The 51,632-nt window shown below is 56.0% G+C and carries 60 protein-coding genes and 4 tRNA genes (1 of these 64 running past the window's edge); 53 read left to right on the top strand and 11 right to left on the bottom strand.

The genetic code is table 11. The features are described 5' to 3' along the window. Positions 1 to 171: 171 nt before the first annotated feature. From birA to bfr, 50 genes are all read left to right on the top strand, one after another. On the top strand, positions 172 to 1,131 hold the full coding sequence (gene birA / locus FBY01_RS25875) for a bifunctional biotin--[acetyl-CoA-carboxylase] ligase/biotin operon repressor BirA (protein ID WP_145310046.1): 960 nt from the start codon (positions 172 to 174) through the stop codon (positions 1,129 to 1,131). Continuing rightward, positions 1,121 to 1,870: a pantothenate kinase gene (locus FBY01_RS25870; RefSeq protein WP_010467247.1), complete on the top strand. Its 750-nt coding sequence runs from the start codon at positions 1,121 to 1,123 to the stop codon at positions 1,868 to 1,870. The genes birA and FBY01_RS25870 overlap by 11 nt, the downstream gene beginning before the upstream one ends. Before the next feature lie 7 nt (positions 1,871 to 1,877). Further along, positions 1,878 to 2,318, top strand: coding sequence for a hypothetical protein (locus FBY01_RS25865; RefSeq protein WP_145310044.1), 441 nt, complete (start codon positions 1,878 to 1,880; stop codon positions 2,316 to 2,318). A gap of 142 nt (positions 2,319 to 2,460) precedes the next feature. After that, a tRNA-Tyr gene (locus FBY01_RS25860) sits at positions 2,461 to 2,545 on the top strand. A 24-nt stretch (positions 2,546 to 2,569) separates the two neighbouring features. Beyond that, positions 2,570 to 2,643 (top strand) — tRNA-Gly (locus FBY01_RS25855). A gap of 27 nt (positions 2,644 to 2,670) precedes the next feature. Further along, positions 2,671 to 2,746: transfer RNA gene (locus tag FBY01_RS25850), tRNA-Thr, on the top strand. A gap of 83 nt (positions 2,747 to 2,829) precedes the next feature. After that, entirely contained in the window at positions 2,830 to 4,023 is a 1,194-nt protein-coding gene (gene tuf / locus FBY01_RS25845) for an elongation factor Tu (RefSeq protein ID WP_010467251.1), read from the top strand. A gap of 53 nt (positions 4,024 to 4,076) precedes the next feature. Beyond that, positions 4,077 to 4,152 (top strand) — tRNA-Trp (locus tag FBY01_RS25840). A 45-nt stretch (positions 4,153 to 4,197) separates the two neighbouring features. After that, positions 4,198 to 4,566, top strand: a complete 369-nt coding sequence (gene secE, locus FBY01_RS25835) for a preprotein translocase subunit SecE (RefSeq protein ID WP_008145488.1) — start codon at positions 4,198 to 4,200, stop codon at positions 4,564 to 4,566. A 9-nt stretch (positions 4,567 to 4,575) separates the two neighbouring features. Further along, entirely contained in the window at positions 4,576 to 5,109 is a 534-nt protein-coding gene (nusG, locus tag FBY01_RS25830) for a transcription termination/antitermination protein NusG (RefSeq protein WP_007896622.1), read from the top strand. A gap of 117 nt (positions 5,110 to 5,226) precedes the next feature. After that, positions 5,227 to 5,658 carry a 50S ribosomal protein L11 gene (rplK, locus tag FBY01_RS25825; RefSeq protein WP_003210097.1) on the top strand — a complete coding sequence of 144 codons (432 nt, stop codon included), beginning with the start codon at positions 5,227 to 5,229 and terminating at the stop codon, positions 5,656 to 5,658. Then, positions 5,658 to 6,353, top strand: a complete 696-nt coding sequence (rplA, locus tag FBY01_RS25820; RefSeq protein ID WP_007896626.1) for a 50S ribosomal protein L1 — start codon at positions 5,658 to 5,660, stop codon at positions 6,351 to 6,353. Before rplK ends, rplA begins: the two co-directional genes overlap by 1 nt. Before the next feature lie 198 nt (positions 6,354 to 6,551). Further along, positions 6,552 to 7,052 carry a 50S ribosomal protein L10 gene (rplJ, locus tag FBY01_RS25815; protein WP_145310041.1) on the top strand — a complete coding sequence of 167 codons (501 nt, stop codon included), beginning with the start codon at positions 6,552 to 6,554 and terminating at the stop codon, positions 7,050 to 7,052. 80 nt (positions 7,053 to 7,132) lie between these two features. Then, entirely contained in the window at positions 7,133 to 7,498 is a 366-nt protein-coding gene (rplL, locus tag FBY01_RS25810; protein ID WP_010467258.1) for a 50S ribosomal protein L7/L12, read from the top strand. A 220-nt stretch (positions 7,499 to 7,718) separates the two neighbouring features. Continuing rightward, positions 7,719 to 11,792: a DNA-directed RNA polymerase subunit beta gene (gene rpoB, locus FBY01_RS25805; RefSeq protein ID WP_017341074.1), complete on the top strand. Its 4,074-nt coding sequence runs from the start codon at positions 7,719 to 7,721 to the stop codon at positions 11,790 to 11,792. A 64-nt stretch (positions 11,793 to 11,856) separates the two neighbouring features. Further along, complete coding sequence (gene rpoC / locus FBY01_RS25800; RefSeq protein ID WP_007896632.1) at positions 11,857 to 16,056, top strand: DNA-directed RNA polymerase subunit beta'; 4,200 nt, start codon at positions 11,857 to 11,859, stop codon at positions 16,054 to 16,056. A gap of 216 nt (positions 16,057 to 16,272) precedes the next feature. Continuing rightward, entirely contained in the window at positions 16,273 to 16,644 is a 372-nt protein-coding gene (rpsL, locus tag FBY01_RS25795; RefSeq protein WP_002555494.1) for a 30S ribosomal protein S12, read from the top strand. A 118-nt stretch (positions 16,645 to 16,762) separates the two neighbouring features. Next, positions 16,763 to 17,233: a 30S ribosomal protein S7 gene (gene rpsG / locus FBY01_RS25790; protein ID WP_002555493.1), complete on the top strand. Its 471-nt coding sequence runs from the start codon at positions 16,763 to 16,765 to the stop codon at positions 17,231 to 17,233. Between the two features lie 30 nt (positions 17,234 to 17,263). Continuing rightward, on the top strand, positions 17,264 to 19,369 hold the full coding sequence (gene fusA, locus FBY01_RS25785) for an elongation factor G (RefSeq protein WP_010467261.1): 2,106 nt from the start codon (positions 17,264 to 17,266) through the stop codon (positions 19,367 to 19,369). A 31-nt stretch (positions 19,370 to 19,400) separates the two neighbouring features. Continuing rightward, positions 19,401 to 20,594: an elongation factor Tu gene (gene tuf / locus FBY01_RS25780; RefSeq protein ID WP_007896660.1), complete on the top strand. Its 1,194-nt coding sequence runs from the start codon at positions 19,401 to 19,403 to the stop codon at positions 20,592 to 20,594. Positions 20,595 to 20,750: 156 nt separating this feature from the next. Further along, a complete protein-coding gene (gene rpsJ, locus FBY01_RS25775; protein ID WP_003186070.1) occupies positions 20,751 to 21,062 on the top strand; it encodes a 30S ribosomal protein S10 in 312 nt (103 codons plus the stop codon). 80 nt (positions 21,063 to 21,142) lie between these two features. Further along, positions 21,143 to 21,778: a 50S ribosomal protein L3 gene (rplC, locus tag FBY01_RS25770; protein ID WP_003186059.1), complete on the top strand. Its 636-nt coding sequence runs from the start codon at positions 21,143 to 21,145 to the stop codon at positions 21,776 to 21,778. Between the two features lie 12 nt (positions 21,779 to 21,790). After that, positions 21,791 to 22,393 (top strand): 50S ribosomal protein L4, encoded by a 603-nt coding sequence (gene rplD / locus FBY01_RS25765; protein ID WP_007896707.1) that lies wholly within the window; start codon positions 21,791 to 21,793, stop codon positions 22,391 to 22,393. After that, the gene (gene rplW, locus FBY01_RS25760) at positions 22,390 to 22,689 is read left to right on the top strand and encodes a 50S ribosomal protein L23 (RefSeq protein WP_002555488.1); all 300 of its coding nucleotides are present in this window, start codon (positions 22,390 to 22,392) and stop codon (positions 22,687 to 22,689) included. Before rplD ends, rplW begins: the two co-directional genes overlap by 4 nt. Positions 22,690 to 22,703: 14 nt before the next feature. Continuing rightward, entirely contained in the window at positions 22,704 to 23,528 is an 825-nt protein-coding gene (rplB, locus tag FBY01_RS25755) for a 50S ribosomal protein L2 (RefSeq protein WP_003176423.1), read from the top strand. Between the two features lie 16 nt (positions 23,529 to 23,544). Further along, positions 23,545 to 23,820: a 30S ribosomal protein S19 gene (gene rpsS / locus FBY01_RS25750; protein WP_002555486.1), complete on the top strand. Its 276-nt coding sequence runs from the start codon at positions 23,545 to 23,547 to the stop codon at positions 23,818 to 23,820. 13 nt (positions 23,821 to 23,833) lie between these two features. Then, complete coding sequence (gene rplV / locus FBY01_RS25745) at positions 23,834 to 24,166, top strand: 50S ribosomal protein L22 (RefSeq protein WP_003103908.1); 333 nt, start codon at positions 23,834 to 23,836, stop codon at positions 24,164 to 24,166. Between the two features lie 13 nt (positions 24,167 to 24,179). Then, positions 24,180 to 24,866, top strand: coding sequence for a 30S ribosomal protein S3 (gene rpsC, locus FBY01_RS25740; protein WP_003176422.1), 687 nt, complete (start codon positions 24,180 to 24,182; stop codon positions 24,864 to 24,866). 12 nt (positions 24,867 to 24,878) lie between these two features. Next, the gene (gene rplP, locus FBY01_RS25735; protein WP_007896757.1) at positions 24,879 to 25,292 is read left to right on the top strand and encodes a 50S ribosomal protein L16; all 414 of its coding nucleotides are present in this window, start codon (positions 24,879 to 24,881) and stop codon (positions 25,290 to 25,292) included. Beyond that, positions 25,292 to 25,483 (top strand): 50S ribosomal protein L29, encoded by a 192-nt coding sequence (gene rpmC, locus FBY01_RS25730; RefSeq protein ID WP_008030901.1) that lies wholly within the window; start codon positions 25,292 to 25,294, stop codon positions 25,481 to 25,483. The genes rplP and rpmC overlap by 1 nt, the downstream gene beginning before the upstream one ends. A gap of 2 nt (positions 25,484 to 25,485) precedes the next feature. Continuing rightward, on the top strand, positions 25,486 to 25,752 hold the full coding sequence (rpsQ, locus tag FBY01_RS25725) for a 30S ribosomal protein S17 (protein WP_003176419.1): 267 nt from the start codon (positions 25,486 to 25,488) through the stop codon (positions 25,750 to 25,752). Between the two features lie 23 nt (positions 25,753 to 25,775). After that, positions 25,776 to 26,144, top strand: a complete 369-nt coding sequence (rplN, locus tag FBY01_RS25720) for a 50S ribosomal protein L14 (protein ID WP_002555479.1) — start codon at positions 25,776 to 25,778, stop codon at positions 26,142 to 26,144. An 11-nt stretch (positions 26,145 to 26,155) separates the two neighbouring features. Beyond that, positions 26,156 to 26,470, top strand: a complete 315-nt coding sequence (gene rplX / locus FBY01_RS25715; RefSeq protein ID WP_003176416.1) for a 50S ribosomal protein L24 — start codon at positions 26,156 to 26,158, stop codon at positions 26,468 to 26,470. 20 nt (positions 26,471 to 26,490) lie between these two features. Next, positions 26,491 to 27,030, top strand: a complete 540-nt coding sequence (rplE, locus tag FBY01_RS25710; RefSeq protein ID WP_003176415.1) for a 50S ribosomal protein L5 — start codon at positions 26,491 to 26,493, stop codon at positions 27,028 to 27,030. A 13-nt stretch (positions 27,031 to 27,043) separates the two neighbouring features. Next, complete coding sequence (rpsN, locus tag FBY01_RS25705; protein WP_003176414.1) at positions 27,044 to 27,349, top strand: 30S ribosomal protein S14; 306 nt, start codon at positions 27,044 to 27,046, stop codon at positions 27,347 to 27,349. Positions 27,350 to 27,558: 209 nt separating this feature from the next. Beyond that, on the top strand, positions 27,559 to 27,951 hold the full coding sequence (rpsH, locus tag FBY01_RS25700) for a 30S ribosomal protein S8 (protein ID WP_003186040.1): 393 nt from the start codon (positions 27,559 to 27,561) through the stop codon (positions 27,949 to 27,951). A gap of 12 nt (positions 27,952 to 27,963) precedes the next feature. Continuing rightward, on the top strand, positions 27,964 to 28,497 hold the full coding sequence (gene rplF, locus FBY01_RS25695; protein ID WP_003176412.1) for a 50S ribosomal protein L6: 534 nt from the start codon (positions 27,964 to 27,966) through the stop codon (positions 28,495 to 28,497). Between the two features lie 10 nt (positions 28,498 to 28,507). Continuing rightward, positions 28,508 to 28,858 carry a 50S ribosomal protein L18 gene (gene rplR, locus FBY01_RS25690; protein WP_003186037.1) on the top strand — a complete coding sequence of 117 codons (351 nt, stop codon included), beginning with the start codon at positions 28,508 to 28,510 and terminating at the stop codon, positions 28,856 to 28,858. 3 nt (positions 28,859 to 28,861) lie between these two features. Beyond that, positions 28,862 to 29,362, top strand: a complete 501-nt coding sequence (rpsE, locus tag FBY01_RS25685) for a 30S ribosomal protein S5 (RefSeq protein WP_007943782.1) — start codon at positions 28,862 to 28,864, stop codon at positions 29,360 to 29,362. A gap of 2 nt (positions 29,363 to 29,364) precedes the next feature. Continuing rightward, a complete protein-coding gene (gene rpmD, locus FBY01_RS25680; protein WP_147213289.1) occupies positions 29,365 to 29,535 on the top strand; it encodes a 50S ribosomal protein L30 in 171 nt (56 codons plus the stop codon). Positions 29,536 to 29,538: 3 nt separating this feature from the next. After that, positions 29,539 to 29,976 carry a 50S ribosomal protein L15 gene (rplO, locus tag FBY01_RS25675; RefSeq protein WP_010467269.1) on the top strand — a complete coding sequence of 146 codons (438 nt, stop codon included), beginning with the start codon at positions 29,539 to 29,541 and terminating at the stop codon, positions 29,974 to 29,976. After that, positions 29,977 to 31,305, top strand: coding sequence for a preprotein translocase subunit SecY (gene secY / locus FBY01_RS25670; protein WP_007896784.1), 1,329 nt, complete (start codon positions 29,977 to 29,979; stop codon positions 31,303 to 31,305). 27 nt (positions 31,306 to 31,332) lie between these two features. Continuing rightward, positions 31,333 to 31,449 carry a 50S ribosomal protein L36 gene (rpmJ, locus tag FBY01_RS25665; RefSeq protein WP_002555468.1) on the top strand — a complete coding sequence of 39 codons (117 nt, stop codon included), beginning with the start codon at positions 31,333 to 31,335 and terminating at the stop codon, positions 31,447 to 31,449. A gap of 130 nt (positions 31,450 to 31,579) precedes the next feature. Further along, positions 31,580 to 31,936 carry a 30S ribosomal protein S13 gene (gene rpsM, locus FBY01_RS25660; RefSeq protein ID WP_003186020.1) on the top strand — a complete coding sequence of 119 codons (357 nt, stop codon included), beginning with the start codon at positions 31,580 to 31,582 and terminating at the stop codon, positions 31,934 to 31,936. A gap of 30 nt (positions 31,937 to 31,966) precedes the next feature. Beyond that, positions 31,967 to 32,356: a 30S ribosomal protein S11 gene (gene rpsK / locus FBY01_RS25655; protein ID WP_002555466.1), complete on the top strand. Its 390-nt coding sequence runs from the start codon at positions 31,967 to 31,969 to the stop codon at positions 32,354 to 32,356. 18 nt (positions 32,357 to 32,374) lie between these two features. Next, positions 32,375 to 32,995: a 30S ribosomal protein S4 gene (rpsD, locus tag FBY01_RS25650; RefSeq protein ID WP_003210056.1), complete on the top strand. Its 621-nt coding sequence runs from the start codon at positions 32,375 to 32,377 to the stop codon at positions 32,993 to 32,995. A gap of 22 nt (positions 32,996 to 33,017) precedes the next feature. Further along, positions 33,018 to 34,019 (top strand): DNA-directed RNA polymerase subunit alpha, encoded by a 1,002-nt coding sequence (gene rpoA, locus FBY01_RS25645; RefSeq protein ID WP_003176403.1) that lies wholly within the window; start codon positions 33,018 to 33,020, stop codon positions 34,017 to 34,019. Between the two features lie 42 nt (positions 34,020 to 34,061). Further along, positions 34,062 to 34,448 carry a 50S ribosomal protein L17 gene (gene rplQ / locus FBY01_RS25640; RefSeq protein WP_008145500.1) on the top strand — a complete coding sequence of 129 codons (387 nt, stop codon included), beginning with the start codon at positions 34,062 to 34,064 and terminating at the stop codon, positions 34,446 to 34,448. Between the two features lie 208 nt (positions 34,449 to 34,656). Then, a complete protein-coding gene (locus FBY01_RS25635; RefSeq protein ID WP_145310039.1) occupies positions 34,657 to 36,111 on the top strand; it encodes a catalase in 1,455 nt (484 codons plus the stop codon). Positions 36,112 to 36,260: 149 nt separating this feature from the next. Beyond that, a complete protein-coding gene (gene bfr / locus FBY01_RS25630) occupies positions 36,261 to 36,725 on the top strand; it encodes a bacterioferritin (protein WP_010467276.1) in 465 nt (154 codons plus the stop codon). Positions 36,726 to 36,790: 65 nt separating this feature from the next. On the opposite strand, the gene uvrA is transcribed toward bfr, so the two are convergent. Continuing rightward, on the bottom strand, positions 36,791 to 39,625 hold the full coding sequence (gene uvrA, locus FBY01_RS25625; RefSeq protein ID WP_010467278.1) for an excinuclease ABC subunit UvrA: 2,835 nt from the start codon (positions 39,623 to 39,625) through the stop codon (positions 36,791 to 36,793). 191 nt (positions 39,626 to 39,816) lie between these two features. On the opposite strand from uvrA, the gene FBY01_RS25620 reads away from it, so the two are divergent. Together FBY01_RS25620 and FBY01_RS25615 are read left to right on the top strand one after the other, a co-directional pair. Next, positions 39,817 to 41,214, top strand: a complete 1,398-nt coding sequence (locus FBY01_RS25620; RefSeq protein WP_145310036.1) for an MFS transporter — start codon at positions 39,817 to 39,819, stop codon at positions 41,212 to 41,214. Between the two features lie 9 nt (positions 41,215 to 41,223). Beyond that, positions 41,224 to 41,751: a single-stranded DNA-binding protein gene (locus FBY01_RS25615; protein ID WP_010467282.1), complete on the top strand. Its 528-nt coding sequence runs from the start codon at positions 41,224 to 41,226 to the stop codon at positions 41,749 to 41,751. A 68-nt stretch (positions 41,752 to 41,819) separates the two neighbouring features. On the opposite strand, the gene FBY01_RS25610 is transcribed toward FBY01_RS25615, so the two are convergent. The 10 genes from FBY01_RS25610 to FBY01_RS25565 all read right to left on the bottom strand — a co-directional run bounded on the left by FBY01_RS25610 (position 41,820) and on the right by FBY01_RS25565 (position 51,130). Beyond that, entirely contained in the window at positions 41,820 to 44,024 is a 2,205-nt protein-coding gene (locus FBY01_RS25610) for an OsmC domain/YcaO domain-containing protein (protein WP_145310034.1), read from the bottom strand. 120 nt (positions 44,025 to 44,144) lie between these two features. After that, positions 44,145 to 45,302, bottom strand: coding sequence for a glutathionylspermidine synthase family protein (locus tag FBY01_RS25605; RefSeq protein ID WP_145310032.1), 1,158 nt, complete (start codon positions 45,300 to 45,302; stop codon positions 44,145 to 44,147). A gap of 12 nt (positions 45,303 to 45,314) precedes the next feature. Continuing rightward, complete coding sequence (locus FBY01_RS25600) at positions 45,315 to 46,034, bottom strand: DUF1190 domain-containing protein (RefSeq protein ID WP_010467288.1); 720 nt, start codon at positions 46,032 to 46,034, stop codon at positions 45,315 to 45,317. Positions 46,035 to 46,052: 18 nt separating this feature from the next. Then, positions 46,053 to 46,481, bottom strand: coding sequence for a DUF350 domain-containing protein (locus tag FBY01_RS25595; RefSeq protein ID WP_145310030.1), 429 nt, complete (start codon positions 46,479 to 46,481; stop codon positions 46,053 to 46,055). A 15-nt stretch (positions 46,482 to 46,496) separates the two neighbouring features. Then, positions 46,497 to 47,171 carry a DUF2491 family protein gene (locus FBY01_RS25590; protein WP_083375650.1) on the bottom strand — a complete coding sequence of 225 codons (675 nt, stop codon included), beginning with the start codon at positions 47,169 to 47,171 and terminating at the stop codon, positions 46,497 to 46,499. Then, positions 47,158 to 48,192: an ion channel gene (locus FBY01_RS25585; protein WP_145310028.1), complete on the bottom strand. Its 1,035-nt coding sequence runs from the start codon at positions 48,190 to 48,192 to the stop codon at positions 47,158 to 47,160. Before FBY01_RS25585 ends, FBY01_RS25590 begins: the two co-directional genes overlap by 14 nt. Before the next feature lie 71 nt (positions 48,193 to 48,263). Then, entirely contained in the window at positions 48,264 to 48,827 is a 564-nt protein-coding gene (locus FBY01_RS25580; protein WP_145310026.1) for a rhomboid family intramembrane serine protease, read from the bottom strand. 160 nt (positions 48,828 to 48,987) lie between these two features. Beyond that, on the bottom strand, positions 48,988 to 49,686 hold the full coding sequence (locus FBY01_RS25575; protein ID WP_010467296.1) for a PspA/IM30 family protein: 699 nt from the start codon (positions 49,684 to 49,686) through the stop codon (positions 48,988 to 48,990). 24 nt (positions 49,687 to 49,710) lie between these two features. After that, positions 49,711 to 50,292: a YjfI family protein gene (locus FBY01_RS25570; RefSeq protein ID WP_010467297.1), complete on the bottom strand. Its 582-nt coding sequence runs from the start codon at positions 50,290 to 50,292 to the stop codon at positions 49,711 to 49,713. A 283-nt stretch (positions 50,293 to 50,575) separates the two neighbouring features. Then, positions 50,576 to 51,130, bottom strand: a complete 555-nt coding sequence (locus FBY01_RS25565) for a cysteine hydrolase family protein (RefSeq protein ID WP_145310024.1) — start codon at positions 51,128 to 51,130, stop codon at positions 50,576 to 50,578. 104 nt (positions 51,131 to 51,234) lie between these two features. Between FBY01_RS25565 and FBY01_RS25560 the strand changes: the two genes are divergently transcribed. Further along, on the top strand, positions 51,235 to 51,632 hold the beginning of the coding sequence (locus FBY01_RS25560; RefSeq protein WP_145310022.1) for a GlxA family transcriptional regulator. Its footprint extends 598 nt past the window's final position; only the first 398 of its 996 coding nucleotides appear in the window; it begins with the start codon at positions 51,235 to 51,237; the stop codon falls past the right edge of the window.

The following is a 51,632-nucleotide window of genomic DNA, read 5'->3' as shown; positions in this document are numbered from 1 at the left end:
GGGTTTCCCCATGTGAGAGTAGGTCATCGTCAAGATTAAATTCCGAAACCCCTATCTGCGTATGCAGGTAGGGGTTTTGTTTTGTCCGCAGGAAAATCTGGCTCTCGGGGTTTCTATGCAACGGCTCGGGGCATGGCTATCATGCGGGCCTCATTGTGAGGCGAGACTTGCATGCTGACGTTGTTAAAGCTTCTTAAGGATGGCAAGTTCCATTCGGGTCAGGCCCTGGGCGTCGCCTTGGGCGTCAGTCGTAGTGCGGTATGGAAGCAGCTACAGCATTTAGAAGCTGAGCTTGGCTTGTCTATCCACAAGGTGCGCGGACGTGGCTATCAATTGGCTACGCCACTGACGCTGCTTGATCCTGCCCGCATAAAAGAACAGGCGCCCTCGTGCGACTGGCCTATTCTGCTCTTCGACTCAATTGACTCCACTAATGCTGAAGCGTTGCGCGCAATACACCGAGGCCAGGCTGCACCATTTTTGGTGCTCTCCGAACGGCAGACTGCGGGTCGCGGCCGACGTGGGCGAAATTGGGCCAGTCCTTTCGCAGAAAACATCTATTACAGCCTCGTATTGCGCATCGAAGGTGGAATGCGTCAGCTTGAAGGGTTGAGTCTTGTGGTCGGGCTTGCTGTCATGCAAACGTTGAGAGATCTCGGTATCCCGGGCGCGGGCTTGAAGTGGCCCAACGATGTTCTGGTTGGTCAGAAAAAGATCGCCGGGATATTGCTCGAGTTGGTGGGTGATCCTGCTGACGTGTGTCACGTGGTGCTGGGTGTTGGAATTAATGTGAACATGCAGGCAACCGATGAGATTGATCAGCAATGGACATCCGTGCGGCTGGAGTCGGGCGGGGTGCTTGATCGCAATCACCTTGTCGCGCAATTAGGGTTGATGCTTCAGAAATATCTGACCCTTCATCAGATTGATGGGTTTTCCGCCATTCAGCGGGAATGGGAGCAGAACCATCTTTGGCAAGGGCGGGCAGTCTCGTTGATTGCTGGTGTCAACCAGATTGATGGTGAGGTGTTGGGTATCGACAGCCAGGGTGCCTTACGCTTGAAGGTAAATGGTGTGGAAAAAGTCTTTAGTGGTGGTGAGCTCAGCCTGAGGTTGCGTGATGATTCTTGAGCTCGACTGCGGAAACAGTTTTATAAAGTGGCGCGTTCTCTATGCGGATGCCAAGCAGGTGTTTGGAGAGGGGGTGGTGGATTCGGATCTCGCGTTGCTGGAAAGCCTGAATCGACTTGAGGGGCTGTCCCTCAAACATTGTCGGTTGGTCAGCGTGAGAACGACCGAAGAGACTGCTGCATTGACTTCTCTACTGGCACAAACGTTCTCAGTGTCCGCGATATGTGCCGCGCCGGCGCGCGAGATGGCTGGCGTTCGAAATGGATACGAAGAGTTCGAGCGGTTGGGGCTTGATCGATGGCTTGCGATGCTTGGTGGATTTCATCTTTCCCCAGGAGCGTGTCTGGTGCTCGATTTCGGTACGGCAGTGACTGCTGATTTTATTGCGGGGGACGGAGAGCATCTTGGCGGGTTTATTTGCCCTGGAATGCCTCTGATGCGCAACCAGTTGCGAACTCATACCCGTAAGATTCGCTATGGCGATATCGCGGCCGAGCGTGCGCTGGAAAGCCTCGTGCCTGGTCGCACAACTGTTGAGGCGGTTGAGCGTGGATGTTCGCTGATGTTGAGGGGGTTTGTCCTGACTCAGCTGGAAATGGCGCGTAGTTATTGGGGGGAGGATTTTGCGGTATTCCTCACGGGAGGCGATGCGACGCTCGTCTCTGAAATCGTACCGGATGCCAGGCTGGTTCCAGACCTGGTGTTTGTAGGTCTGGCGATGGCATGCCCTTTGTCTTGAGGTTCTTATGCGTTGGTTGTTCCTGCTGTTGCTGGTTCTCAATGTCTTCTATTACATCTGGCATCAACAAGAGGCCCCGCTGCGTGCGAAAGATGTAACGCCTTTGAGTTTGTATCGAGGATCGCACCAGGATATCCGTTTGCTAAGCGAGGCAGCTGATGCGGGGCGTGAGAAGGTAAGGTTGGCGTCGACCGATAGTGGCTGCCTTTATTTGGGTGGTTTCACCCGTCAGGAGGTCGCTCTGGCAGCTGAGCGCCGACTGGGTAGGATGGATATCAAAGTTCAAGCCTTGCCAAAAGACTCCTCTGATCCGTCTGGCTACTGGCTCCGTGTAGCACCTGAAAGCCGGCGTTTAGTGGATGATCTTCAGTTGCTAAACCTTTCCAAAGAATTCAATGAGTTAAAACATAAAATAATGCCGTGCGAGGGGGTTGCGCCTTCGGAATAGTTTGCATAGAATGGCGCCCGCTTCGCAGTGAAGACCTTTAACGGTCAGCGGTACGAAGCGGTGTCAACGCAGCTAACCTCAGGTTTTTAATGAGAAAATGCTTGACAGAAGGTCGGCATGATATAGAATGCCGGCTCGCTTAGGAGGGGTTCCCGAGCGGCCAAAGGGATCAGACTGTAAATCTGACGTCTACGACTTCGAAGGTTCGAATCCTTCCCCCTCCACCATTTTTAGCGAGAGCTGCAAGCTCCGCGGGTATAGTTTAGTGGTAGAACCTCAGCCTTCCAAGCTGATGATGCGGGTTCGATTCCCGCTACCCGCTCCAAGTTTGCAGGTCCTGCAAAGGCGTTACGCTCTTGTAGCTCAGTTGGTAGAGCACACCCTTGGTAAGGGTGAGGTCAGCGGTTCAAATCCGCTCAAGAGCTCCATATAACAAGGCAGATATGAAAATATCTGCCTTTGTTTTAATGGCTGGTATTACTGTTTAAATCTTCTGCTGGGGGTTGCTTCGATGGCTAAGGAAAAGTTCGAGCGTAATAAGCCGCACGTCAACGTAGGCACCATTGGTCACGTAGACCACGGCAAAACTACCCTGACCGCTGCGCTGACCCGTGTCTGCTCCGAGGTTTTCGGTTCGGCAAAGGTTGACTTCGACAAGATCGATAGCGCCCCAGAAGAAAAAGCACGTGGTATCACCATTAACACAGCTCACGTTGAGTACGATTCGGCTGTGCGTCACTACGCACACGTTGACTGTCCAGGTCATGCCGACTACGTAAAGAACATGATTACCGGTGCTGCTCAGATGGATGGCGCTATTCTGGTTTGCTCGGCCGCTGATGGTCCGATGCCGCAAACCCGTGAGCACATCCTGTTGTCCCGTCAGGTTGGCGTTCCGTACATCGTTGTCTTCCTGAACAAGGCTGACATGGTTGACGATGCTGAGCTGTTGGAGCTGGTTGAGATGGAAGTGCGCGATCTGTTGAGCACTTACGATTTCCCAGGCGACGACACGCCTATCATCATTGGTTCGGCGCTGATGGCGTTGAACGGTCAAGACGACAACGAGATGGGTACCACTGCCGTCAAGAAGTTGGTCGAGACGCTGGATACATATATTCCGCAGCCTGAGCGTGCTATTGATAAGCCGTTCTTGATGCCGATCGAGGATGTGTTCTCGATCTCCGGTCGCGGCACTGTTGTGACTGGTCGTGTTGAGCGTGGCATTGTCCGCATTCAGGAAGAAGTTGAGATTGTTGGTCTTCGTGACACTGTCAAAACTACTTGTACTGGTGTTGAGATGTTCCGCAAGCTGCTCGACGAAGGTCGTGCTGGCGAGAACTGCGGCGTTCTGCTGCGCGGTACCAAGCGTGATGATGTCGAGCGTGGCCAGGTTCTGGTCAAGCCGGGCACAGTCAAGCCGCATACCAAGTTCACTGCTGAGGTTTACGTTCTGAGCAAGGAAGAAGGAGGGCGTCATACTCCGTTCTTCAAGGGTTATCGTCCGCAGTTCTACTTCCGTACAACTGATGTGACTGGTAACTGCGAATTGCCAGAAGGCGTTGAAATGGTGATGCCAGGTGACAACATTCAAATGACTGTCACTCTGATCAAAACCATCGCGATGGAAGATGGCTTGCGTTTCGCTATCCGTGAAGGCGGTCGTACCGTCGGCGCTGGTGTCGTAGCCAAAGTTATCGAGTAAATTGTTGTAATGTCTTTTTCGGGCCGGCATAATGGTCGGCCTGATTTTGTTTTAGGTCAGTAGCTCAATTGGCAGAGCGACGGTCTCCAAAACCGTAGGTTGGGGGTTCGATTCCCTCCTGACCTGCCAGATTCACTTGGTGTGTCTGGCTTTCTTTTCACAGGATCTTCATAGATGACTCCTAAAGCTGAAGCTCAAGGCTCTCGCTTCGATCTGCTCAAGTGGCTTGTAGTAGTCGCCTTGGTGGTTGTTGGCGTTGTTGGCAATCAGTATTACTCTGCTTCGCCGATCCTGTACCGCGTACTTGCATTGCTCGCCATTGCTGCCGTAGCTGCCTTTGTAGGCCTGCAGACAGTCAAGGGCAAGTCTTTCTTTGTACTGGTTAAGGAAGCTCGCACCGAAATTCGTAAAGTCGTGTGGCCAACTCGCCAAGAAACCACGCAGACCACGCTGATTGTTGTGGCTGTTGTTCTGGTTATGGCGTTGCTGTTGTGGGGGCTTGATTCCCTGCTCGGCTGGCTTGTTTCCTTGATTGTCGGCTAAGGGTGTCCCGTGGCTAAGCGTTGGTACGTTGTGCATGCTTACTCCGGTTACGAGAAGCATGTCATGCGCTCGTTGGTAGAGCGCGTAAAGCTGGCTGGCATGGAAGATGGCTTTGGCGAGATTCTGGTTCCCACTGAAGAAGTGGTTGAAATGCGTAATGGCCAGAAACGCAAAAGCGAGCGCAAATTCTTCCCAGGTTATGTGCTGGTTCAGATGGACATGAATGAGGGTACTTGGCACTTGGTCAAGGATACTCCTCGGGTGATGGGTTTCATCGGTGGTACAGCTGATAAACCTGCGCCGATCACTGATAAAGAGGCAGAAGCGATTCTGCGTCGTGTTGCTGATGGTAGCGACAAGCCGAAGCCGAAGACGTTGTTCGAGCCGGGCGAATCGGTGCGTGTCAATGACGGGCCGTTTGCTGATTTCACTGGCACGGTCGAAGAAGTTAACTACGAAAAGAGCCGGATCCAAGTGGCAGTGCTCATTTTCGGTCGCTCTACTCCGGTAGAGTTAGAGTTCAGTCAGGTCGAAAAGGTCTAGCTGAGCAAGCATCCCAACCCCGCAGCCCTAGGCTGTGGGGTTTTGTCGTCACTGGGATAAACGCGCAAGTAACCGGGGAGCCTTTCGAGGCGTTCGAACCCGTAATTGGAGTGCCTCATGGCCAAGAAGATTACCGCTTACATCAAGCTGCAAGTGAAGGCCGCTCAGGCTAACCCAAGCCCACCTGTTGGTCCTGCTTTGGGTCAGCACGGCGTGAACATCATGGAATTCTGCAAGGCTTTCAACGCCCGTACTCAGGGTATTGAACCAGGTCTGCCGACTCCAGTGATCATCACTGTCTACAGCGACCGTAGCTTCACTTTCGAAACCAAGTCCACCCCTGCTTCGGTTCTGCTGAAGAAGGCTGCTGGTCTGACTAGCGGTTCCGCTCGTCCGAACACCGTTAAGGTTGGCACCGTGACCCGTGCTCAGCTGGAAGAAATCGCGAAAACCAAAAACGCGGATCTGACTGCAGCTGATATGGACGCAGCCGTGCGTACTATCGCCGGTTCTGCTCGTAGCATGGGCCTTAACGTGGAGGGTGTGTAATGGCTAAGTTGACCAAGCGTCAAAAGGCTATCGCCGGCAAAATCGAAGCGGGCAAGTCCTACAACTTTGTAGATGCTGCCGCCCTGCTGGCTGAGCTGTCGACTGTGAAGTTCAGCGAGTCGTTCGACGTTGCTGTAAACCTGGGTGTTGACCCGCGTAAATCTGACCAGGTTGTTCGTAGCGCTACTGTGCTGCCACACGGCACTGGCAAGACCGTTCGCGTAGCTGTGTTCACCCAGGGTCCAGCTGCTGAGGCCGCTCTGGCTGCCGGCGCTGACCGTGTAGGTATGGACGACCTGGCTGCCGAAATGAAAGGCGGCGACCTGAACTATGACGTAGTTATCGCATCCCCGGATGCCATGCGCGTTGTTGGTCAGTTGGGTCAGATCCTGGGCCCGCGCGGCCTGATGCCTAACCCTAAAGTCGGCACCGTAACGCCAGACGTAGCTACCGCGGTTAAAAACGCCAAGGCTGGTCAGGTTCGTTATCGCACCGACAAAAACGGCATCATTCACACCTCCGTTGGCAAAGTCGGCTTTGATGCCGTCAAGCTGAAGGAAAACGTTGAAGCCCTGATCGCTGATCTGAAGCGTATCAAGCCAGCTTCCTCGAAAGGTATTTACGTCAAGCGCGTTACCCTGAGCACCACCATGGGTCCAGGTCTGGTCATCGACCAAGGCTCGCTCGACGCGTAAGACACAGGTTGGCGCAAGCGATTGCGCCAATTGAAAGATTGGGGTCCCTGCCTGGCGGGGGCTATCCAAGACCGTAGGCGACGCAAGTCTTAAACCTCAAGCCTACGCAGATGGTGCTCCCGGTTCCTTACCGAATCAGACACCAAAACGACATCTGGCCTCGGTTGGATGAAACGGTAACAAGCAGGAGTTTTTCCCGTGGCAATTAAACTTGAAGACAAGAAGGCCATCGTCGCTGAAGTCAACAAGGCTGCCCAAGTTGCTCTGTCCGCTGTCGTGGCTGATGCCCGTGGCGTAACAGTAGGCGCTATGACCGGACTCCGTAAAGAGGCTCGTGAAGCTGGCGTTTACGTACGTGTTGTACGTAACACCCTGCTCAAGCGCGCCGTTGCTGGCACTCAATATGACGTGCTCAACGGCGTGTTCACTGGCCCGACCTTGATTGCATTCTCCAAAGAACATCCGGGCGCTGCTGCTCGTATCTTCAAAGAGTTCGCAAAAGGTCAGGATAAGTTCGAGATCAAGGCAGCTGCGTTCGAGGGCAAGTTCCTCGCGGCTAATCAGATCGACGTACTGGCAAGCCTGCCGACCCGTGACGAAGCAATTTCTCAGCTGATGAGCGTGATTCAAGGCGCAACCAGCAAATTGGCTCGTACTCTGGCGGCTCTTCGCGACCAGAAAGAAGCCGCTGCAGCCTAAGGCTGAGCGACACCTTTCAGCGTTTATTGTTTATTTCGACGGCCGCGTAGGCTGTCACCCCAATACAGGAATTTATAGTCATGTCTCTGACTAACGACCAAATCATCGAAGCAATCGGCGAAAAATCCGTTCTGGAAATCGTTGAGCTGATCAAGGCCATGGAAGAGAAGTTCGGCGTTTCTGCTGCCGCTGCTTCCGCTGGTCCAGCTGCTGTCGCTGCTGTTGTTGAAGAACAAACTGAATTCAACGTCATGCTGCTGGAAGCTGGCGAGAAGAAAGTTAACGTCATCAAGGCAGTACGTGAACTGACCGGTCTGGGCTTGAAAGAAGCCAAGGCAGTAGTTGACGGCGCTCCTGGCATGGTACTGGAAGCTGTTTCGAAAGACGCAGCTGACAAAGCCAAAGCCACTCTGGAAGAAGCAGGCGCTAAAGTCGAGCTGAAGTAAGCATCGACTTTGCTCCTCCAGCCCGAGCGTTAAGCGAAAGGCTGATGGCTGGTGGCTCTTGCCACCGGCCTTTTTCCGTTATTGGCAGCCGACTGGGTCGGTGCTGGTAACGAGCTGTAACCACCCGATGCGGTGGCGCAAACCATGGGGTTTGCACGATTTTCTGGCTGCTCCCGTCGGGAGGGGCCAAACAAGCAGGTGACCAAGCTGGGGAACGCTGATGGCTTACTCATATACTGAGAAAAAACGTATCCGCAAGGACTTTAGCAAGTTGCCGGACGTCATGGATGTGCCGTACCTCCTGGCCATCCAGCTGGATTCGTATCGTGAATTCTTGCAAGCGGGAGCGACTAAAGATCAGTTCCGCGACGTGGGCCTGCATGCGGCCTTCAAATCCGTTTTCCCGATCATCAGCTACTCCGGCAATGCTGCGCTGGAGTACGTCGGTTATCGCCTGGGCGAACCGGCATTTGATGTCAAAGAATGCGTATTGCGCGGTGTGACTTACGCCGTACCTTTGCGGGTAAAAGTGCGCCTGATCATTTTCGACAAAGAATCGTCGAACAAAGCGATCAAGGACATTAAAGAGCAAGAAGTCTACATGGGTGAAATCCCCCTGATGACTGAGAACGGTACCTTCGTAATCAACGGTACCGAGCGTGTAATCGTTTCCCAGCTGCACCGTTCCCCGGGCGTGTTCTTCGACCACGACCGTGGCAAGACGCACAGCTCCGGCAAACTGCTGTACTCCGCGCGCATCATTCCTTACCGCGGTTCGTGGCTGGACTTCGAGTTCGACCCGAAAGACTGCGTGTTCGTGCGTATCGACCGTCGTCGCAAGCTGCCTGCATCGGTCCTGCTGCGCGCGCTCGGCTATACCACTGAAGAAGTGCTCGACGCGTTCTACACCACCAACGTTTTCCACCTGAGCGGCGAAACCCTCAGTCTGGAACTGATTGCTTCGCGTCTGCGTGGTGAAATCGCTGTTCTTGATATTCAGGATGAGAAGGGCAAGGTCATCGTTGAGGCTGGTCGCCGTATTACTGCGCGCCACATCAACCAGATCGAAAAAGCCGGTCTCAAGACCCTGGACGTGCCTCTGGAATACGTCCTGGGTCGCACTACCGCCAAGGCCATCGTGCATCCGGCAACCGGCGAAATCCTGGCAGAGTGCAATACCGAGTTGAACACCGAGATCCTGGCAAAAATTGCCAAGGCCCAGGTTGTTCGCATCGAAACTCTGTACACCAACGATATCGACTGCGGTCCGTTTGTCTCCGACACTCTGAAGATCGACTCCACCAGCAACCAATTGGAAGCGCTGGTCGAGATCTATCGCATGATGCGTCCAGGCGAGCCGCCAACCAAAGACGCTGCCGAGACTCTGTTCAACAACCTGTTCTTCAGCCCTGAGCGCTATGACCTGTCTGCGGTCGGCCGGATGAAGTTCAACCGTCGTATCGGTCGTACCGAGATCGAAGGTTCGGGCGTGTTGTGCAAAGAAGACATCGTCGCGGTACTGAAGACTCTGGTCGACATCCGTAACGGTAAAGGCATCGTCGATGACATCGACCACTTGGGTAACCGTCGTGTTCGCTGCGTAGGCGAAATGGCCGAGAACCAGTTCCGCGTTGGCCTGGTACGTGTTGAGCGTGCGGTCAAAGAGCGTCTGTCGATGGCTGAAAGCGAAGGCCTGATGCCGCAAGACCTGATCAACGCCAAGCCAGTGGCTGCGGCGGTGAAAGAGTTCTTCGGTTCCAGCCAGCTTTCCCAGTTCATGGACCAGAACAACCCGCTGTCCGAGATCACCCACAAGCGTCGTGTGTCTGCACTCGGCCCTGGCGGTTTGACTCGTGAGCGTGCTGGCTTTGAAGTTCGTGACGTACACCCGACTCACTATGGTCGTGTATGCCCGATTGAAACGCCGGAAGGTCCGAACATCGGTCTGATCAACTCCCTGGCTGCCTATGCGCGCACCAACCAGTACGGCTTCCTCGAGAGCCCGTACCGTGTGGTGAAAGACGCTCTGGTCACCGACGAGATCGTGTTCCTGTCCGCCATCGAAGAAGCTGATCACGTGATCGCTCAGGCTTCGGCCACGATGAACGACAAGAAAGTCCTGATCGACGAGCTGGTAGCTGTTCGTCACTTGAACGAATTCACCGTCAAGGCGCCTGAAGACGTCACCTTGATGGACGTATCGCCGAAGCAGGTAGTTTCGGTTGCTGCGTCGCTGATCCCGTTCCTTGAGCACGACGACGCCAACCGTGCGTTGATGGGTTCGAACATGCAGCGTCAAGCTGTACCAACTCTGCGCGCTGACAAGCCGCTGGTCGGTACCGGGATGGAGCGTAACGTAGCCCGTGACTCCGGCGTTTGCGTCGTGGCTCGTCGTGGTGGCGTTATCGATTCCGTCGACGCCAGCCGTATCGTGGTTCGAGTTGCTGATGACGAAGTTGAAACCGGCGAAGCTGGTGTCGACATCTACAACCTGACCAAGTACACCCGCTCCAACCAGAACACCTGCATCAACCAGCGTCCGCTGGTGCGTAAAGGTGATCGGGTTCAGCGTAGCGACATCATGGCCGACGGTCCGTCCACCGATATGGGTGAGCTGGCTCTGGGTCAGAACATGCGCATCGCGTTCATGGCATGGAACGGCTTCAACTTCGAAGACTCCATCTGCCTGTCCGAGCGTGTGGTTCAGGAAGATCGCTTCACCACGATCCACATTCAGGAACTGACCTGTGTGGCGCGTGACACCAAGCTTGGGCCAGAGGAAATCACTGCAGACATCCCGAACGTGGGTGAAGCTGCACTGAACAAGCTGGACGAAGCCGGTATCGTTTACGTAGGTGCTGAAGTAGGCGCAGGCGACATCCTGGTTGGTAAGGTCACTCCGAAAGGCGAGACCCAGCTGACTCCGGAAGAAAAACTGCTGCGTGCCATCTTCGGTGAAAAAGCCAGCGACGTTAAAGACACCTCCCTGCGCGTGCCTACCGGCACCAAGGGTACCGTCATCGACGTACAGGTCTTCACCCGCGACGGCGTTGAGCGTGATGCTCGTGCACTGTCGATCGAGAAGACTCAACTCGACGAGATCCGCAAGGACCTGAACGAAGAGTTCCGTATCGTTGAAGGCGCCACTTTCGAACGTCTGCGTTCCGCTCTGGTCGGCCACAAAGCCGAAGGCGGCGCCGGCCTGAAGAAAGGTCAGGACATCACCGACGAAGTTCTCGACGGTCTTGAGCATGGTCAGTGGTTCAAACTGCGCATGGCTGAAGATGCTCTGAACGAGCAGCTTGAGAAGGCTCAGGCCTACATCGTTGATCGCCGCCGTCTGCTGGACGACAAGTTCGAAGACAAGAAGCGCAAACTGCAGCAGGGCGATGACCTGGCTCCAGGCGTGCTGAAAATCGTCAAGGTTTACCTGGCAATCCGTCGCCGCATCCAGCCGGGCGACAAGATGGCCGGTCGTCACGGTAACAAGGGTGTGGTCTCCGTGATCATGCCGGTTGAAGACATGCCGCACGATGCCAATGGCACTCCGGTCGACGTCGTCCTCAACCCGCTGGGCGTACCTTCGCGTATGAACGTTGGTCAGATCCTTGAAACCCACCTGGGCCTCGCGGCCAAAGGTCTGGGCGAGAAGATCAACCGGATGATCGAAGAGCAGCGCAAAGTCGCTGAGCTTCGTAAATTCCTCGACGAGATCTACAACCAGATCGGCGGTCGTAACGAAGATCTGGATAGCTTCTCCGACCAGGAAATCCTGGATCTGGCGAAGAACCTGCGTGGCGGCGTTCCAATGGCCACTCCAGTGTTCGACGGCGCCAAGGAAAGCGAAATCAAGGCCATGCTGAAACTGGCAGACCTGCCAGAAAGCGGCCAGATGCAGCTGACCGACGGCCGTACCGGCAACAAGTTCGAGCGCCCGGTTACTGTTGGCTACATGTACATGCTGAAGCTGAACCACTTGGTAGACGACAAGATGCACGCTCGTTCTACCGGTTCGTACAGCCTGGTTACCCAGCAGCCGCTGGGTGGTAAGGCGCAGTTCGGTGGTCAGCGTTTCGGGGAGATGGAGGTCTGGGCACTGGAAGCATACGGTGCTGCTTACACTCTGCAAGAAATGCTCACAGTGAAGTCGGACGATGTGAACGGCCGTACCAAGATGTACAAAAACATCGTGGATGGCGATCACCGTATGGAGCCGGGCATGCCCGAGTCTTTCAACGTGTTGATCAAGGAAATTCGTTCCCTCGGCATCGATATCGATCTGGAAACCGAATAACACGTGACGCGAATCGAGAGCGGGGCAGGATTGCCCGCTCTCTGCTCCGCCAGGAGGAAAGGCCTTGAAAGACCTACTGAATTTGCTGAAAAACCAGGGTCAAGTCGAAGAGTTCGACGCCATCCGTATTGGATTGGCATCGCCTGAGATGATCCGTTCGTGGTCGTTCGGTGAAGTTAAAAAGCCGGAAACCATCAACTACCGTACGTTCAAACCTGAACGTGACGGCCTGTTCTGCGCCAAGATCTTTGGCCCGGTAAAGGATTACGAGTGCCTGTGCGGTAAGTACAAGCGCTTGAAGCACCGTGGCGTGATCTGCGAGAAGTGCGGCGTTGAAGTCGCGCTGGCTAAAGTTCGTCGTGAGCGCATGGCGCACATCGAACTGGCCTCGCCAGTTGCCCACATCTGGTTCTTGAAATCGCTGCCGTCGCGTATCGGCTTGCTGATGGACATGACCCTGCGTGATATCGAACGCGTTCTCTATTTCGAGAGCTATGTCGTTATCGATCCAGGCATGACCACCCTTGAAAAAGGTCAGCTGCTCAACGACGAGCAGTACTTCGAAGCGCTGGAAGAGTTCGGCGACGATTTCGATGCCCGCATGGGTGCCGAAGCTGTCCGTGAACTGCTGCACGCTATCGACCTGGAACACGAGATTGGCCGTCTGCGCGAAGAAATTCCGCAAACCAACTCCGAAACCAAAATCAAAAAGCTGTCCAAGCGTCTGAAGTTGATGGAAGCCTTCCAGGGTTCCGGCAACCTTCCAGAATGGATGGTGCTGACCGTTCTGCCGGTTCTGCCGCCAGATCTGCGTCCACTGGTCCCGCTGGATGGCGGTCGCTTCGCGACTTCCGACCTCAACGATCTGTATCGTCGAGTGATCAACCGTAACAACCGCTTGAAGCGTCTGCTCGATCTGTCCGCTCCGGACATCATCGTGCGCAACGAAAAGCGTATGTTGCAGGAAGCTGTCGATGCACTGCTCGACAACGGTCGTCGTGGCCGCGCTATCACCGGTTCGAACAAGCGTCCTCTGAAATCCCTGGCTGACATGATCAAGGGTAAGCAAGGTCGTTTCCGTCAGAACTTGCTCGGTAAGCGTGTTGACTACTCCGGTCGTTCGGTAATTACCGTAGGTCCGACCCTGCGTCTGCACCAGTGCGGTCTGCCGAAGAAAATGGCCCTCGAGCTGTTCAAGCCGTTCATCTTCGGCAAGCTGGAAATGCGTGGTCTCGCTACCACCATCAAAGCTGCCAAGAAGATGGTCGAGCGCGAGCTGCCAGAGGTTTGGGACGTTCTCGCTGAAGTGATCCGTGAACACCCGGTTCTCCTCAACCGTGCACCGACCCTTCACCGTCTGGGTATCCAGGCGTTTGAACCGGTACTGATCGAAGGTAAGGCTATCCAGCTGCACCCTCTGGTCTGTGCTGCGTACAACGCCGACTTCGACGGCGACCAAATGGCCGTGCACGTACCGCTGACACTGGAAGCCCAGCTGGAAGCGCGTGCGTTGATGATGTCGACCAACAACATTCTGTCGCCAGCCAACGGTGAGCCAATCATCGTTCCGTCGCAGGACGTTGTATTGGGTCTGTACTACATGACTCGTGAAGCGATCAACGCCAAAGGCGAAGGTCGTGTGTTCGCGGATCTGCAAGAAGTTGACCGTGTGTTCCGTGCCGGCGAAGCCGCGCTGCACGCCAAGGTCAAAGTGCGGATCAACGAAACCGTCAACGATCGTGATGGTGGCAGCGTCAAGAACACCCGTATCGTCGACACCACTGTCGGCCGTGCGCTGTTGTTCCAGGTTGTTCCACCTGGCCTGTCATACGACGTCGTCAACCAGCCGATGAAGAAAAAGGCGATCTCCAAGCTGATCAACCAGTGCTACCGCGTGGTTGGTTTGAAAGAGACCGTGATCTTCGCTGACCAGTTGATGTACACCGGTTTTGCTTATTCGACCATCTCCGGCGTTTCCATCGGTGTTAACGACTTCGTTATCCCGGATGAAAAAGCCCGCATCATCGGTGCTGCTACCGACGAAGTGAAAGAGATCGAAAGTCAGTACGCCTCCGGCCTGGTAACCCAGGGCGAGAAGTACAACAAAGTGATCGACCTTTGGTCCAAGGCGAACGACGAAGTTTCCAAGGCGATGATGGCCAACCTCTCGAAAGAGAAAGTCATCGACCGTCATGGCGTCGAAGTCGACCAAGAGTCCTTCAACTCGATGTACATGATGGCCGACTCGGGCGCACGGGGTTCTGCTGCGCAGATCCGTCAGCTCGCCGGTATGCGTGGTCTGATGGCCAAGCCGGACGGTTCCATCATCGAAACGCCGATTACTGCGAACTTCCGTGAAGGTTTGAGCGTACTTCAGTACTTCATCTCCACTCACGGTGCTCGTAAAGGTTTGGCGGATACCGCGTTGAAAACTGCGAACTCCGGTTACCTGACTCGTCGTCTGGTAGACGTGGCGCAGGATCTGGTTGTGACCGAGATCGATTGCGGCACCGAACATGGCCTGGTAATGACTCCGCACATTGAAGGCGGTGACGTTGTCGAGCCGTTGGGTGAGCGCGTATTGGGTCGTGTCATTGCTCGTGACGTGTTCAAGCCAGGTACCGAAGAAATCATCGTTCCTGCCGGCACGCTGGTAGACGAGAAGTGGGTCGAGTTCATCGAGCTGAACAGCATCGACGAAGTGATCGTGCGTTCGCCGATCAGCTGCGAAACCCGCTATGGCATTTGCGCCAAATGCTACGGCCGTGACTTGGCTCGTGGTCACCAGGTGAACATCGGTGAAGCGGTCGGCGTTATCGCTGCCCAGTCCATCGGTGAGCCGGGTACCCAGCTGACCATGCGTACGTTCCACATCGGTGGTGCGGCAAGCCGGACCTCCGCAGCTGATAGCGTTCAGGTGAAGAATGGCGGTACCGTCCGTCTGCATAACCTGAAACACGTTGAGCGAGTGGATGGTTGCCTGGTTGCTGTGTCCCGTTCCGGTGAGCTGGCGATCGCTGATGACTTCGGTCGTGAGCGCGAGCGTTACAAGCTGCCGTACGGTGCTGTGATTTCGGTTAAAGAAGGTGACAAGGTCGACGCTGGCGCAATCGTGGCCAAGTGGGATCCGCACACTCACCCAATCGTTACCGAAATGAAAGGTACCGTGACCTACGTGGGCATGGAAGAAGGCATCACGATCAAGCGTCAGACTGACGAATTGACCGGTATGACCAACATTGAAGTACTCGACGCCAAAGACCGTCCAGCTGCCGGTAAAGATATCCGTCCTGCTGTGAAGATGGTTGATGACAACGGCAAGGATCTCTTGCTGCCGGGTACCGACGTAATTGCTCAGTACTTCCTGCCTGCTAACGCCCTGGTCGGTGTAGCGGACGGCGCGAAAATCGCGATCGGTGATGTTATCGCTCGTATTCCGCAAGAGACTTCGAAAACCCGTGACATCACCGGTGGTCTGCCGCGTGTTGCCGACTTGTTCGAAGCCCGTCGTCCGAAAGAAGCCTCGATTCTGGCTGAAGTCAGCGGCACCATCGCGTTCGGTAAAGAGACCAAAGGCAAGCGCCGTCTGGTCATTACCCCGAACGACGGTAGCGATCCGTATGAAGAGCTGATTCCGAAGTGGCGTCACCTGAACGTCTTCGAAGGCGAACAGGTAAACCGCGGCGAAGTTATCTCCGACGGCCCAAGCGATCCACACGACATCCTGCGTCTGCTGGGTGTGAGTGCGCTGGCCAAGTACATCGTGAACGAGATCCAGGACGTTTATCGTCTGCAAGGCGTGAAGATCAACGATAAGCACATCGAGACCATCCTGCGTCAGATGCTGCGTAAAGTTGAAATCGCTGAATCCGGCGATTCCAGTTTCATCAAGGGCGACCAGATGGAATTGACTCACGTTCTGGTAGAGAACGAGCGTTTGGCTGGCGACGAGAAATTCGTTTCCAAGTTCACTCGCGTGCTGCTGGGTATCACCAAGGCGTCGTTGTCCACCGAATCGTTCATCTCGGCGGCTTCCTTCCAGGAAACCACTCGCGTACTGACCGAAGCGGCGGTAACCGGCAAGCGCGATTACCTGCGCGGCCTGAAAGAAAACGTAGTCGTGGGTCGTCTGATCCCGGCCGGTACCGGTCTGGCTTATCACAGCGAGCGCAAGCGCCGCCGTGATGCTGACAAACCGTTGCGCGTTAGCGCCAGTGAAGTGGAAGCTGCACTGACCGAAGCACTGAACTCGAGCGGTAACTGAGTTCTGCGGTAAATGAGTGTGGGGCCCCGGTCGTTCCGTTCATCGAATCGAGACAATTTGTCGAGGTTGGATGAGCGGGGAGGTCGGGGCCTTGCCTTGACTGGGGACAAGATCCTCTTTAGACTCTTGTACCCCTAAATTTGGCGGGAATTCGTTCCTGCCATTTTGCTTTTCTTGCAAGACAATAGCGTCGCAAGACAACAGTGGAGCTAGTAGATGGCAACTATCAACCAGCTGGTACGTCAGCCGCGTAAGCGTATCGTCGAGAAATCCGACGTGCCTGCGCTGCAGAACTGCCCGCAACGTCGTGGCGTATGCACCCGTGTGTATACCACCACGCCGAAAAAACCTAACTCGGCACTGCGTAAAGTATGCCGTGTGCGTCTGACCAACGGTTTCGAGGTTTCCTCGTACATCGGCGGTGAAGGCCACAACCTGCAAGAGCACAGCGTGGTACTGATCCGCGGCGGTCGTGTAAAAGACTTGCCAGGTGTTCGTTACCACACCGTACGCGGTTCTTTGGATACTTCCGGCGTTAAAGGTCGTAACCAGGGTCGTTCGAAGTACGGTACCAAGAAGCCTAAGTAGTAGCGGCTTTTTGTAAGAACTGATTTTCTATTTTTCTGAGTCGATAAGAGTAAGGTCGGAGGCGTCCCGAAAGGGCACCGATTCCGAGCGAACCTGAAGACCGTTTGAGGGCTTATCCATGCCAAGAAGACGCGTAGCAGCCAAGCGCGAAGTGCTTGACGATCCAAAATACGGCAGCCAGATCCTGGCCAAGTTCATGAACCACGTAATGGAAAGCGGCAAGAAAGCCGTTGCCGAGCGTATCGTTTATGGCGCGCTGGAAAAGGTTAAAGAACGCAAGAACAGCGATCCCCTGGAAATCTTCGAGAAAGCTCTCGACGCCATCGCTCCGCTGGTCGAAGTAAAGTCGCGCCGTGTAGGCGGTGCCACTTACCAGGTTCCGGTCGAAGTTCGTCCGTCCCGTCGTAACGCTCTGGCAATGCGCTGGTTGGTAGACTTCGCCCGTAAGCGCGGCGAGAAGTCTATGGCTCTGCGTTTGGCTGGCGAACTGTTGGACGCTGCTGAAGGCAAAGGTGCTGCAGTTAAGAAGCGTGAAGACGTGCACCGTATGGCTGAAGCCAACAAGGCTTTCTCGCACTACCGCTTCTAATTTTAGCGTCACTAATTTTGCGAGGGCTTTATGGCTCGTACTACACCGATTAATCGCTACCGTAACATTGGTATCGTTGCTCACGTGGATGCTGGTAAAACCACCACCACCGAGCGCGTCCTTTTTTACACTGGCAAAAGTCACAAAATGGGCGAGGTGCATGACGGCGCCGCGACCACAGACTGGATGGTGCAGGAGCAGGAGCGTGGTATTACCATTACTTCTGCTGCTATTACCGCCTTCTGGCAGGGTTCCGAGAAGCAGCACAAAGACCAGTATCGCTTCAACGTCATCGACACCCCGGGCCACGTTGACTTCACTATTGAAGTTGAACGTTCCTTGCGTGTTCTCGACGGCGCGGTCGTTGTGTTCTGCGGCACCTCGGGTGTTGAGCCTCAGTCGGAAACCGTATGGCGTCAGGCCAACAAGTACGGCGTTCCACGTCTTGTTTATGTAAACAAGATGGACCGTGCTGGTGCGAACTTCCTGCGCGTGATCGGTCAGATCAAACAGCGTCTGGGTCACACCCCGGTTCCAATCCAGTTGGCTATCGGTTCCGAAGACAACTTCCAGGGTCAGATCGACCTGATGGCTATGGAAGCTGTTTACTGGAATGATTCTGACAAAGGCATGGTTCCAGTTCGCAAGCCTATCCCTGCAGAACTGCAGGAGCTGGCTGACGAGTGGCGCGGCAATATGGTTGAAGCTGCGGCTGAAGCCAGCGAAGAGCTGATGAACAAGTACCTCGAAGGTGAAGAACTCACCAACGCGGAAATCAAGGCCGCTCTGCGTCAGCGTACTATCGCTGGTGAGATCGTTCTGGCTGTTTGCGGTTCTTCCTTCAAGAACAAGGGTGTTCCCCTGGTTCTCGACGCCGTGATCGACTACCTGCCTGCTCCTTCCGACATTCCTGCCATCAAGGGTACAGACCCGGATGACGAGACCAAGGAAATGGAGCGTCACGCAGACGACAGCGAGCCGTTCTCGGCTCTGGCGTTCAAGATCGCTACCGACCCATTCGTGGGTACTTTGACCTTCGTTCGAGTTTACTCGGGCGTGTTGGCCTCCGGCGACGGCGTGATCAACTCGGTTAAAGGCAAGAAAGAGCGTGTGGGTCGTATGGTGCAAATGCACGCAAACGCCCGTGAAGAAATCAAGGAAGTACGCGCTGGTGACATCGCGGCCTTGATCGGCATGAAGGACGTCACCACTGGTGAGACTTTGTGCAACGCTGACAAGCCAATCATCCTGGTTCGCATGGACTTCCCGGAGCCGGTTATTTCGGTTGCCGTAGAGCCTAAGACCAAGGATGACCAGGAAAAAATGGGCATCGCTCTGGGCAAGCTCGCTCAGGAAGATCCATCTTTCCGCGTCAAGACTGATGAAGAGACTGGTCAAACGATCATCTCCGGCATGGGCGAGTTGCACCTGGACATCCTGGTTGACCGGATGCGCCGTGAGTTCAACGTCGAAGCCAACATCGGTAAGCCACAAGTTTCGTACCGTGAGCGCATCACGAAGAGCTGCGAAATTGAAGGCAAGTTCGTTCGTCAGTCCGGCGGTCGTGGCCAGTTCGGTCACTGCTGGATTCGTTTTGCTCCTGCTGACGAAGGTCAGGAAGGTCTGCAATTCCTGAACGAAGTAGTGGGTGGTGTGGTTCCTAAGGAATACATCCCGGCTATCCAGAAGGGTATCGAAGAGCAGATGAAGAACGGCGTTGTGGCCGGCTATCCGCTGATCGGCCTGAAGGCTACCGTGTTTGATGGTTCTTACCACGACGTCGACTCGAACGAGATGGCGTTTAAGGTGGCTGCTTCCATGGCAACCAAGCAACTGGCCCAGAAGGGCGGTGGTGAGTTGCTTGAGCCGATCATGGCGGTAGAGGTTGTTACACCTGAAGACTATATGGGTGACGTGATGGGCGACCTTAACCGTCGTCGCGGCATGATCCTGGGTATGGAAGACACGGTCTCCGGCAAAGTAATTCGTGCTGAGGTTCCGCTGGGCGAGATGTTCGGTTATGCAACTGACGTCCGTTCCATGTCCCAAGGTCGCGCAAGCTACTCTATGGAATTCAAAAAATACAATACGGCTCCGTCGCACATCGTCGAAACCGTTACCAAAAAACAAGGCTGATTCAGCCCCTTTAGGCTAGGAGTTAATTGTCGTGGCTAAAGAAAAATTTGACCGTACCCTCCCGCACGTCAACGTTGGCACCATCGGTCACGTCGACCACGGTAAAACCACGCTGACCGCTGCTCTGACTCGCGTCTGCTCCGAAGTTTTCGGTTCGGCCGTTGTTGCTTTCGACAAAATCGACAGCGCTCCGGAAGAAAAGGCTCGTGGTATCACCATCAACACCGCGCACGTTGAATACAACTCGCTGATCCGTCACTACGCTCACGTTGACTGCCCAGGTCACGCTGACTACGTGAAGAACATGATCACCGGTGCTGCTCAGATGGACGGCGCTATCCTGGTTTGCTCGGCCGCTGATGGTCCGATGCCACAAACCCGTGAACACATCCTGCTGTCCCGTCAGGTTGGCGTTCCGTACATCGTTGTCTTCCTGAACAAGGCTGACATGGTTGACGACGCTGAGCTGCTGGAACTGGTTGAGATGGAAGTGCGCGACCTGCTGAGCACTTACGACTTCCCAGGTGACGACACTCCGATCATCATCGGTTCGGCTCTGATGGCTCTGAACGGCCAAGACGACAACGAAATGGGCACCACTGCCGTTCGTAAGCTGGTTGAGACTCTGGACAGCTACATTCCAGATCCAGTTCGCGTTATCGACAAGCCGTTCCTGATGCCAATCGAAGACGTATTCTCGATCTCCGGTCGCGGTACTGTTGTAACTGGCCGTATCGAGCGCGGTATCGTCAAGGTTCAGGATCCACTGGAAATCGTTGGTCTGCGTGACACTACTGTCACCACCTGCACCGGTGTTGAAATGTTCCGTAAGCTGCTCGACGAAGGTCGTGCTGGCGAGAACTGCGGCGTTCTGCTGCGTGGTACCAAGCGTGACGACGTTGAGCGTGGCCAGGTTCTGGTTAAGCCAGGTTCGGTCAAGCCGCACACCAAGTTCGAAGCTGAAGTCTACGTTCTGAGCAAAGAAGAAGGCGGTCGTCACACTCCGTTCTTCAAAGGCTACCGTCCACAGTTCTACTTCCGTACTACTGACGTGACTGGTAACTGCGAACTGCCGGAAGGCGTTGAAATGGTAATGCCAGGCGACAACATCAAAATGGTTGTCACCCTGATCAAGACCATCGCAATGGAAGACGGTCTGCGTTTCGCTATCCGTGAAGGCGGTCGTACCGTCGGCGCTGGCGTCGTAGCCAAAATCATCGAGTAAGCTCTTTTCGAGTTGGCTTTGATGAATTGAAAAAGCCCCCGCTTAGCGGGGGCTTTTTTATTGGGTTGACACCTATATGGGGCGTCTATAGAATTGCGCCTCCTTTTAACGGGCGTATTGCGCTCGGTGGGAATAGCAGCCGGAGTCTGAAATCCAATGCAAAATCAGCAAATCCGTATCAGGTTGAAGGCTTTTGACCATCGCCTGATCGACCAATCCACCCAGGAAATCGTGGAAACCGCGAAACGTACTGGTGCTCAAGTGCGTGGTCCAATTCCACTGCCTACCCGTAAAGAGCGGTTCACCGTTCTGGTCTCCCCGCACGTCAACAAAGACGCGCGTGACCAGTACGAGATCCGTACTCATAAGCGCGTACTGGACATCGTCCAGCCAACGGATAAAACCGTTGATGCTCTTATGAAGCTTGATCTGGCGGCCGGTGTGGAAGTACAGATCAGCCTCGGCTAAGACTCGGTCTTAGTCGTGTAACGCTCTGAAATGGGCGGCCATAGCGGGTGAAAGCCCCGTACACTCATGAGGTTTACAACATGACTATTGGTGTAGTCGGTCGTAAATGCGGTATGACCCGTATTTTCACCGAAGAAGGTGTCTCCATTCCGGTCACGGTCATTGAGATCGAGCCGAATCGCGTCACCCAGTTCAAAACTGAAGAGACCGATGGCTATCGTGCAGTGCAAGTCACTGTAGGCGAGCGTCGTGCTTCGCGTGTTACAGCCGCTCAAGCTGGCCACTTCGCTAAAGCGAACGTTGCCGCTGGTCGTACCGTAATGGAATTCCGCCTTGAAGAAGGCGAGTACCAGGCCGGCGATCTGATCAACGCTGAAATCTTCGCCGCTGGTCAACTGGTTGATGTAACCGGTCAGTCCAAGGGTAAAGGCTTCCAGGGTACGATCAAGCGTTGGAACTTCCGCGGGCAAGATAATACCCACGGTAACTCCGTGTCCCACCGCGTTCCAGGCTCTATCGGCCAGTGCCAGACTCCTGGTCGTGTATTCAAGGGCAAAAAAATGTCCGGTCATATGGGCGCTGAGCGCGTGACCGTGCAGTCCCTCGAAGTAGTGCGCGTGGACGCTGAACGCAATCTGTTGTTGGTCAAGGGCGCTGTTCCTGGCGCTACTGGCGGCAACTTGGTTGTACGTCCAGCAGCCAAGGCTCGCGGTTAAGGGGAAGCTGACATGCAATTAAATGTAAATGACGCTCAAGCGATCGAAGTTTCCGAACTGACATTTGGCGGCGAATTCAACGAGACGCTGGTTCACCAAGCAGTCGTGGCCTACATGGCCGGCGGCCGTCAAGGTAGCAAGCAGCAAAAGACCCGTTCCGACGTTCGTGGTGGCGGTAAGCGCCCATGGCGTCAGAAAGGTACTGGCCGTGCTCGTGCCGGTACTATCCGTAGCCCAATCTGGCGTGGCGGCGGTACCACTTTCGCAGCTCGTCCTCAGGATCACACCCAGAAGCTGAACAAGAAGATGTATCGCGCAGCAATGCGTTCCATCCTTGCTGAGCTGGTGCGTACTGATCGTCTGGTTGTGGTTCAGGACTTCGCTGTTGATGCACCGAAGACCAAAGATCTGCTGAACAAACTGACCGGCATGGGCCTGACTGACGTCTTGATCGTGTCTGAAGTAGTTGATCAGAACCTGTACCTGGCTGCTCGTAACCTGCCACACGTTGATGTACGTGACGTGCAAGGTTCCGATCCAGTTAGTCTGATCGCATACGACAAGGTGTTGATCACCGTGTCGGCCGTGAAGAAATTCGAGGAGCTGCTGGGATGAACCAGGAACGCGTATTTAAAGTTCTGCTTGGCCCGCACGTTTCCGAGAAGGCTACGGTTCTGGCTGACAAGAAAGGCCAGTTCGTTTTCAAGGTTGCAACTGACGCAACCAAGCTGGAAATCAAGAAGGCCGTCGAAAGCCTGTTCAGCGTGAAAGTAGAGCGTGTTACTACCCTGAATGTTCTGGGTAAGAGCAAGCGCACTGCTCGCGGTCTGGGCAAGCGTAATGACTGGAAGAAGGCAGTTATCTCCCTTCAGCCAGGCCAAGATCTCGATTTCAGCAGCAGTGCTGAGTAAGGAAGGGGTGCATCATGGCAATTGTTAAATGCAAACCGACTTCCCCTGGCCGCCGTTTTGTGGTCAAGGTGGTCAACCAGGAGCTGCATAAAGGCGCTCCTCACGCACCGCTGCTCGAGAAAAAATCGAAGACTGGTGGTCGTAACAACAATGGTCGCATTACCACTCGTCACATCGGTGGTGGCCATAAGCAGCATTATCGTCTGGTCGATTTCCGTCGCAACGACAAAGATGGCATCTCTGCCACTGTCGAGCGTATCGAATACGATCCAAACCGTACTGCTCACATCGCTCTGCTGCTGTACGCAGATGGCGAGCGTCGCTACATCATCGCCCCTAAAGGCGTGAGTGCTGGCGACCAGCTGATCGCAGGTGCTTTGGCGCCGATCAAGCCGGGCAACGCTCTGCAACTGCGTAACATTCCAGTTGGTAGCACCGTACACGGCATCGAATTGAAGCCAGGTAAAGGCGCGCAAATCGCTCGGTCCGCTGGTGCTTCGGCTCAGCTGATCGCTCGTGAAGGTGTCTACGTGACCCTGCGTCTGCGTTCTGGTGAGATGCGTAAAGTGCTGGCTGAATGCCGCGCGACCCTGGGTGAAGTCTCGAACTCCGAGCACAGCCTGCGTTCGCTGGGTAAAGCTGGTGCCAAACGCTGGCGTGGCGTTCGCCCAACCGTTCGTGGTGTTGCCATGAACCCGGTTGACCACCCACATGGTGGTGGTGAAGGTCGTACCTCTGGTGGTCGTCATCCGGTATCGCCATGGGGCTTCCCGACTAAGGGCGCGAAGACTCGTGGTAATAAGCGTACCGACAAAATGATCGTCCGTCGTCGCAAGTAAATAGAGGGATACGACAGTGCCACGTTCTCTGAAAAAAGGTCCTTTTATTGATCTTCACCTACTGAAGAAGATCGAAGTGGCGGCGGAAAAGAACGATCGCAAACCAGTTAAAACCTGGTCGCGTCGTTCGATGATCCTGCCACAAATGGTCGGTCTGACCATTGCAGTTCATAACGGTCGTCAACATGTTCCAGTTCTCGTGAACGAAGACATGGTCGGCCACAAACTAGGCGAGTTTGCCGGTACCCGCACATATCGTGGGCACGTGGCAGACAAGAAAGCCAAGCGTTAAGGGGTAAGGAACGATGGAAGTAGCCGCTAAGTTGTCGGGCGCTCGAATCTCCGCCCAGAAAGCCCGCTTGGTCGCCGACCAGATCCGCGGGAAGAAGGTGGGCGAAGCGCTCAACCTGTTGGCTTTCAGCAGTAAGAAAGCCGCCGAGATCATGAAGAAAGTGCTGGAGTCGGCCGTAGCCAACGCCGAGCATAACGAAGGCGCAGACGTTGATGACCTCAAGGTCAGCACCGTTTTCGTCAACGAAGGGCGTTCGCTGAAGCGAATCATGCCACGTGCCAAAGGCCGTGCTGATCGCATCGTCAAGCGGTCTTGCCATATCACTGTCAAGGTTGCTGACAAGTAACGGAGTCGAAGAGATGGGTCAGAAAGTACATCCCATTGGCATTCGCCTGGGAATCGTCAAGGAACACACCTCCGTCTGGTACGCAGACGGTCGGACTTATGCGGACTATTTGTTCGCTGATCTGAAGGTGCGTGAGTATCTCCAAGACAAACTAAAAAGCGCGTCCGTAAGCCGTATCGATATCCATCGTCCGGCTCAAACTGCACGTATCACCATCCACACCGCTCGTCCAGGTATCGTTATCGGGAAGAAAGGTGAAGATGTTGAGAAACTGCGTCAGGACCTGACCAAACAAATGGGTGTGCCTGTGCACATCAATATCGAAGAAATCCGCAAGCCGGAACTCGACGGTATGTTGGTTGCGCAGAGCGTAGCTCAGCAGCTGGAGCGTCGCGTAATGTTCCGTCGCGCTATGAAGCGCGCTGTACAAAACGCCATGCGCATTGGTGCCAAAGGCATCAAAATCCAAGTGAGCGGTCGTCTCGGCGGTGCTGAAATCGCACGTACTGAATGGTATCGCGAAGGTCGTGTGCCACTGCACACCCTGCGTGCCGACATCGACTATGCCAACTACGAAGCTCACACCACTTACGGTGTGATCGGTGTAAAGGTTTGGATCTTCAAAGGCGAAGTAATTGGTGGTCGCCAAGAAGAACTGAAACCACAAGCACCAGCGCCTCGTAAAAAAGCTGCTAAGTAAGGGGTACGCCAAATGTTGCAACCAAAGCGTACGAAGTTCCGCAAGCAGATGACAGGCCACAACCGTGGTCTGGCTCAGCGCGGTAGCAAAGTCAGCTTCGGCGAGTTCGCGCTGAAGTCTGTAGCTCGTGGTCGTCTCACCGCTCGTCAGATCGAGTCAGCGCGTCGTGCTCTGACCCGTCACGTTAAACGTGGCGGCAAGATCTGGATCCGTGTATTCCCGGACAAGCCTATCTCCAAAAAGCCACTCGAAGTTCGGATGGGTAAAGGTAAGGGTAGTGTGGAGTACTGGGTAGCCCAGATTCAGCCAGGCAAAGTCCTGTATGAAATCGAGGGCGTTTCTGAAGAGCTGGCGCGTGAGGCTTTTGCCCTGGCTGCTGCAAAGCTGCCGCTCGCCACCGCTTTTGTTAAACGGACGGTGATGTGATGAAAGCGAATGAACTTCGTGAAAAAGACGCGCCGCAGCTTAACGAGCAACTGCTCGGCCTGCTGCGCGACCAGTTCAATCTGCGCATGCAGAAAGCAACTGGCCAGTTGGGGCAGTCTCACCTGCTCCGGCAAGTTAAGCGTGACATCGCTCGCGTGAAGACTGTGCTCAAACAGCAGGCAGGTAAGTAATCATGGCTGAAGCCGAAAAAACCGTCCGTACGCTGACTGGCCGTGTTGTCAGCGACAAAATGGACAAGACCATCACCGTTCTGATCGAGCGTCGCGTTAAGCACCCGATCTACGGTAAATACGTTAAGCGTTCGACTAAGCTGCACGCGCACGACGAAACCAATCAGTGCCACATCGGCGACAAAGTCACTATTCGTGAAACTCGTCCTTTGGCCAAGACTAAGTCTTGGGCGCTGGTTGATGTTCTCGAACGCGCTGTGGAAGTCTAAGGACTAGGGGTCGGAGAAATTATATGATTCAGACTCAATCCATGCTCGATGTGGCCGATAACTCTGGCGCTCGCCGTGTTATGTGCATCAAGGTGCTGGGTGGCTCCCATCGTCGTTACGCTGGTATCGGTGACATCATCAAAGTTACCGTCAAGGAAGCAATTCCTCGCGGTAAAGTGAAAAAAGGCCAAGTGATGACTGCTGTTGTAGTCCGCACTCGTCACGGCGTACGCCGTGCTGATGGCTCCATTATCCGCTTTGATGGCAACGCTGCTGTTCTTCTGAACAACAAGCAAGAGCCGATCGGCACCCGTATCTTTGGGCCAGTGACCCGTGAACTTCGTACTGAGAAGTTCATGAAGATCGTCTCGCTCGCCCCAGAAGTGCTGTAAGGAGATCCGACATGCAAAAGATTCGTCGTGACGACGAGATCATCGTGATCGCCGGCAAAGACAAAGGTAAGCGCGGTAAGGTGCTTAAGGTTCTCGCTAATAACCGTCTGGTTATTGGTGGTCTGAACCTGGTTAAGCGTCATACCAAGCCTAACCCGATGTCGGGCGTACAAGGCGGTATCGTCGAAAAAGAAGCTCCACTGGACGCTTCTAACGTCGCCATTTTCAACGGCGAAACCAACAAGGCTGACCGCGTTGGTTTCAAAGTAGAAGACGGCAAGAAAATTCGTGTCTTCAAGTCGACCCAAAAAGCGGTTGATGCTTGAACACTGCTAGGTAGAAGACCATGGCACGACTAAAAGAGATTTACTGGAAGGAAATCGCACCGAAGCTTAAGGAAGAACTTAAGCTTTCGAACGTGATGGAAGTTCCACGCGTTACCAAAATCACCCTGAACATGGGTCTGGGCGAAGCTGTCGGTGACAAAAAAGTCATCGAGCACGCTGTTGCCGACCTGGAAAAGATCACCGGTCAGAAAGTCGTTGTGACTTACGCTCGGAAATCCATCGCTGGCTTTAAAGTCCGTGAAGGTTGGCCGATCGGCGTCAAAGTGACTCTGCGCCGTGAGCGTATGTACGAATTCCTGGATCGTCTGCTGTCGATCTCCCTGCCTCGGGTTCGCGACTTCCGCGGCCTGAATGCCAAGTCCTTCGATGGTCGTGGTAACTACAGCATGGGCGTAAAAGAGCAGATCATCTTCCCGGAAATCGACTACGACAAGATCGATGCTCTCCGCGGTCTGGACATTACCCTGACCACCACTGCCAAGAACGATGATGAAGGTCGCGCCCTGTTGCGTGCTTTCAAATTCCCGTTCCGCAACTGATTGGAGTAGGAAAATGGCCAAGATGAGCATGAAAAACCGCGAGCTGAAGCGTCAGCTCACGGTTGCCAAGTACGCCAAAAAGCGTGCAGCACTGAAAGCTATCATCGTTGATCTGAACGCAAGTCCAGAAGCACGTTGGGAAGCTACAGTAGCTCTGCAGAAGCAGCCACGTGACGCAAGCGCCTCGCGCATGCGTAACCGCTGCCGCCTGACCGGTCGTCCACACGGCGTTTACCGCAAGTTCGGCCTCGGCCGTAACAAACTGCGTGAAGCTGCAATGCGTGGTGACGTACCTGGTCTGGTTAAAGCCAGCTGGTAAGCACTATCAAAGTCTCGGTGTTCGGGATCGCAAGATCCTGACCACCGGTGACCTTGAACTTGAATCAAGCCCCTTTTGGGGCTTGATTCATTTGTGGGGTGTGTCTAGAATACCCGGCTCGCCTGAGCCCGTGCTTTTTCCGCATGGATGAGCTCGGCGACAAGTAGTAGCCGCAAGGCTAATTTTTTTGTATTAGGAGCGTCTAGCCCATGAGTATGCAGGACCCGTTAGCGGACATGCTAACTCGAATCCGTAATGCCCAGATGGCTGAAAAGTCCGTCGTAAGCATGCCATCTTCTACTTTGAAGGTAGCTGTTGCCAAAGTCCTGAAGGACGAAGGTTACATTGCGGGTTATCAGATCAGCAGCGAAATCAAGCCACTGCTGTCCATCGAGCTGAAGTACTTCGAAGGCCGTCCGGTCATCGAGGAAGTGAAGCGCGTTAGCCGTCCAGGCCTGCGTCAGTACAAGTCCGTCGATGATCTGCCAAAAGTTCGTGGCGGTCTCGGTGTGTCTATCGTCTCCACCAACAAAGGTGTGATGACGGATCGTGCTGCGCGCGCTGCCGGTGTCGGCGGCGAAGTTCTTTGCACTGTGTTCTAAGGGGGGATAAGCATGTCACGCGTCGCTAAGAACCCCGTTAAGCTGCCAGCCGGTGTCGAAGTAAAATTCGCAGGCCAACAGCTTTCGGTGAAGGGTGCCAAGGGCACTCTCGAACTGAACATCCATTCGTCCGTTGAGATCGTTGAAGAAGCTGGTGAGCTGCGTTTCGCTGCTCGCAATGGCGATCAACAAACTCGCGCAATGGCTGGTACCACTCGTGCGTTGGTAAACAACATGGTCCAAGGCGTAAGCCAAGGCTTCGAGCGTAAGCTCCAGCTGGTCGGTGTTGGTTACAAAGCGCAAGCAAAAGGCACAGTGCTGAACCTGGCTCTTGGCTTCTCGCACCCAGTGGATTATGAACTGCCGGAAGGCATCACCGCTGAGACTCCTAGCCAGACCGATATCCTGATCAAGGGCATCGATAAGCAGCTGGTAGGTCAAGTGGCCGCCGAGATCCGCGACTTCCGTCCACCAGAGCCGTACAAAGGCAAAGGTGTGCGCTACGCGGACGAAGTCGTCCGTCGTAAAGAAGCCAAGAAGAAGTAGGGCATAGCAAATGACCGACAAAAAAGTTACTCGACTGCGTCGCGCTCGCAAAGCACGCCTGAAAATGCACGAACTCGAAGTCGTGCGTCTCTGCGTGTTCCGCTCGTCGCAGCACATCTACGCCCAGGTCATTTCGGCCGACGGCAACAAAGTCCTGGCATCTGCCTCGACTTTGGATAAAGAACTGCGTGATGGCGCCACTGGCAACATCGACGCGGCCACTAAGGTTGGCCAGCTGGTCGCTACGCGTGCAAAAGCCGCTGGCGTCTCGCAGGTGGCTTTCGACCGCTCTGGCTTCAAGTACCACGGCCGCGTCAAGGCGCTGGCTGATGCTGCTCGTGAAGCTGGGCTGGAGTTCTAAGTTATGTCAAATAACGACCAAAAGCGCGACGAAGGCTACATTGAGAAGCTGGTTCAAGTTAACCGCGTAGCCAAAACCGTTAAAGGCGGCCGTATCTTCACTTTCACCGCGTTGACCGTGGTAGGTGATGGTAAAGGGCGTGTTGGCTTCGGCCGTGGCAAGTCACGTGAAGTGCCTGCTGCGATCCAGAAGGCAATGGAAGCTGCTCGTCGCAACATGATCCAAGTTGATCTGAACGGCACCACTCTGCAGTACGCAATGAAGTCCGGTCACGGCGCTTCGAAGGTGTACATGCAGCCTGCTTCTGAAGGTACCGGTATCATCGCTGGCGGCGCTATGCGTGCTGTCCTCGAAGTTGCTGGCGTTCAGAACGTTCTGGCCAAGTGCTACGGCTCGACTAACCCGGTAAACGTGGTTCACGCCACTTTCAAAGGTTTGAAAGCTATGCAGTCTCCTGAATCCATTGCCGCCAAGCGTGGCAAAAGCGTCAAGGAGATCTTCTGATCATGGCTACCGTTAAAGTTACGCTGATCAAAAGCATGACCGGCCGCATCCCTAACCACAAACTGTGCGTTAAGGGTCTGCGTCGCATCGGTCACACTGTAGAAGTACTTGATACTCCCGAGAATCGCGGGATGATCAACAAGGCTTACTACATGCTGCGTGTCGAGGGTTAATCGATGAAACTCAATGATCTGAGTCCAGCGCCGGGTTCCCGTCGCGAAAAGCATCGTCCGGGCCGTGGTATCGGTAGTGGTTTGGGCAAGACCGGTGGCCGTGGCCACAAAGGTCAGTCCTCCCGCTCCGGTGGCACCATTGCTCCAGGCTTTGAAGGCGGTCAACAGCCGCTGCATCGTCGCCTGCCTAAGTTCGGTTTCGTTTCCCTGAAGGCCATGGACCGCGCAGAAGTGCGTCTGTCCGAGCTGGCTAAAGTGGAAGGCGACATCGTCACTGTGCAGTCCCTGAAAGATGCCAACGTGATCAACGTCAACGTACAGCGTGTGAAAATCATGCTGTCCGGCGAAGTTACTCGCGCTGTTACCATCGGAAAGGGAATCGGCGCCACCAAAGGTGCGCGTTCGGCTATCGAAGCAGCTGGCGGCAAGTTCGAGGAATAAATGGCTAAGCAAGGTGCTCTCTCTGCGCTCGGCAAAGGCGGTATGTCTGAACTCTGGGCTCGTCTGCGTTTTCTGTTCCTGGCGATTATCGTCTACCGAATAGGCGCACACATCCCGGTTCCAGGTATCAACCCGGACCGACTCGCGGACCTGTTTCGACAGAATGAGGGGACCATTCTTAGCTTGTTCAACATGTTTTCCGGCGGCGCGCTGGAGCGGATGAGTATCTTTGCACTGGGGATCATGCCGTACATTTCGGCATCGATCATCATGCAACTGATGACAGCCGTCAGCCCGCAGCTGGAGCAGTTGAAGAAGGAAGGTGAAGCTGGGCGTCGCAAGATTGCCCAGTACACCCGCTACGGCACTGTCGTCCTCGCTCTCGTTCAGGCAATTGGCATGTCCATTGGTCTGGCGGGGCAGGGCGTTGCGTTCACTGGTGACTTTGGCTTCCATTTCGTCGCGGTATCCACGTTTGTGGCTGGTGCGATGTTCATGATGTGGCTGGGTGAGCAGATTACTGAGCGTGGTGTTGGCAACGGTATCTCGATGTTGATTTTCGCAGGTATCGTCGCCGGTCTTCCGAGAGCGATCGGGCAGTCTTTCGAGTCTGCGCGTCAGGGTGATATCAACATTTTTGCCTTGGTTGCCATCGGTTTGCTGGCAGTAGCGATTATCGGTTTTGTGGTGTTCATTGAGCGTGGTCAGCGTCGTATTGCTGTTCATTACGCCAAGCGTCAGCAGGGTCGTAAGGTCTTTGCTGCGCAGACTAGCCACTTGCCGTTGAAGGTGAACATGGCCGGTGTTATTCCGGCCATTTTCGCGAGCAGCATTTTGCTGTTCCCGGCTTCGTTGGGTACCTGGTTCGGTCAGTCTGAAGGTATGGGCTGGCTGCAGGACATCTCGCAGTCGATCGCTCCTGGTCAGCCGTTGAATATTCTGCTGTTTAGTGCAGGGATTATTTTCTTCTGCTTCTTCTATACGGCGTTGATGTTCAATCCGAAAGACGTAGCGGAAAACCTGAAGAAGTCCGGTGCCTTTATTCCGGGCATCCGTCCAGGTGAGCAGTCTGCGCGCTACATTGATGGCGTTCTGACTCGTTTGACCCTGTTCGGTGCTCTATATATGACGGCCGTATGCCTGTTGCCCCAGTTCCTGGTGGTTGCAGCAAACGTTCCGTTCTACCTTGGCGGGACCTCGTTGCTGATCGTCGTCGTGGTTGTGATGGACTTCATGTCCCAAGTACAATCGCACCTCGTTTCGCACCAGTACGAATCCCTGATGAAGAAAGCCAACCTGAAGGGTTACGGCAGCGGCATGTTGCGCTGAGTACCCATAAGGTTCGAGGAGTTGGTGATGAAAGTTCGTGCATCGGTGAAAAAGCTGTGCCGCAACTGCAAGATTATTCGCCGCGAAGGTGTTGTTCGAGTAATTTGCAGCGCGGAACCGCGTCACAAACAGCGCCAAGGCTGAGTGTGATTGTGCTTCAAGCCCGGTAGCTAGTGCGCTACCGGGTTGATTATTTGTTATTACAGCGATATTATCTCGCGCCCTATTTCTTGGCTTCCGGGGCGTAGGTAGCTGTCAATTGGAGTCCCACTGAATGGCCCGTATTGCAGGCGTTAACATTCCAGATAACAAGCATACTGTTATCTCGCTGACCTACATCTATGGTGTTGGTCGCACTACTGCGCAGAAGATCTGTGCAGTGACTGGGGTAAACCCAGCCGCAAAGATCAAGGATCTGAGCGACGAGCAGATTGAACAGCTGCGTGGCGAAGTGGCGAAGTTCACCACTGAAGGTGACCTGCGTCGCGAAATCAACATGAAAATCAAGCGTTTGATGGACCTCGGTTGCTATCGCGGTCTGCGTCATCGTCGTGGTCTTCCAGTGCGCGGTCAGCGTACCAAGACTAACGCGCGTACCCGTAAAGGTCCGCGTAAGCCGATCCGCAAGTAATCGCCCCAGCGAATCGACAGGAAATTAATCATGGCTAAACCTGCTGCTCGTCCTCGTAAAAAAGTTAAAAAGACAGTGGTTGATGGCATCGCCCACATCCATGCATCTTTTAACAACACAATCGTGACCATCACCGACCGTCAAGGCAACGCTCTTTCCTGGGCTACCTCCGGTGGTTCGGGTTTCCGCGGTTCCCGCAAGTCCACCCCGTTTGCTGCTCAAGTAGCTGCTGAACGTGCTGGTCAAGCTGCGCTGGAATACGGCCTGAAAAACCTCGACGTTAACGTCAAAGGTCCAGGCCCAGGTCGTGAATCTGCAGTCCGCGCTTTGAACGGCTGTGGCTACAAGATCGCCAGCATCACCGACGTGACGCCAATCCCGCACAACGGGTGCCGTCCGCCGAAGAAGCGCCGCGTGTAATCCAGGAGATTGTAAAGAATGGCTCGTTACATTGGTCCAAAATGCAAACTCGCTCGTCGCGAAGGCACCGATCTCTTTCTGAAGAGCGGCGTGCGCGCGATCGAATCGAAGTGCAACATCGAAGCAGCACCTGGTATCCACGGCCAACGCCGCGGTCGCCAGTCCGATTACGGCACCCAACTGCGTGAAAAGCAGAAGGTCCGTCGTATCTACGGCGTTCTCGAGCGTCAATTCAGCGGCTACTACAAAGAAGCTGCTGGCAAGAAAGGTGCAACCGGTGAAAACCTGCTGCAACTGCTCGAATGCCGTCTGGACAACGTTGTATACCGTATGGGTTTTGGCTCTACTCGTGCCGAATCCCGTCAGCTGGTATCGCACAAATCCGTCAGCGTTAACGGTCAGACCGTAAACGTACCGTCCTACCAGGTTCGTGCTGGTGACGTGGTCGCGATTCGCGAGAAAGCAAAGAACCAACTTCGCATTGTCCAAGCTCTCGATCTGTGTGCCCAACGTGGCCGCGTAGAATGGGTAGAAGTAGACACTGAGAAGAAGTCGGGCGTTTTCAAGAACGTTCCTGCTCGCAGTGATCTGTCCGCCGACATCAACGAAAGCCTGATTGTCGAGCTCTACTCCAAGTAAGGGCTAGAAAATAGGTGCATCCATGCAGATTTCGGTAAATGAGTTCCTGACACCCCGCCATATTGATGTGCAGGTTGTCAGTCCAACCCGCGCCAAGATCACTCTCGAGCCTCTCGAGCGTGGTTTCGGCCACACCCTGGGCAACGCGCTGCGACGCATCCTGTTGTCCTCAATGCCCGGCTGTGCAGTAGTCGAGGCCGAGATTGACGGTGTGCTCCATGAGTACAGCGCCATCGAAGGCGTACAGGAAGACGTAATTGAAATCCTGTTGAACCTTAAAGGTCTGGCTATCAAGCTGCACGGTCGTGACGAAGTTACGCTGACCTTGTCGAAGAAGGGTTCGGGGGTGGTTACCGCTGCCGATATTCAGCTGGATCATGATGTCGAGATCGTTAACCCCGATCACGTAATCGCTAACCTGGCGTCTAACGGCGCCCTGAACATGAAGCTCACCGTAGCTCGTGGTCGTGGTTATGAACCGGCAGACTCGCGTCAGAGCGATGAAGACGAAAGCCGCAGCATCGGTCGCTTGCAGCTTGACTCTTCGTTCAGCCCGGTTCGCCGTATCGCATACGTGGTGGAAAACGCCCGTGTCGAGCAGCGTACTAACCTGGACAAGCTGGTTATTGATCTGGAAACCAACGGTACCCTGGATCCTGAAGAGGCTATCCGCCGCGCTGCAACCATTCTGCAACAGCAGCTGGCTGCGTTCGTCGACCTCAAAGGTGACAGTGAGCCAGTGGTTATCGAGCAGGAAGACGAGATCGATCCGATCCTGCTTCGCCCGGTTGACGATCTGGAACTGACTGTACGTTCGGCTAACTGCCTTAAGGCGGAAAACATCTACTACATCGGTGACCTGATTCAGCGTACCGAAGTAGAGCTGTTGAAGACTCCGAACCTTGGCAAGAAATCCTTGACTGAAATCAAGGACGTTCTGGCCTCCCGCGGTCTGTCCCTCGGCATGCGCCTCGACAACTGGCCGCCTGCAAGTCTTAAGAAGGACGACAAGGCGACTGCCTGATCGTCGTAATCACCGAACGTTGTGTTTGGTAAGGAATGAACCATGCGTCATCGTAAAAGTGGTCGTCACCTGAGCCGCACCAGCTCGCACCGCAAGGCCATGTTTCAAAACATGGCGGTGTCGCTGTTCGAGCACGAGCTGATCAAAACTACACTGCCAAAAGCTAAAGAACTGCGTCGCGTTGCTGAGCCGCTGATCACTTTGGCCAAGACAGACAGCCTGGCTAACCGCCGTCTGGCTTTCGACCGTACTCGTTCGAAAGCTATCGTTGGTAAGCTCTTCAACGACCTGGGCAAGCGTTACGCTACCCGTGAGGGTGGCTACCTGCGCATCCTCAAGTGCGGTTTCCGCACTGGCGACAACGCGCCTATGGCGTATGTCGAGTTGGTTGATCGTCCTGCCGGTGGTGAAGCTGTATCCGCTGAGTAAGACGTCAGTCTGAAACGAAGAACCGGGCCTAGTGCCCGGTTTTTTGTGCGCGCTCGAAAAGCATTGCCATCAATGCATGAATAGAAAGGTAATTAGTAATTTTCTATCGATAGTCGCAACGCAATGAATTTGTAGCTGTAACGTTCCTGATCAATACTCCCCCTCAGCCGATAGCCGGCAGTTAAAGACTGACAGAGGAAGAGATCGCATGAGTCAAAATAAAACGCTGACCACCGCCAGTGGCGCTCCTGTCGCCGACAACCAGAATTCCCGTTCCGCCGGCCCTCGTGGCCCGCTGCTGCTCGACGACTTTCACCTGATCGAAAAGCTTGCCCACTTCAATCGCGAGAACATCCCTGAGCGCCGTGTACACGCAAAGGGCTCGGGTGCTTACGGCACGTTTACTGTCACTCGCGACATCACCCCGTACACCAGCGCTAAACTGTTTGAATCGGTCGGCAAGCAAACTCCGACGTTCCTGCGCTTTTCTACGGTTGGCGGCGAACGTGGTTCGGCCGATACCGAGCGCGATCCGCGTGGCTTTGCCCTGAAGTTCTACACCGAGGAAGGTAACTGGGACATCGTCGGCAACAACACGCCCGTGTTCTTCATCCGTGATCCGTTGAAATTTCCGGACTTTATCCACACCCAAAAGCGTCTGCCGCAGAGCAATCTGAAAAGCGCGCAGATGATGTGGGACTTCTGGTCGCACTCGCCTGAGGCGCTGCACCAGGTCACTATTCTGTTCTCCGACCGTGGCATTCCTGACGGCTATCGTCACATGCACGGCTTTGGTAGCCACACCTACAGCTTGATCAACGCCAATGGCGAGCGGCACTGGGTGAAGTGGCACTACAAGACTCAGCAAGGCATCAAAAACCTGGCGCCTGCAGAAGCGGCACGTTTGGCCGGTACCGATCCGGATTACGCGCAGCGTGACCTGTTCGGGGCGATTGAGCGCGGTGACTTCCCGAAATGGCGTGTGTGCATTCAGATCATGACCGAGGCTCAGGCCGCGGCGCACTATGAGAACCCGTTCGATGTGACCAAAACCTGGTCGCAGAAAGAGTTTCCGCTGATCGAAGTCGGCGAGCTGGAGCTCAATCGCAATCCGCAAAACTACTTTGCCGAAGTCGAGCAAGCGGCATTCGGCCCGAGCAACATGGTCCCGGGCGTTGGTCTTTCTCCGGACCGCATGCTCCAGGGCCGCGTGTTCGCTTATGCCGACGCGCACCGCTACCGCATTGGCACCAATCATCAGCAACTACCGGTGAATGCGCCCCGCAGCCCGGTGAATAGCTATCAGCGTGATGGTTCGATGGCATTCGGCAGCAATGGCGGTGCAGCACCTAACTATGAGCCGAACAGCTACGTCGATTCGCCGAAACAAGCGCCTCGCTACGCTGAGCCACCGTTGGCATTGAGCGGTGCCGCTGATCGTTACGATCATCGTGAAGACTCCGACTACTACAGCCATGCCGGTGCTCTGTTCCGACTCATGAGTGACGAGCAGAAAGCGCTGCTGACCAACAACATTGCCGGAGCCATGGCCGGCGTTTCCGGTGATGTGATTGATCGTCAATTGCAGCACTTCTTCAAGGCCGATCCGGCGTATGGAGAAGCAATTGCAAAGGCGTTGGGTGTACAGCTTAACGAAGTCTAAACGAGAAGCAGAACCGCCCTCATTTGGGCGGTTTTTGCGTTATTTGAACCACTTTTCTCAGAATATCTTCGCTTTTATCGCGTAAACGGAGTGACCAAACAGTCGCCTTGGTTCAAACTACAGACTTTCATGCAGGGAGATGTAGGGCGATGCAAGGGCACCCAGACGTAATCGATTACCTCAACACGTTGCTGACCGGCGAACTGGCGGCGCGTGATCAGTATTTCGTCCATTCGCGGATGTATGAGGACTGGGGTTTCACCAAGCTCTACGAACGCATCAACCACGAGATGGAAGAAGAGGCCGGGCACGCTGATGCCCTGATGCGTCGGATTCTGATGCTCGAAGGCACGCCGCGCATGCGTCCGGACGATCTTGATGTTGGCACCACTGTGCCGGACATGCTCGCCGCTGACCTGCGACTTGAATATAAAGTCCGCGCCGCGCTCTGCAAGGGCATCAAACTCTGCGAGCAACACCAGGACTATGTCAGCCGCGAGATGCTGCGGGTTCAATTGCATGACACTGAAGAAGACCACACCTACTGGCTTGAAAAGCAGATGGGTCTGATCAAGTTGATCGGTCTTGAGAACTACCTGCAATCTCACGCCTGATTGCTCCCTATACAAAAAAGCCCCTGTCACCGATGAAGTGACAGGGGCTTTTTCGTGGGCCCGATTCAGGCCTTGTCGCGAGCCAGCAGCGGCTTGAGGTAGAAGCCGGTGTGAGATTGCTTCATCTCGGACACTTCCTCCGGGGTACCAACCGCAATGATCTGGCCGCCCTTGGAGCCGCCTTCCGGCCCCAGGTCCACCAACCAGTCGGCGGTCTTGATCACGTCCAGGTTGTGCTCGATCACCACCACAGTGTTGCCGTGGTCGCGCAGTCGATGCAGTACGTCGAGCAATTGCTGAATATCCGCGAAGTGCAAGCCAGTGGTTGGTTCGTCGAGGATGTACAGCGTCTTGCCGGTATCGCGCTTGGACAGTTCACGGGAGAGCTTCACCCTTTGGGCTTCACCGCCCGACAACGTCGTCGCCGATTGCCCCAGCTTGATGTAGGACAGACCTACGTCCATCAATGTCTGAAGCTTGCGCGCTAGCGCAGGAACCGCGTCAAAGAACACCCGCGCTTCCTCGATGGTCATCTCGAGGGTTTCGTGGATGCTCTTGCCCTTGTACTTGATTTCCAGAGTCTCGCGGTTGTAACGCTTGCTCTTGCAGACGTCGCACGGGACATAGATGTCCGGCAGGAAGTGCATTTCCACCTTGATCAGGCCATCGCCCTGACACGCTTCGCAGCGTCCGCCCTTCACGTTGAAGGAGAAGCGTCCCGGACCATAACCGCGTGAGCGTGATTCCGGTACGCCGGCGAACAGTTCGCGAATCGGCGTGAACAGCCCGGTGTAGGTCGCCGGATTGGAGCGCGGCGTTCGGCCGATAGGGCTCTGGTCGATATCGACGACCTTATCCAGATGCTCCAGTCCCTTGATGCTGTCGTGGGCGGCCGCCTCAAGCGTCGTTGCACCGTTGAGTGCCGTAGCGCTCAAGGGAAACAGCGTATTGTTGATCAGCGTCGATTTGCCCGAGCCGGACACACCGGTCACGCACGTCAACAGACCTATCGGAATGTCCAGGTCGACATTGCGCAAGTTGTTACCGCGAGCGCCCTTGAGCGACAGTGACAACTTCTTGTTACGCGGTGTGCGTTTGGCTGGAACGGCAATCTTTACTCGGCCCGACAGGTACTTGCCGGTCAAAGAATCAGGATGCGCCATCACTTCGGCCGGCGTCCCTTCGGCAACAATATGCCCACCGTGGACCCCCGCGCCCGGCCCGATGTCCACCACGTAGTCGGCCAGGCGAATAGCGTCTTCGTCATGCTCGACCACGATCACCGTGTTGCCGATGTCGCGCAGGTGCTTGAGTGTGCCGAGCAACCGATCGTTATCACGTTGATGCAGACCGATCGACGGCTCATCGAGGATGTACAGAACCCCCACCAGGCCGGCGCCAATCTGGCTGGCCAGGCGAATCCGCTGAGCTTCACCGCCGGACAACGTGTCGGCACTGCGATCCAGCGAAAGATAGTCGAGGCCTACGTTGACCAGGAACTGCAAGCGCTCGCGGATCTCCTTGAGAATCTTGTCGGCAATTTCACCGCGACGGCCCGTGAGCTTCAGTATGCCGAAATACTCGCAAGCATCGCCAATCGGCAGATTGGTCACCGCCGGCAGCGTCTTCTCGCCCACCCAGACGTGCCGCGCCTCACGACGCAAGCGCGTGCCACGGCAATCCGGGCAGGGCTGGGTGCTGAGGAACTTGGCCAGCTCTTCACGCACTGAAGCCGACTCGGTTTCGCGATAGCGGCGTTCCAGGTTCGGCACGATGCCTTCGAACGGGTGCGAGCGTTTGACGATATCGCCGCGGTCGTTCAGGTATTTGAAGTCGACGTTTTGCGAACCGCTGCCATGCAGAATGAATTTCTGCTGATCCGCCGAAAGGTCGTTGAACGGCACTTCCAGGCTGAACTTGTAGTGCGAAGCCAGCGACCCGAGCATCTGGAAGTAATAGACGTTGCGCCTGTCCCAGCCGCGAATAGCGCCCTCGGCCAGCGTCAACTCGCCGTTCACCAGACGCTTGATGTCGAAGAACTGCTTGACCCCCAGACCATCGCAGGTCGGGCAAGCGCCAGCGGGGTTGTTGAAGGAGAACAGCTTGGGCTCCAGCTCGCTGATCGCATGGCCGCAAATCGGGCAGGCGAAGCGCGCGGAGAAGATGATCTCTTCGCCGGGCTCGTCGTCCATCGGCGCGACCAGTGCGATCCCGTCCGCCAGTTTCAGCGCGGTTTCGAACGACTCGGCCAGGCGCTGCTGCAGATCGGCGCGGACCTTGAAGCGGTCGACTATTACATCAATCGAGTGCTTCTTTTGCTTATCCAGCTTCGGCAGCTCATCCAGTTCGCAGATCCTGCCGTTGACCCGGGCCCGGACAAAGCCCTGGGCGCGCAGTTCTTCGAAGACCGAAAGGTGTTCGCCTTTGCGCTCGCGAATCACCGGGGCCAGCAGCATCAGCTTGCTGCCCTCCGGTTGCGCGAGGACCAGGTCGACCATCTGGCTGACGGTTTGCGCTTCCAGCGGAATGTCGTGATCCGGGCAACGTGGAATACCCACGCGTGCGTACAGCAGGCGCAGGTAGTCGTAGATTTCGGTGATGGTGCCGACCGTCGAGCGCGGGTTATGCGAGGTCGATTTCTGTTCGATGGAAATGGCTGGCGACAAACCTTCGATGGTGTCGACGTCAGGCTTTTCCATCATCGACAAAAACTGCCGGGCATAGGCCGACAGTGATTCGACATAGCGGCGTTGGCCTTCGGCATACAGCGTGTCAAACGCCAGGGACGATTTGCCGGATCCGGACAGGCCGGTGATGACGATCAGTTTGTCCCGTGGCAGGGTCAGGTCGATGTTCTTCAGGTTGTGGGTTCGGGCCCCACGAATCAGGATCTTGTCCAAAGTGGCCTCGCTTGGCGGGCGTCGAAAACGTAGGAGTATACGGCCAAATACTGGATGGATGCACACTATCAAACGAGCGGAGTTGTGTCTTACATGAAGAGTCTGTCAGCGGAGCGCGTCAAAGCGTCGCGATATACCCCGTCAATCGATGGGACTGGTAGAATCGCCGCCGGTTCACATGAGGTTTTTCCATGCACGATCCCCACAGCGAACGCATGAGTGGCAGTGAGACCCGCGCAGCAAGCGGGCTGGCCCTGGTGTTCGCCTTCCGTATGCTTGGCATGTTCATGGTGTTGCCGGTACTGGCGACCTATGGGATGGATCTGGCAGGAGCGACCCCGGCCCTCATCGGACTGGCGATTGGCGCTTACGGCCTGACCCAGGCAATCTTTCAGATTCCTTTCGGCTTCATTTCCGACCGCATCGGCCGTCGTCCGGTGATTTACCTCGGGCTGATCATCTTCGCCCTCGGTAGCGTGCTGGCAGCCAATGCCGATTCGATCTGGGGCGTCATCGCCGGACGCATCCTGCAAGGCGCCGGGGCTATTTCCGCCGCGGTGATGGCGTTGCTTTCAGACCTGACCCGCGAGCAGCACCGGACCAAAGCCATGGCCATGATCGGCATGACGATTGGTCTGTCCTTCGCAGTGGCCATGGTTGTCGGGCCGCTGTTGACCCGCGCCTTCGGCCTGTCGGGGTTGTTCCTCGCCACGGGCGGCATGGCGCTGTTCGGCATCGTGATCGTCATGTTCATGGTGCCGCGTTCCACCGGACCGTTGCAGCACCGTGAGTCCGGCGTCGCCCGTTCGGCGCTGATGCCGACGCTAAAGCACCCGGACCTGCTGCGCCTGGACCTTGGCATTTTTGTGTTGCACGCGATGTTGATGTCGAGCTTCGTTGCATTGCCCCTGGCCCTGGTGGAAAAAGCCGGGCTGCCCAAAGAGCAGCACTGGTGGGTCTACCTCACCGCGCTGCTGATCTCCTTCTTCGCCATGATCCCGTTCATTATCTACGGCGAGAAGAAACGCAAAATGAAACGAGTTTTATCGGGCGCAGTGCTGACGCTGATGCTCACTGAGCTATTCTTCTGGCAGTTCGGCGACAGCCTGCGGGCTCTGGTGATCGGGACGGTGGTGTTCTTTACCGCGTTCAACTTGCTGGAAGCTTCGCTGCCATCGCTGATCAGCAAGGTTTCACCGGCGGGCGGCAAAGGCACGGCGATGGGGGTTTATTCCACCAGCCAGTTCCTCGGTTCGGCGCTGGGGGGGATCCTCGGCGGCTGGATGTTCCAGCACGGCGGTTTGTCGGTCGTATTCCTCGGATGCGCCGGCCTGGCTGCACTTTGGCTGGCCTTTGCTGTTACCATGCGTGAACCTCCCTACGTGACGAGTCTGCGCTTGCCGCTGTCGCCCGAGGCGATCCGCGAAGCGGGGTTGGTTGACCGCCTGAAGGCCGTCGTAGGGGTAACAGATGCGGTAATCGTTGCTGATGAAGCGGCGATTTACATCAAATTGGACACAGAACTATTGGATCGCACCACCCTTGAGCGCCTGGTGAACAACCCGGCCGGGGCAGCGTGCGTAGCCTAGGAGAACGTTATGGCCCGTGGGGTTAACAAAGTCATATTGGTCGGCACTTGCGGCCAGGATCCCGAAGTTCGCTACTTGCCTAACGGTAACGCCGTGACCAACCTGAGTCTGGCGACCAGCGAACAGTGGACCGACAAGCAAACCGGTCAGAAGGTCGAGAAGACTGAATGGCACCGTGTTTCGATGTTCGGCAAGGTGGCCGAGATCGCCGGTGAATACCTGCGTAAAGGTTCGCAGGTCTACATCGAAGGCAAGCTGCAGACCCGCGAGTGGGAAAAAGACGGTATCAAGCGTTACACCACCGAAATCGTGGTCGACATGCAAGGCACCATGCAACTGCTCGGCGGCCGTCCACAGCAGGGCGACCAACAAGGCGGGGGCAATAACTACCAGCAGTCCGCCCCGGCTCCACGCCAGCAGGCTCCGCGCCCGCAGCAGTCAGCACCGCAGCAGTCGCGTCAGGCTCCGCCTCCACAGCAGGCAGCGCCACAACCGGCTCCGGATTTCGACAGCTTTGATGACGATATCCCGTTCTGATCCGCAGTTTTTCAGAACCGTAGACAAAAAAAGCGAAGCCATATGGCTTCGCTTTTTTGTTGCCGCTGTTAACCGGCCAACGTGGTCACATTGGCCCGTGCCGAGTGCAGCTTCTTGTAGCTTTCGATCAACCGCAGGTGTCTGTCGAGCCCCTCCAGTTTGGTGCTGGTCGGCGTCAAACCATGGAAGCGTACACTGCCGTCCACCGAGCCGATCACTGCATCCATCCGTTCGTTACCAAACATCCGACGGAAATTGGCCTCGTAGTCTTCCAGCTCCAGGTCTTCGTCCAGCTTCATCTCCAGCACCGCGTTGACAGCTTGGTAGAACAAGCCGCGCTCAACCGTGTTGTCGTTGTACTGCAGAAGCATCTCCACCGCCTCTTTGGCCTCTTCAAATTGCTGCAAGGCGAGATAAATCAGCAGTTTCAACTCCAGGATTGTCAGCTGACCCCAAGCGGTATTGTCGTCAAACTCGATGCCGATCAGGGAGGTGATGTCGGTGTAGTCGTCCAGCTCACTTTCCACCAGACGCTCAGCCAGCGCTTGCAGTTCTTCGTCGTCCAGGCGATGCAGGTTCAGGATATCGGCGCGGAAGAACAGCGCTTTGTTGGTGTTATCCCAAATCAGGTCGTCCACGGGATAGATTTCCGAATAGTCCGGGACCAGGATGCGGCATGCCGTCGCGCCGATATGCTCGTAGACCGCCATGTACACTTCCTTGCCCATGCCTTCGAGAATGCCGAACAAGGTCGCGGCTTCCTCGGCATTCGAGTTTTCACCCTGGCCGGAGAAGTCCCACTCCACGAATTCGTAGTCCGACTTGGAACTGAAGAAGCGCCACGACACCACGCCGCTGGAATCGATGAAGTGCTCGACGAAGTTATTCGGCTCGGTCACCGCATGACCTTCAAACGTCGGCTGGGGCAAGTCGTTGAGGCCTTCGAAGCTACGGCCCTGGAGCAATTCGGTCAGGCTGCGTTCCAGCGCCACTTCCAGGCTCGGGTGAGCGCCGAACGAGGCGAACACGCCGCCGGTACGCGGGTTCATCAACGTGACGCACATCACCGGGAATTCCCCCCCCAGGGACGCATCCTTCACCAATACGGGGAACCCTTGCTCCTCCAGCGCCTGAATACCGGCCTGTATTCCCGGGTACTTCGCCAGCACATCGGCGGGCACATCCGGCAGGGCAAATTCACCTTCGATGATTTCGCGTTTTACCGCGCGCTCGAAGATCTCCGACAGGCACTGCACCTGGGCTTCGGCCAGCGTGTTACCGGCACTCATGCCGTTGCTCAGGAACAGGTTTTCAATCAGGTTGGACGGGAAATACACCACTTCGCCGTCCGATTGGCGCACGTAGGGCAGCGCGCAGATGCCGCGTTCTTCATTGCCCGAGTTGGTGTCGATCAGGTGGGAGCCACGCAACTCGCCGTCGCGGTTGTAAATCTTCAGGCAGTGCGCGTCGAGTATTTCGCTCGGCAGTTCATCTTTACGGCCAGGCTTGAACCAGCGTTCGTCCGGGTAATGCACAAACGGCGCGTTGGCGATCTCTTCGCCCCAGAACTGGTCGTTGTAGAAGAAGTTGCAGTTGAGTCGCTCGATAAACTCGCCCAACGCCGACGCCAGCGCGCCTTCCTTGGTTGCGCCCTTGCCGTTGGTAAAACACATCGGCGAGTGCGCATCGCGGATATGCAGCGACCACACGTTGGGCACGATATTGCGCCACGAGGCGATTTCAATCTTCATGCCCAGGTCCGCCAGAATGGCCGACATATTGGCGATGGTCTGCTCCAGCGGCAGATCCTTGCCCGCAATATAGGTGCTCGCCTCTGAGGTAGAAGCAGGCATCAGCAACGCCTGGGCATCGGCGTCGAGGTTTTCCACCTCTTCGATCACAAACTCAGGCCCGGCTTGCACCACTTTTTTCACGGTGCAACGGTCGATGGAACGCAGGATGCCTTGGCGGTCCTTGTCGGAGATGTCCGCGGGCAACTCGACCTGGATCTTGAAAATCTGGTTGTAGCGGTTTTCCGGGTCAACAATGTTGTTCTGCGACAGGCGGATGTTTTCGGTGGGAATACTGCGAGTGTCGCAGTACAACTTCACGAAATACGCCGCACATAACGCCGACGACGCCAGGAAATAGTCGAACGGACCCGGCGCCGAGCCATCGCCCTTGTAGCGGATAGGTTGATCGGCCACCACCGTGAAGTCGTCGAACTTGGCTTCAAGTCGAAGGTTGTCGAGAAAGTTGACCTTGATTTCCATGGGGGATTACCAGAATAACGGCTAAACGAATGGCCGCCATTATCCGGCATTTCAGCCATAAGTCTTGCGGGCGTCTGTCGATATGTCCTCACCGGGCCTTTTTAGTGGGCGATGGAGCGGTCAGTCGAGTATCAGATGCGGCAAGAACCGGCTCGAATCCTTGGTGATCAAGCTGTTGTCCTCACGTACACCGATCCCCGCCGCCTGATCGCCGATTACCCAGGAGCCAATCAACGTAAAGCTGTCGCCGAACTGCGGAAGCGGCGCGAACTCCTGAAGGATAAACGGCGCATCGGTGTAGGGGCCGTCCTCTTTCACGATCAGGCCGTCAGCAGTTTGCAGCTCGATATTGGCACCTTCCCGGGAGAAGAACGGCTTGCGCACCCAGCCTTTTGGTACGGCTTTGCCCGGCTCGGTATCCAGGTGCGCCGCGAGCAGGTTTGGATGACCTTTGTTGAATTCCCACAACAGCGGCAGGATGCCTTTGTTGGAGATGATGGATTTCCAGGCCGGTTCGAAAAATTGCGTATCACTCTGGGCAATCGCTGCACCGAAGGGCTCGTGGAAGATGAACTCCCAGGCGTGCAGCTTGAACAGGTGAGGGATCCAGCGATCTTCGAGGTCGACGAAACGTCCGTCACTGGTCAGGCCGATGTCTTCGATATCGATGTGGCGTGATTCGATGCCGACCTTTTCCGCCACCAGCCGCAGGTAGTCGGTAGTGCCCTTGTCTTCGACCGAGTCTTTCATCGAGGCAAAATAGAAGGGTTGCTTGAGCTGCAATTGAGCGAAGGCCTGATGCAGTTTGGTGTCGATGCTGTTGAACTGGTCGGCATGCTTGGGCAGCAAGCCGCGTTCTATGCATTGCTCCAGCCAGCCCCACTGAAACGCCGCCGCCTCATACAGGCTGGTCGGCGTGTCGTAATTGAGTTCCAGCAACTTGGCGGGCCCGGTGTCGTTGTAGGAGAAATCCATGCGCCCGTACAGGTGCGGGTGACCTTCGAGCCATGAGGTGCGCACCATGTCGAAGAATGGCGCGGGAATGCTCAGGCGCTCCAGCAACTCCTCGCTCTGAACCACGCGGGCCACCAGGTCCATGCACATCCCATGGATCTCGGTGGTCGGGTCTTCGAGATCGTTCTCGATCTGCTTGAGCGAGAACTGGTAATACGCGCTCTCATCCCAGTAGGGTTCGTTGTCGATGGTGTGGAACAGAAAGCCGAGATTCTCGGCGGTCTGTTTCCAGTCAGGACGCTCTGCGCAATGGATCTTCTTCATGGCCCGGTTTCCTTAACTGCTCGATCCGCCGCCGCCCCAGCCGCTGCGTGCGCTGGCCTTGCTGCCGAAGCCGCCACGGGAGGTGGACGAGGCAACGGAGACCGGCTTGCTGGTAGAAGAGCGAACCGAGTCGGCGTAGTTGCTGCTGCCGTACCTTGCCTGATTGGACTTGGTGAACGTCGAGCCCTTGGCAATCCGCTGGCTGAGCGTCGAGTTCGAGTAGCTGCCGCGGTCATCGCGATAGCGGTAGACCGGCTCGGAGTAGTAACTGTTGCGGTTGCTGCTCAGCATGTTGCCGATCAGCAGGCCGGTCAGCAGGCTGCTGGTGGAGAAGCCCGAGCCACCCGTGTTTGCCGCTTCCGAGGCGGGTAATTGAGCCTTGGCCGCGTCCACCTGGGATTGCGTCACCTGGCCATCAGCGGTCAGTTCGAAGCCGCCGAGCTTGGGGATGAACTTGCCGGCGGAATCCTGTTGGCACCAGTCGGCGACGAAGTCGGCATCGCAATCCGCCTGGCTGTCGTACACCGGCGCAATGCGGCGATGCTCGGCCATGGCCGTCATGTAGGCGTCCGAGCACACGTCCACCGGGAGCTTTTCATCGGCACACTGCTGAACGGACTGGAAGTTGTACTTCTTCTGCACCGCGTAGGTTTTTTCCGTCGGCCCGCAGCCTGATATCGCCATGGCGACCGACGCTGCCAGCGAAAGCTGAACGTACTTGCTTCGTTTCATCGGGATCTCCGGGCGCAATCAGTTCTGGGAAGGAGTCATGCACGCGGCGTTCAACATGCCGACGCTGATGGCCACGGCTGCCACGTAGATGCCCGCCGCGATTTCACCTTTCTTGATGCGCTCGGAGGTGCCTTTGAGCACCAGGCTGGTCACCAGAAATGCCAGCAATTGAACGAGGGCTGCAATGACCGCCCAGACCACGAAGTCGAGGATGCTGATCGAGTACGCAATCACGTTGCTCGCCGGAATGGCGAAACCGATGATGGCCCCGCCGAGGGCGATCGCAGCGGCTACGTTGCCGGAACGGATCAGTTCGAATTCCTTGTGCGGGGTGATGCGGGTGTAGATGAACTGGAACAGTGCGAACAATACCGCGGCGCCGATGATGTACGAAACAAACCCGAACACGGCGGCTTTGTTCAAGGAGATAGAGAGTGCTTCTAGCATGGACTGCTTCCTTTTTTAGAACGTATTCAGGTCGGTTGTGTACAGCGAAATGCCCTGCGACGTGCTCAAGCTGATGGTGCCTTCGGCGTCTTCCTCGACGGAAAACAGCAGGAATTCCCGGCGGTCGGTCAGGCCGGTTTCGCGGGCGTACAGCATCGAACGGTGCTCGATGCCGTAGGACTCCTCCGGGTTTTTCAGCTGTTCGCTCAGCCCTACCAATTCTGTCTGGCCATTCTCGGTGCCCCATTCGCGGGTGTATTCGACGCCGTTGTGGGTGTAGGTCGGCAGCCCGATCAGGCTTTGCGGACCGGCCAATCGGCGCAACTCCGCTTCACTGCTGATGGTGATGTAACTGAGGTAATTGAACAGGATCACCGACTCAACCTGCCCGGCGATTTCGCCGGTGGTATGCACCTGCAGCCAGTAGTCTTCGTCGTTCATGTAATAGCGTGACAGCCAGGTCGACTGCCCGAGATCGACGGTGCCGTTGCTCCAGATCTGCTGCGAACCCGGGATGGTCACCGTGGTGTTGCCGTCGAGCAACAATTTCAGGGTGGTGTCGAACATCACGCCCTTGCCCAATGCCAGGCCCAGCGGACCGGTGACGGGCGGGGATTCGCTGGCGGTCCATTTCGACTCTGTCGTCGCGTTCGGGGCCTCAAGCCCCATCAACTGTTTAAACCATCCCATTGGAGATTTCCTTGAGGCGAGTGGAGGCGATGTAGAAGAGCTCGCCGCCCTCAACGCGTGTGGCGCCGGGCGGGTTGATCGACGGTTGTCGGGCGCCTTTGGCGCGATAGCCGATGAGCGTGGCGTTGTGATGTTCTTTCATCCGTGTGTACAGATCGCCAAACGTCGCTTCAAAGGCCTCGGGCAGTTTCATCAGGTATTGAGTGGCGCCCTGGCCCACGCACAGCAGTTCATTGATGACCACTGACGAGCCCGGATCCTGCGAGGCGCGCACCAACATCTCGATGGCCATGCTGGAAGTGCATTCCAGGCTGGGCGCGTAGGCGCTGGCGAGCGCAGCGATTTCACTGTCATTGAAGTGGGCGACCACATGCCCGACAGGCTGCAGTTGATTGACCGCCAGCACGGTGGCCAGGGTCAGGTCGTCTGAATGGGTTCGCACCAGAACGCGCTCGGCACCGGGAACGCCCGCGCGCAGCAACAAGGCCACGGAGGACAGGCTTTCACCTTTGATGAAGCTCGCTTTGCCCGGCATCGGGTTTTCTTCAAGGGTGCAATCGCAAATGACGATCAGGTTGTCGTTCGAGGTTTCGTCCTGGAGCAACAACTCAATGACCCGTTCGCTGGACGCGCCTTCCCAGCCGATGAGAACCGTATGGCCGACCTTGCCGGTGAAATCGCCTTTGCCCTTCATGCCTTTTCTCCATGCATCGATGACGCTGCTGGTGGTTTTGCCGATGGCTGCCGTCAGCAGCGCAATGCCCCCGAGCATGACCCAGGTGGCCACGAATATCCGTCCCGCCGCTGTCTGCGGCGCGAGATCGCCATAACCGACGGTGAGTGTGGTGGTCAGATAGAAGTAAGTAAACGTGGCGGGCGCGGTGAGGTGTTGTTCGCCCAGTAACACCAGGCCCAGATACGCCGTGATCAGGTGTACGCCCAAGGCAATGACCAGGCCTGCCCAGCCGAAACGGTGGAAGAGGGACGAGGCATACATGCGCAATAAAAGGAAAATCGACATTTCGTCCCTGACTCCGTGGGTACTTGTTCCTTGCGACGTCATCGCCTCGGCGTCTGACTGCGCAAGTGCGTTCAACCGGCGGCATTAAACCTGTTGCGCGGCGCCGAGAAAAGTACCTTGGCTGCAATAAATCCGGCGAGTGCACCAAACAGATGGCCTTCGAAGGAAACACCCTGGCGAGGCAGGAAGCCAAAAATCAGACCGCCGTAGAGCAGGGCCACGGCGCCGGCTGTTATCAGGTTGCCCCAGCTCCTGTGGAACCAGGCGCGGGACAAGAGGTATGCCCACAGTCCGAACACCCAGCCGCTGGCGCCGATGTGTACGCCGGCAAAGCCGAACAGCCAGACCAGCGCGCCGCCCAGCAGAATAATGATCGCGCTGACCGCAATGAACCGGTTGAGTCCTTCGATGATGACCAGGGTACCCAGAATCAAAAAGGCAATCAGGTTCGCGCTCAGGTGCGCAAAAGAGGCGTGCAGGAAAGGCGAGGTGATGATGCCGAGCAGACCGTGCACGGTTCTCGGGATCAAACCGAAGGCCATGAGGCTGTAGCCGGTCGCGACGTTGAACAGTTGCAACGCGACCATGAAGAGCGCCAGGCCTGCGATTGTCTTGAAACCCTTCAGGGCATCCATCCTTGACCTCGACAGTTGAATGTCTGTCAGTTCAGCACATTCCATGTAGAAGCGAGCCTGCTCGCGAAGGGGGAGAGTCAGTCGACATCAATGTTTTCTGACAAACCGCAATCGCTAGCAGGCTAGCTCCCACAGGTTATGCGTTCGACTCGAGAGTCGGTTATTCGGCCGATTTTTGCTTCAGGCGCTCCAGGATCGCATTGGCGCTGCCTGCGTCCGGGGTGATGCCGGCATCGCGCAGTTTGCGTTCCAGGTCAGTGCCCGTCGACGCATCGGCCAATTGGTCCTGGGCTTCCAGTTCAGCGGCGCGTTGCTGCTGCTTGGCCTGCAAACGGTTCAGCGTACCGACGGCGGTTTCCAGCTTGCCGTTGGCGCCGCCACTGGCAATCGAAGCGCTGACCTGGGCTTTCTGTACGCTTTCGCGCGCCTTGGCCATGTCCACTTGCTGGCGCAGGCTTTTGATGCGGCTTTCAGCCTTGGTGATGTCTTTGCGCATGTTTTCAGCGTAACCACCAAACTCGGTGGCCTGCTTTTGCTCGACGTCCAGCTCGTTGGTCAGGGTCGAAATGGCTTCGGCCACTTCCAGGGCCAGGTCTTCACGGTTGGCCTGGATGGCGGCCAGAGCCTTGGATTCCAGGTCCTTGATCTTGGCGTTGTACTCGCTGACGCGGTCAGCCGACAGTTTGTGCTTGGCCATGATGGTGACGAGCTCACGCTTGGCGTTGGCCAGGGCGCTGTCCGCATCGCGAATTTCCTGATCGAGGATGCGCAGGGCCTGTTGGTCGACGATCGATTCGCCGACTTCGTTGGCACCGCCACGCAGCGCGGTGAACAATTTGCTCCAGATGGACTGAGTCATTGGATATTTCCTGTTCCCGAATAATTAATTGAAGAAACGTTCGAAGGCTTCGCTGGCGCGCTGGACGTTGTCGACCAGGGTTTTGACCTCGGTCACGATGTTCGTCAGGCTGGAGTCGGAGCTCAGAGCGCCGAACATGTTGTAGACAATCTGCCCGTTCGGCATGGACTCGATACCGATCGAGGACAGCGGGAACATCTCCCGGCTGCGCAGCACGGCGTCATTGAAGGCCGGTACGTCATTGATGGACTCGATGTCGACCAGAACGGTGTCGACGATGATCTGTTCGCCCACCACCGCGATGTAAATCGGCAAGCCACCGAAGTCGTTCATTTCCAGCTTGATGCTGGACTCGGAGCCTTGAACGAGAGAAAGCGTGATGTCGTTTGAAACCACTTCGTCCAGGGCTTGAAGGGCGCTGAAGAGGCGGTCGATGTTCCAGTTTGTACCTGCGCTCATGTAATTCTCCGACATGAATGAGCCAGCCAGAATCGGTTGGCGAAGCTGTTTCTCCATCTGCTTGAGCAGGCTTCGGTTTTCGGGAAGCACCCAAGTCTCGTGTTTCACATAACCGGCGGCACCCAGGCCCGCGCGCATCTGCTTCATGTAAAAGCTCGATGGTTTTTTCGCGGACGGTTTGGAGCGCTCTCCCTTGCGGCTTGCCGAATCGGTATCGGGCCCTGTGGGAGGACTCGATGGAGAGCTGCTTTTCATGGGGCTGACCTCGTTGTGAAAAACTCACGCGTGAGAAACACTACAGGCAATTTTTGCCACGCTCAATAGCTCACGCGTGAGATTTTTTGTCATACATTTTCCGCTCCATGAAAAAGGCCCGCAGCGCTAAAACGCGGCGGGCCCTTTTTTGGAATTTGATCAATACGTTATGTGGTTAGTGGTTAGCCGCCAGGAATTCATCAGTGGAAATCACGCTCGCATAGGCGAAACCCAGGGCCGACATGAACGCGGCGTGAACGTGGGAGGCGGGCACCGTAACGCCGTTGAATTCCAGATCGCGTGAGGCGCAGGCGTCGTGGATCACCGTGACGGTGTAGCCAAAGTCCGCGGCGGCGCGGGTGATGCCGTCCACACACATGTGGCTCATGCTGCCAATGACCACCAATTCCTTGATGCCTTGCTCGTCGAGGATCGATTTCAGTTCGGTTTCACGAAACGAGTTGACGAAGTGCTTGAGCACCACCGGCTCTTCGGCACGGTTCAGAACTTTGGGGTGCAGCTTCGCGCCTTCGGAACCCGGGGTGAAGAAGGGGGCTTCTTCGGAGGTGAATTCGTGGCGGATGTGCACCACCGAATCACCCGCGTCGCGAAACGCTTTGAGCAGACGGGCGGCGTTGTCGGCGGCAGCGTCGGCGCCGACCAGCGGCCACTTGCCTTGAGGGAAGTAGTCGTTTTGGATATCAACTACGATGAGTGCTTGCTTGGCCATGCCTGAGTCCTCGAGATGTGTGGGTTGGGTGTGGAAAGAAGTATTGTCTGTGGCAGGCCTTCCGAGGATTGGCCGCACCGACAATAGAAGGGGGAAAACTGACAATGGACGCAGAAAGGGCAATCGTCGAACTCGGCGTGCTGATTTATCCCGGCGCGCAGATGGCGGCGGTGCACGGGTTGACGGACCTGTTCGGGGTGGCGAACCGGATTGCCGCCGAGCATCAGGCTGCGCAATTGCCGCTGCTGCGGGTCAGCCATTGGCAAGTTGATGGCGAGCAGGCGCCCGAGCGGGTGTACGACAGTCATCCCGGGCCCGAGCGCGCCTTGGTGGCGGTGTTGATTCCGCCATCGATTGCCGGATTTTCCGAAGGTCAGGCACCGCAGGCGTTGATCCACTGGATGCGTCAGCAACACGCCCGGGGCGCGACCCTCGGCGGCGTCTGCGTGGGCTCGATTCTACTGGCGGAAAGCGGCTTGCTCGACGGTCGCAGCGCCACCAC

The organism is Pseudomonas sp. SJZ077 (genome assembly GCF_007993905.1).
GTDB lineage: Bacteria > Pseudomonadota > Gammaproteobacteria > Pseudomonadales > Pseudomonadaceae > Aquipseudomonas > Aquipseudomonas mandelii.
The sequence above is the reverse complement of the archived record's forward strand: the minus strand, read 5'-3'. Positions and strand labels throughout refer to the sequence as shown.

Excerpts from the sequence above, each read along its gene's own strand:
- secE (WP_008145488.1), top strand. The coding sequence starts at position 4,198 with ATGACTCCTAAAGCTGAAGCTCAAGGCTCTCGCTTCGATCTGCTCAAG.
- rplF (WP_003176412.1), top strand. The coding sequence starts at position 27,964 with ATGTCACGCGTCGCTAAGAACCCCGTTAAGCTGCCAGCCGGTGTCGAA.
- rplO (WP_010467269.1), top strand. The coding sequence starts at position 29,539 with ATGAAACTCAATGATCTGAGTCCAGCGCCGGGTTCCCGTCGCGAAAAG.
- rplE (WP_003176415.1), top strand. The coding sequence starts at position 26,491 with ATGGCACGACTAAAAGAGATTTACTGGAAGGAAATCGCACCGAAGCTT.
- tuf (WP_010467251.1), top strand. The coding sequence starts at position 2,830 with ATGGCTAAGGAAAAGTTCGAGCGTAATAAGCCGCACGTCAACGTAGGC.
- rplD (WP_007896707.1), top strand. The coding sequence starts at position 21,791 with ATGCAATTAAATGTAAATGACGCTCAAGCGATCGAAGTTTCCGAACTG.
- secY (WP_007896784.1), top strand. The coding sequence starts at position 29,977 with ATGGCTAAGCAAGGTGCTCTCTCTGCGCTCGGCAAAGGCGGTATGTCT.
- FBY01_RS25610 (WP_145310034.1), bottom strand. The coding sequence starts at position 44,024 with ATGGAAATCAAGGTCAACTTTCTCGACAACCTTCGACTTGAAGCCAAG.
- rpmD (WP_147213289.1), top strand. The coding sequence starts at position 29,365 with ATGGCTACCGTTAAAGTTACGCTGATCAAAAGCATGACCGGCCGCATC.
- rplP (WP_007896757.1), top strand. The coding sequence starts at position 24,879 with ATGTTGCAACCAAAGCGTACGAAGTTCCGCAAGCAGATGACAGGCCAC.
- rpmC (WP_008030901.1), top strand. The coding sequence starts at position 25,292 with ATGAAAGCGAATGAACTTCGTGAAAAAGACGCGCCGCAGCTTAACGAG.
- FBY01_RS25620 (WP_145310036.1), top strand. The coding sequence starts at position 39,817 with ATGCACGATCCCCACAGCGAACGCATGAGTGGCAGTGAGACCCGCGCA.
- FBY01_RS25580 (WP_145310026.1), bottom strand. The coding sequence starts at position 48,827 with ATGGATGCCCTGAAGGGTTTCAAGACAATCGCAGGCCTGGCGCTCTTC.
- rpsQ (WP_003176419.1), top strand. The coding sequence starts at position 25,486 with ATGGCTGAAGCCGAAAAAACCGTCCGTACGCTGACTGGCCGTGTTGTC.
- rpsN (WP_003176414.1), top strand. The coding sequence starts at position 27,044 with ATGGCCAAGATGAGCATGAAAAACCGCGAGCTGAAGCGTCAGCTCACG.
- FBY01_RS25595 (WP_145310030.1), bottom strand. The coding sequence starts at position 46,481 with ATGCTAGAAGCACTCTCTATCTCCTTGAACAAAGCCGCCGTGTTCGGG.
- bfr (WP_010467276.1), top strand. The coding sequence starts at position 36,261 with ATGCAAGGGCACCCAGACGTAATCGATTACCTCAACACGTTGCTGACC.
- FBY01_RS25600 (WP_010467288.1), bottom strand. The coding sequence starts at position 46,034 with ATGAAACGAAGCAAGTACGTTCAGCTTTCGCTGGCAGCGTCGGTCGCC.
- rplB (WP_003176423.1), top strand. The coding sequence starts at position 22,704 with ATGGCAATTGTTAAATGCAAACCGACTTCCCCTGGCCGCCGTTTTGTG.
- rplN (WP_002555479.1), top strand. The coding sequence starts at position 25,776 with ATGATTCAGACTCAATCCATGCTCGATGTGGCCGATAACTCTGGCGCT.
- FBY01_RS25590 (WP_083375650.1), bottom strand. The coding sequence starts at position 47,171 with ATGGGATGGTTTAAACAGTTGATGGGGCTTGAGGCCCCGAACGCGACG.
- FBY01_RS25865 (WP_145310044.1), top strand. The coding sequence starts at position 1,878 with ATGCGTTGGTTGTTCCTGCTGTTGCTGGTTCTCAATGTCTTCTATTAC.
- birA (WP_145310046.1), top strand. The coding sequence starts at position 172 with ATGCTGACGTTGTTAAAGCTTCTTAAGGATGGCAAGTTCCATTCGGGT.
- rpsL (WP_002555494.1), top strand. The coding sequence starts at position 16,273 with ATGGCAACTATCAACCAGCTGGTACGTCAGCCGCGTAAGCGTATCGTC.
- FBY01_RS25615 (WP_010467282.1), top strand. The coding sequence starts at position 41,224 with ATGGCCCGTGGGGTTAACAAAGTCATATTGGTCGGCACTTGCGGCCAG.
- rplX (WP_003176416.1), top strand. The coding sequence starts at position 26,156 with ATGCAAAAGATTCGTCGTGACGACGAGATCATCGTGATCGCCGGCAAA.
- rplC (WP_003186059.1), top strand. The coding sequence starts at position 21,143 with ATGACTATTGGTGTAGTCGGTCGTAAATGCGGTATGACCCGTATTTTC.
- FBY01_RS25575 (WP_010467296.1), bottom strand. The coding sequence starts at position 49,686 with ATGACTCAGTCCATCTGGAGCAAATTGTTCACCGCGCTGCGTGGCGGT.
- rplW (WP_002555488.1), top strand. The coding sequence starts at position 22,390 with ATGAACCAGGAACGCGTATTTAAAGTTCTGCTTGGCCCGCACGTTTCC.
- rpsH (WP_003186040.1), top strand. The coding sequence starts at position 27,559 with ATGAGTATGCAGGACCCGTTAGCGGACATGCTAACTCGAATCCGTAAT.
- FBY01_RS25870 (WP_010467247.1), top strand. The coding sequence starts at position 1,121 with ATGATTCTTGAGCTCGACTGCGGAAACAGTTTTATAAAGTGGCGCGTT.
- rpsD (WP_003210056.1), top strand. The coding sequence starts at position 32,375 with ATGGCTCGTTACATTGGTCCAAAATGCAAACTCGCTCGTCGCGAAGGC.
- FBY01_RS25585 (WP_145310028.1), bottom strand. The coding sequence starts at position 48,192 with ATGTCGATTTTCCTTTTATTGCGCATGTATGCCTCGTCCCTCTTCCAC.
- rplL (WP_010467258.1), top strand. The coding sequence starts at position 7,133 with ATGTCTCTGACTAACGACCAAATCATCGAAGCAATCGGCGAAAAATCC.
- FBY01_RS25565 (WP_145310024.1), bottom strand. The coding sequence starts at position 51,130 with ATGGCCAAGCAAGCACTCATCGTAGTTGATATCCAAAACGACTACTTC.
- FBY01_RS25635 (WP_145310039.1), top strand. The coding sequence starts at position 34,657 with ATGAGTCAAAATAAAACGCTGACCACCGCCAGTGGCGCTCCTGTCGCC.
- FBY01_RS25605 (WP_145310032.1), bottom strand. The coding sequence starts at position 45,302 with ATGAAGAAGATCCATTGCGCAGAGCGTCCTGACTGGAAACAGACCGCC.
- rpoA (WP_003176403.1), top strand. The coding sequence starts at position 33,018 with ATGCAGATTTCGGTAAATGAGTTCCTGACACCCCGCCATATTGATGTG.
- rpmJ (WP_002555468.1), top strand. The coding sequence starts at position 31,333 with ATGAAAGTTCGTGCATCGGTGAAAAAGCTGTGCCGCAACTGCAAGATT.
- rplQ (WP_008145500.1), top strand. The coding sequence starts at position 34,062 with ATGCGTCATCGTAAAAGTGGTCGTCACCTGAGCCGCACCAGCTCGCAC.
- rpsJ (WP_003186070.1), top strand. The coding sequence starts at position 20,751 with ATGCAAAATCAGCAAATCCGTATCAGGTTGAAGGCTTTTGACCATCGC.
- rplR (WP_003186037.1), top strand. The coding sequence starts at position 28,508 with ATGACCGACAAAAAAGTTACTCGACTGCGTCGCGCTCGCAAAGCACGC.
- rpsC (WP_003176422.1), top strand. The coding sequence starts at position 24,180 with ATGGGTCAGAAAGTACATCCCATTGGCATTCGCCTGGGAATCGTCAAG.
- rpsG (WP_002555493.1), top strand. The coding sequence starts at position 16,763 with ATGCCAAGAAGACGCGTAGCAGCCAAGCGCGAAGTGCTTGACGATCCA.
- rplK (WP_003210097.1), top strand. The coding sequence starts at position 5,227 with ATGGCCAAGAAGATTACCGCTTACATCAAGCTGCAAGTGAAGGCCGCT.
- rplV (WP_003103908.1), top strand. The coding sequence starts at position 23,834 with ATGGAAGTAGCCGCTAAGTTGTCGGGCGCTCGAATCTCCGCCCAGAAA.
- FBY01_RS25570 (WP_010467297.1), bottom strand. The coding sequence starts at position 50,292 with ATGAAGCAGATGCGCGCGGGCCTGGGTGCCGCCGGTTATGTGAAACAC.
- rpsK (WP_002555466.1), top strand. The coding sequence starts at position 31,967 with ATGGCTAAACCTGCTGCTCGTCCTCGTAAAAAAGTTAAAAAGACAGTG.
- rpsE (WP_007943782.1), top strand. The coding sequence starts at position 28,862 with ATGTCAAATAACGACCAAAAGCGCGACGAAGGCTACATTGAGAAGCTG.
- fusA (WP_010467261.1), top strand. The coding sequence starts at position 17,264 with ATGGCTCGTACTACACCGATTAATCGCTACCGTAACATTGGTATCGTT.
- rpsM (WP_003186020.1), top strand. The coding sequence starts at position 31,580 with ATGGCCCGTATTGCAGGCGTTAACATTCCAGATAACAAGCATACTGTT.
- rpoB (WP_017341074.1), top strand. The coding sequence starts at position 7,719 with ATGGCTTACTCATATACTGAGAAAAAACGTATCCGCAAGGACTTTAGC.
- rplA (WP_007896626.1), top strand. The coding sequence starts at position 5,658 with ATGGCTAAGTTGACCAAGCGTCAAAAGGCTATCGCCGGCAAAATCGAA.